We start from the raw sequence: 57671 nt of genomic DNA on the forward strand, positions 1-57671 counted from the left end.
CCCCCTCCAGTACGCGCACACGCAGGCCGACACGGCGCGCACCGACAAGGCAGGTAAACGCAGAGACCAGCCAGTAGACATCGGCGACGAACCCTTCGTAACCATGCAGATCAGCCGCCTCGGGCAATAGAGGGCTCAGTTGGAGCGGGCGATCTTCATTCACCTCCAGCACACGCGCATCCGCCAGCAATTGGCCTTGACCGAGCAGCAAGCTGGCAAAGTCCTGCACCTGGACCGGCAGTCGACGTTGCCACACGGCCAGGTTGACGCCATCGAGCAGAATGTCGGACAGGCTGCGCGGTGATTCACCTGCGACCTGACGGATATCCACAGCCCTGAGCGCGGGCGTCATGCCGCCGCCTCCTCATGCCAGGGACCAAAAGGATCAGGCAACCGCAGCCAAGCCATTGCGCCAAGCGCCATCTCCTGGTCGGTCAACAGGCATGCATCGAGCTCTGTGGATAACCTCTCGAAGTCGATGTTCTGCCCGATGAATACAAGCTCCTGCCGGCAATCTCCGCATTCTTCGGTCCACAGCTTAAGAATGGCGGCGATGTTCTCCTCGTCCTGAGGCCATTGCTCCTTCGGCACGAACCGCCACCAACGCCCCGCCAACCCATGGCGCATCATGCCGCCAGCCTGCGACCAACTGCCGGCCTCCTGAAACTTGCTAGCAAGCCAGAAGAACCCCTTGGAGCGCAGTAAACGACCATTGCTCCAAGGGCTGTGGATAAAATCAAAGAAGCGTTGTGGATGCAGGGGTCGACGGGCCTGCCAGGTGCTCGCGGCGATGCCGTATTCCTCAGTCTCTGGCACGTGCTCGCCCCGCAGCTCACGTAACCAGCCCGGCGACTGTGCAGCTTGGTCGAAGTCGAACAGACCCGTGTCCAGGATGCGCGCCAGCGGCACCTGCCCCATGACCATCGGCACGATCTGCGCCCGAGCGTTCAGGCTGCGCAAGATGGCCGTTAGCTCTTCTCGCTCGTGCTGGCTGATGAGGTCGATCTTGCTCAGCAACAGCACATCGGCAAATTCCACCTGCTCGATCAGCAGGTCGCTGATCGAGCGTTCATCCTCCTCGCCCAGTGTCTCACCACGGCTGGCCAAGCTTTCGGCCGCCTGGTAGTCACGCATGAAGTTCAGGCCATCGACGACGGTAACCATGGTGTCCAGGCGCGCCATGTCAGACAGACTGCGCCCTTGCTCGTCGCGGAAAGTGAAAGTTTCCGCCACGGGCAAGGGTTCGGAAATCCCCGTGGACTCGATCAGCAGGTAATCGAAACGCTTCTCCTGCGCCAACCGGGCAACTTCCTCCAGCAGATCTTCCCGTAGCGTGCAGCAGATGCAGCCGTTGCTCATCTCCACCAGTTTTTCTTCAGCGCGGTTAAGGCTGACGTTGCGCTGCACTTCACTGGCGTCGATGTTGATTTCGCTCATGTCGTTGACGATCACCGCCACACGCAGGTTGTCGCGGTTACGCAGGACATGGTTGAGCAACGTGCTCTTGCCCGCTCCAAGGAAGCCGGACAACACGGTAACGGGTAAGCGATTGGACATGGTGAAACCTCATCAGGCAGACGCATTCGAAACGATGCATTGCATAATGTTATAAAGTAACAATACAATTTCGCCAAGCCGTTCTCGTCGGACGTGTTGCCCGGAGCTGTAAATGAACCTGTCGCGCGCGGTGGCACTGCTGCTGCTTTTCACGCCTTTGCCACTGTTCGCCATGCCCAAGGTCGGCAACCTGGCGCTGTGCACACGCAGCGCCACGCTGCTGGCCTGCCAAGATGGCAAAGGCAATTACTACAGCGTGCGCAGCGAACGGGGCACGCTTTACCTGCGGGGTTATGACAGCGCCAGCCGCCGCTTGTGGGCACAGACCAATAGCCGCTTCGGCGCGATGACCTTTTTCACTGGTCTGGCCAGCGACGGCGAAGCTTGGGTCGGCTACAGCCACCGCGTCGGCTGGACCACGCTCAATCGTGTATCGAGCTCCAGCGGAGCCCGGTTCAACCTGCATTGCAGCCTGATCGGCGGTTGCCGCTGACAATACTTCCCTTGGATATTCACATGACCAGCCTCACGCTTCCCGATATCGCCGCACAAACCCAACAGCACGCAACCCCGCTGGACTGGGTTGGCATGTGTGGGATCGCCGTGCCTATTCAGTTCGAGACACGCAGCGTGGCTGCACTGGCCGACGCAGGGGTGAACCTGAGCGACGGAGCATCGCGCGGTATTCACATGTCGCGGCTGTACCTTTCGTTGGAAGCATTGGAGCGGCAACCACTCACTCCACTCGCCATTCGGCGATGCCTGGCGGAGTTTCTGGCCAGCCACGCGGAGCTGTCATCCGGTGCATACCTGCGCCTACGTTTCGATCATCTGCTGAAACGGCCAGCCTTGGTCAGCCCGTTGGCGGGTTGGAAAAGTTACGCCATCACCGTGGACGCTAGGATGGAACACGAAATGTTCCACGTGGAACTATCGGTGCGTGTGCCCTATTCGTCGACCTGCCCCTGCTCGGCGGCCTTGGCCAGACAATTGATTCAACAGCAGTTTCAGGCAGATTTTGCCGGGCAACCGATCAATCATGAAGCCGTATTGCAGTGGCTGGGCAGCACCCAGGGAATCGTCGCGACACCCCATAGCCAACGCAGCCTGGCACTGGTGGGCGTACGATTGCAGGATAACTTGGACCGTTTACCCGTGACCGAACTGATCGATAGCATCGAATCGAGCCTGGGCACGCCGGTGCAGACGGCGGTCAAGCGCGCCGATGAACAAGCCTTCGCACTGGCCAACGGACAGAACCTGATGTTCTGTGAGGACGCCGCACGACGCGTTCATCAGACGCTGCGGCAATTGAGTTGGAGCACTGCTTTCACCTTGCGCGTGGAACATGCGGAAAGTCTGCATGCCCACGACGCGGTCGCCACGAGCCAGTGGCAATGGTGAACCATCAGCTTCGTGGTTTGACGGTACCGCAATCATTTCCCAGCCAGACCGCTTTGGTATTCATGCTGCCCTGCTGCTGAACCCCGGAGGCATTGAAGGTCCCGCTGACCTGCGTGTGAAACTCCCGATCGCTGAGGAAAGTCGCTTGCCCGCTGCCTTGGGCGCGAGGGCAACTGAACTGGAACTTCCAGACATTACCCGTGCGGTCGGTGATCTTCTGCGTGCATCCGGACTGAGGATCCTGCAGGGGGATGTCGTTGGTCTTGACCTGCTCCGGCGTGAGGCACGAACGCACGCCCTTGCCCCCTACCGTCACACCTTGTTTGGCCAACACCCCCTCCATCATCGCCCGCTGCTCCGGTGGAAGATTTTTCAGTTGGCCGAGCATGAATTCCATGTCGGGCAGCGGTTTACCATCGACCTGCATGTTGCTGGTGGTCAGTTCCCACAGGCCTGGTTGCAACATCTGCGCATGCACCACGGGGCTACTCAGGCCCACGGCCAAGACCAACAGTGGCAGACGAATCTTCATGGACGAACGCTCCTAGAGAAAACCGGTCAACGGGCCGGACTGAGCCTTAGACGCTAAAACCGCACGCAGGTTGCAAGCCACACCCTGAACGTGTTCTGTTAGCCGAAGTGTATTCGGCAAGCAGGATGCGTATGGATTACCACAGCCCCTACTTCTTCGGTTACGTGCTTGGTGTGATTCACCTGATCGGGATTTTCGCCGCCCTCCATGCGGTGTTCACCGTGCGCACTGCCCAAGGCGCAATCGCCTGGGCGATGTCACTCTTCTTCATTCCCTACTTCACGTTGATCCCCTACCTGGTGTTCGGCGCCCGCTCCTTCTACGCCTACATCCACGCCCGACGCCAGGCCAACCAGGAAATGCACGTGGCCATGGCTAACCTCAACTGGCGGCCCTGGGTCGAGGAAGCCCTCACGGCCAGAGAGTCGGAAAGCTACGCCGCCCTGCGTGCCATGCCCAAACTTGGGCGCATGCCTTGCCTGGCTAACAACCAGGTGAAGTTGCTGGTCAATGGCAGGGCGACCTTCGATGCCATTTTCGCTGCCATCGCCGACGCCAAAGAAGCAGTGTTGGTGCAGTTCTTCATCATCCACGATGACGTCATCGGCCAGGAGCTTCAGCAGCTGTTGTTACGCAAAGCTGCCGAGGGGGTGAGGGTCTTCGTGCTTTACGATCGGGTTGGTAGCCATGCGCTGCCAGCAAGCTACAGCCAAGTGCTGCGTGAGGGCGGCGTGCAGATCCATGCGTTCGCCACCCGCCGCGGCTGGTTCAATCGTTTCCAGGTCAACTTCCGCAATCACCGCAAGATAGTCGTAGTGGATGGCCTGCTGGGCTTCATCGGTGGCCACAATGTGGGTGATGAGTACCTGGGCGGGCATCCTCGATTGTCACCGTGGCGCGACACCCATGTGCAAGTCAGCGGGCCTGTCTTGGCCTGCCTTCAGGAGTCGTTCGCCGAAGACTGGTACTGGGCCACGCGCCAGCTACCGCCGCTGATCCTGCCAGATGCGTACCCAGAGAACGGCGTACTCTGCCAGGCCTTGGCCAGTGGCCCGGCAGACTCTCAGGAAACCTGCTCGCTGTTCTTCATCGAAGCGATCCATTCCGCGACCCGGCGAGTCTGGATAACCAGCCCCTACTTCATCCCCGACGAAGCCGTGTTCGCGGCCTTGCGTCTGGCAGTGCTACGGGGCGTGGATGTGAGGATTTTGATTCCGTCGCGCCCAGACCACAGGATCGTCTACGCCGCCTCCAGTCTGTTCGCCTTCGAAGCGGTACGCGCAGGCGTGCGCATGTTCCGGTACCTGCCGGGCTTTCTGCACCAGAAGGTGGTACTGGTGGATGATGAGGTCAGCGCTATCGGTAGCGCGAACCTGGATAACCGTTCGTTTCGCCTGAACTTCGAGATCACCCTGCTGACCATCGACCGCACGTTCGCCGACCAGGTCGAAGCGATGTTGTCCCATGACTTCGAGCATGCCAGGGAGATCACCGCAGAAGACAGCCGCGACACGCATCGCCTGCAACAACTTGGGATGCGTATCGCCCGGCTGATCTCACCGATTCTCTGAATGGCTCAGCGGTACAGGTCCTCCCGAGTCCAGGGCAGGTCATGGTGTCCATCGGCATACGGCTTCACCGCCAGTATCTGGTGCAGGTTGATCCAGCCCTTCTGGAAGGCATAGGCACAACCGGCCAGGTACAGGCGCCAGATGCGCAGGGTCTTTTCGGGCACCAGGCCTGCGGCCCTGTGCAACTGGTTCTCCAGGTTTTCGCTCCAGTGGTTGAGGGTCTTGGCGTAATGCAGACGCAGGCTCTCGACATCCACCACCTCAAGGCCGGTCTCGCAGATGCTGGCACTGATCATCGACAGGTGCGGCAGCTCACCATGGGGGAACACGTAGCGGTCGATGAACTCCCCGGCGCCACGCCCGACCGGTCGACCATCCACGTGCTTGGCAGTGATCCCATGGTTCATGACCAAGCCGCCTTCACGCACAGCCCCGTACAGCTTCTGGCAGTACAAGGCGAGGTTGGCGTGACCTACGTGTTCGAACATGCCGACGCTGACCACCTTGTTGAAACGACCGTCCTGGGGCAAGTCGCGGTAGTCGAGGATCTGCAAGTCGACCTTGCCGGCCAGCCCCTCCTCCTTGACGCGCTGACGGCCAAGTTTGAGCTGCTCTTTACTCAGCGTGATACCGAACACTTTCGCACCGTACTCACGCGCGGCGAAACGTGACAGCCCACCCCAACCACAACCGACATCCAGCAGATAGTCACCGGCCTGCAACCGCAGCTTGCGGCACAGGTGGTCGAACTTGTCTTGCTGGGCTTGGGCAAGTGTATTGTCGGGCTCTCTGAAATAGGCACAGGAGTACGCCATGTCCGGATCGAGCCACAGCTGATAGAACTCGTTGGAGAGGTCGTAATGGTAGGAAATGGCTTCGGCGTCGGTTGCCTTGTCATGGGCAATGCGCTGCGGCGAGGTTTCATCCTCATCCGTGAGCAGGGCTTCACTGAGCTCATCGCAAACCCGAATGACCTCCCCGATATTGCCCTCGAGCTCCAGCTTGCCTTCAACGAACGCCTCACCCAGTTCACCCAGGCTAGGATGATTCAATTGGGCAATGAGCTGAGGTTCCTTGATCAGGATGGTGACTTGCGGGCTGGGCCCCAGATCGAACTGGTTACCGTCCCACAACTTCAGACGCAAAGGTAAGTGCAGGCTTTGCAAGGCTGGTGGAAGTTGCGCAAGCATCGATGACCCTCCCCTTCATGTAACGGACGTGCCCCCTGAAAATTGGGACGCCACCGCAACAGGGTAGTTCATTGAAACAAAGTTTCCGCTTATCACGACCATCGTCTAGAACCAACAGCAATGAAAACGACGCAGATTGTATACAATTCAAGGCACTACGACTAACCTTGTGCCCCTCTCGCGCTTCTTCATCCTGGAGTAGAACCCATGAAATCCTATGACGTGGTGATCATCGGCGGCGGCCCCGGTGGCTATAACGCAGCAATTCGCGCAGGTCAGCTGGGCATGAGCGTTGCTTGTGTGGAAGGCCGCCCGACCTTGGGCGGTACGTGCCTGAACGTCGGCTGCATGCCGTCCAAGGCGCTACTACATGCCTCCGAACTGTACGAAGCCGCCAGCGGGGCCGAATTTGCGCACCTTGGCATCGAGGTGAAGCCCACCCTCAATCTCGCCCAGATGATGAAGCAGAAGGACGAGAGCGTGACCGGCCTGACCAAGGGCATCGAGTACCTGTTCCGCAAGAACAAGGTCGACTGGGTCAAAGGCTGGGGTCGCCTGGATGGCGTCGGCAAGGTAGTGGTCAAGGCAGAGGATGGCAGCGAAACCACGCTGCAAGCCAAGGACATCGTCATCGCCACTGGTTCCGAGCCCACCCCGCTACCAGGTGTGACAATCGATAACCAGCGCATCATCGACTCCACCGGTGCCCTCGCCCTGCCCCAGGTGCCCAAGCACCTGGTGGTGATCGGCGCCGGTGTGATTGGCCTGGAACTCGGTTCGGTGTGGCGTCGCCTGGGCGCCCAGGTCACTGTCATCGAATACCTTGACCGCATTTGCCCTGGCACCGACGAAGAAACCGCCAAGACCCTGCAAAAAGCCCTGGCCAAGCAAGGCATGGCCTTCAAGTTGGGCAGCAAGGTCACTCAGGCAAACGCCTCGGCCGATGGCGTCAGCCTTACCCTCGAACCCGCCGCAGGGGGCGCCGCCGAAACCCTGCAAGCCGATTACGTACTGGTGGCCATCGGTCGCCGTCCTTATACCAAGGGCCTTAACCTGGAAAGCGTGGGCCTGGAAACTGACAAGCGCGGCATGCTCGACAATCAGCATCACCGCACTTCGGTGCCAGGCATCTGGGTCATCGGCGACGTCACCTCCGGCCCGATGCTGGCGCACAAAGCCGAAGACGAAGCGGTGGCCTGCATCGAGCGCATTGCAGGCAAGCCCCATGAGGTCAACTACAACCTGATCCCCGGCGTGATCTACACCCGGCCGGAACTGGCCAGCGTGGGCAAGACCGAGGAGCAGCTAAAGGCCGAAGGCCGTGCCTACAAGGTAGGCAAGTTCCCCTTCACCGCCAACAGCCGCGCCAAGATCAACCACGAGACCGAAGGCTTCGCCAAGGTCATCGCCGACGCCAATACCGATGAAGTGCTGGGCGTGCATCTGGTCGGCCCGAGCGTCAGCGAGATGATCGGTGAGTTCTGCGTGGCCATGGAGTTCTCCGCCTCGGCCGAGGACATCGCCCTCACCTGCCACCCACACCCGACCCGGTCCGAGGCGTTGCGCCAGGCCGCGATGAACGTCGATGGGATGGCGATGCAGATTTGACCCCAGGGTACGGTGCCAGACGGTGGTAGGCCACCGTTTGGCGCCTGCCCAAGCAGACGCTCAGCTCGTGGAATCAGCTCGGCCGTCGGGTCTAAACGGATTTCACTCGGCGCTTGATCGGTTTGCGCAACGGCTTATCGTTGCTCGGCATGTGCAGGTAGGACATCACGCTTTCGGTCAGCTCTGAAGCCAACTGCACCGCTTCTGTGTTGCGGGCCATCACACCCGCCACCAATGCCTCTATCAGCGCCAGTACGCTGCCGTTGGAACTGATCAGCACAGGGTGGTCCGCTGGGGCAAAGAGCGCATGGTCGGCGATATTGGTCAGCGGTGAAGCGGGCGAGTCGGTTATCGCCAGGACCGTTGCCCCGCGTTCGCGTGCAAAGCGCGACAGCTGCAGCGTATCGAGCGAGTAGCGCGGCAGGGAAATCGACAGCAATACATCCTGTTCGGTGATAGCCGCCAGGCGATAAGCGGCGTTTTCATTGCCCCCCTCCATACTCACCGCCGTGGCATCGGCACAGAACGGTACCAGGTTCGCTGCCGCCAAGCCTGCCATGTACGCACTGTTGCCAAAGCCCAGGATGAAAATCTTGCGTGCCTGGGTCAGGCAACGGATGAAAATTTCGAAGGTATCGGCGGAATTGTTGGCGCCAGCGGTGTCGAGATTGCTGGCGGCGATCTGTATTTGCTCATGCAGGCCGAAGGCCCCGTCCGGGCGATGCGCAAGCTCATTACGCAGCTTGTCCACTGGCGACACCATCTGCTGCAGTGTGGCTACCAGTTCGGCCTTCAGACCGGTATACCCGCCCATGTCTATCGCTTTGGCCAGGCGGTTGACCGCGGCTGGCGAAGTGGCGGTTTCAACTGCCATCTCCTCGATGGTCAGGGTCGCAGCCTTCAGCGGATGACGCAGGATGAAGTCGGCCACCTTACGCAGCGAGGGTTGCAGATGGGGTGCAGCCTCCGCCAGCTTGCGCATCACCGGGGCAGCGTAGACGGTTACATGCTTGGTAGATGTCGGCATGGATGGGCTTTCAGCACGTTTGAATGAATGGACCTACGCGCTCTATCGGGGCGAGGCTTGGGAAGTTCCGGCTGAAGTGTATCCGAAGCAGAGCGCCGGTGTAGCGCTCTGCTGGGTGTCCTGCGCGTCGCCTACTTCAGGCTGCCGGCCAGAAACTGCTGTAGGCGCTCGGACTTTGGCTGGGCCAGAACTTCGCGTGGGCAGCCCCTTTCCTCGACGCGACCTTGATGAAGGAAGAGCAGCTGGTTGGAGACTTCCCGGGCGAAACCCATTTCGTGGGTGACGACCACCATGGTCCGCCCCTCTTGCGCCAGGTCCCGCATGACCTTGAGCACCTCGCCAACCAGCTCCGGATCCAACGCCGAGGTCGGTTCGTCGAACAACATCACTTCAGGCTCGACAGCCAGGGCTCGGGCAATGGCCACGCGCTGCTGCTCTCCCCCACTCATGTGCCCCGGGTATGCGGTTCGGCGATGGCCAACACCAACCTTCGCCAGATAGTGCTCGGCTTTCTCACGGGCTTCTTTCTTGCCAACGCCCAGCACATGCACCGGTGCTTCCATGACGTTCTCCAGGGCAGTCATATGGGACCACAGATTGAAGTGCTGAAAGACCATGGACAGGCGTGATCGCATCCGTTGCAATTGCCTGCTGTCGCTGGCAGTGAGGGTTCCGCGGGTCTTGTGCGACCGCAGCTTGAGCTCTTCGTTGTTGAGCAGAATGCGCCCGCTATGCGGCTCTTCCAGCAGGTTGATGCAACGCAGGAAGGTACTCTTGCCCGACCCGCTGGATCCGATGATGCTGGTGACATCACCGGCTTTGGCCGTCAGGGACACGCCCTTGAGCACTTCATGGGTGCCGTAGCGCTTGTGTAGGTTGTCGATTTCCAAGGTGTACATGGCAGTCGGTGCTCTTGTTGTCAGTCGGTGAGCAGGCGGCCCTGACGAATCGGGTGCCGACCGGCAACTTTGGCCAGCCACAGGCCGGGCTGGGCATAGCGCAGACGCTCGCGGGCATAGAGAACGCCGCAGGTCGTGGCGTACACCACAGAGTGCCGATCGCTGAGCGGGTCGATGACCTCGAACAATGGGTCGCCGACGTTGACCTGCTTGCCTAGCGGCTGGAGAAAACTCACTACGCCTGGGTGCGGTGCATAGGCATACTGCGCGCCAGAAAAAGGGGTGGCTTCACAACATGTAAAAGGCACGGCTGGCCACTCGCCGCTGATCAACCCTTGGTCGGCAAGGAAGCCGAGTATGTCCTCGGCACTCTGCTGTACCTGTGGTCGATCGGTATCGGCCATGCCACGCAATTCGATGGTGGTAGCCGTGCACGCCAGCGGAATGTTGTGTTGCGCGAAGCGCTGCGCCAAATGCAGCCAAGGGAGCGCGCAGGCTTCATCGAAGGAATTGCCGCCGCTGTCTTCGGCCAACAACACCGCGCCCGCGTTCAAACGAGCGGCCAACGGCTTCAGGGCTGGCCAAAGCTGTGGCAGCGCGTAGAGCAGCATGATCGATTCGAAATCGCAATGCAGGTCGAGCACCACATCCGCATCGCAGGCCTGTTGCAGCAGCAAGCGGCGCAGCCCATCGAGCTCCGATCTGGCCGGCGGCAACGCGGCGATGGCCTCTTGCATCAGGTGGCGAATCAGCGTGACGTTCACCTGCGGATCGTCGCTCAACCTGCCTTCGAGCTGCGGAACGATCAGCTCCGCCAACGCAGGAAAATCGCGGTTGAAGTTCTGTCCGCTGGCCAGGTCGAAACGTCCCTGATGGGTGGCTTGAAACATTTGCCCCAGGCCAATCGGATTCGCCACGGGTACAAGCTCGATGACGCCGTTGAGTTGGCCCTGCCGCTCCAGCTCGATCAGACGTTGTTTGAGCTCCACCGCCACGCGCATGCCTGGCAGTTCGTCGGCGTGCAGGGCGGCCTGGATATAGGCCTTGCGCGGGCCGCTGCCAAAGCGAAACACCGAGAGTCGACGCTCCGTTCCAGCGGTGCTCCAGGGCAGTGGGTGTTGAATATGTTCCATGGATATCTCTCAACTCTTGCGCGGGGCCAGGTGCGCAAGCCAGCGACCTTCGGCCAGCTTGAACAGGCGCAGCAGGATAAAGGTCAGGCACAGGTAAAACAGGCCAGCGGTGACAAAAGCCTCGAACGGCATGTAGTAGCGCGAGCTGACCGTACGCGCCACGCCGGTGATATCGACCAAGGTGACGATCGAGGCAAGCGAAGTGGTGTGCAGCATCATGATCACTTCATTGCTGTATTGCGGCAGCGCCCGGCGTAGGGACGAGGGCAACAGGATCCGGCGATACAGCGTGAAGCGCGACATGCCCACAGCTCGCGCCGCTTCGATTTCACCACTGGGCGTAGCTTTCAAGGCGCCAGCAAGAATCTCCGCACTGTAGGCACTGGTGTTGATGGCAAACGCCAGACAAGCGCAAAAAGTGGCGCTGGAGAGGTACGGCCAGAACACACTCCCCCGCACGGCCTCGAATTGCGCCAGCCCGTAGTAGATGAGAAAAAGCTGCACCAGCATTGGCGTGCCCCGGATCACGTAGGTATACAACCAGGCCAAGCGGTTGAGCCAAGGCGTGCGGGATATGCGCAGCAGTGCCAAGGGAATGGCCAATGCCAGGCCCGCGGCCAGGGCGATCAGAAGCAGTTTGAAGGTCACCAGGACGCCTCCAGCGTAGAGCGGAAGGCTGTCGGCGATCAGCTTGAAATCCAGCACGGGCGTTTCCTCAGAATTCGGCCAGGCGGGTACCGACGGCGTAGCGCTGTTCCACCCAGCGCAGAATCACCAGGGACACCGTAGTGAGCAGCAGGTACAACCCGGCAACGGCCAGGAAAAAGGTGAAGGGTTCGCGGGTAGCGTCAGCGGCGTTCTTGGCTTTGAACATCATGTCCTGCAAGCCCACTAGCGATATCAGTGCCGTCGCCTTGGTCAGGACCAGCCAGTTGTTCGTGAAACCTGGGATGGCAAAGCGAATCATCTGCGGCAACAGCACCCGCCGAAATACCTGCATCCCGCTCATGCCGTAGGCCGCACCGGCTTCCGCTTGTCCTCTGGGGATAGCCATGAAAGCCCCGCGAAACGTTTCCGAGAGGTAGGCTCCGAAGATGAAGCCCATGGTGCAGACGCCAGCGATGAAAGGGTTGATGTCGATGTATCGAGGGTGACCCAGCAAGGGAGCCAAGCGGTTGACCAGGTCCTGGCCTCCGTAAAAGATCAGCAGGATCAGCACCAGGTCGGGAATGCCACGGATGACCGTGGCATAGCCTTCGCCGAGTGCTGCCAACCATTTCACATGCGACAAGCGAACCGCCGCCCCCAACAAGCCAAGGGCAATCGCCACCGTCATGGAAATCAGCGCCAGGCTCAGCGTGAGCCAGGCACCCTGGAGAATGGTCGGGCCATAGCCGTGCAGCATGGTGGGGGTCCTCAACCGGCGCCGTCCGAGGCGGCGCTCAAGCACTAAAAGGTGGAAGCGGTTGCGCTCCCAGCAGTCACTTGCCGTAGATATCGAACGCGAAGTACTTTGCCTGCACTTGCTGGTACTTGCCGTTGGCACGTACCGCGTCGATCGCAGCATTTATGCGCGCAGCGTTCTCGCTGTCGCCCTTGCGAACCGCAATACCAGCCCCTTTGCCGAAGTACCTTGGGTCGTTGAAGTCCGGCCCGACCAAGGCGAAGCCCTTGCTTATGGGGGTTTTGATAAACCCTTCACTGGTATTGATGATGTCGGCCAAGGTAGCGTCCAGCCGACCGGCCACCAGGTCGAGGAAGGCTTCGTTTTGTGAGGCATAACGCACCACTTCGATGCCAGCGGGTTCAAACTGGTCGGAGGCAAAGCGATCGTAGGTAGACGCGCGCTGTACACCGACCTTCTTGCCCTTGAGGTCAACCAATGGATCATTCACCACGCTGCCAGCTTTCATCGCCAGCTTGCCTGGGGTCTGGTAATACTTCTTGGTGAAATCCACTGACTTCAGACGGTCTTCAGTGATGGACATCGACGACAGCACCGCGTCGATCTTGCGTACTTTCAGCGATGGAATCAGCCCATCGAATTCCTGCTCGACCCACTCGCATTTGACCTTCATTTCGGCACACAAGGCGTTGCCGATGTCGTAGTCGAACCCGCTGATCTGGCCTTCAGGGGTTTTGAAGGCGAAGGGCGGATAAGCCGCTTCGATACCAATACGCAGGGTGTCTTCGCTGGCGGAAGCGATGCTGGTGGAGGCGTAGAGCGCCAGTGCTCCGAGAAGTACGATCTTGTTCATCTTATTGACTCCTGACTGGGGCGAGGTGGTTGTCGACGCAGGGCTTCACCCCTGCTCCTGACAGTTCTTTTCCCGCACCGAGTGGCAAGCTTTTCAGCGCCAAGTCCTAGAGCCTGCGTGCAGCCCTGACGTGAAAGCCTACCCGCTCACGGGACCGGTTTCGGCAGCATTTATGACACGTTTATTTTCATAAATCTACAATGCAGAAATATTTGTGTCAGATTCAGAATGACACTAAACCCATAGAAAAGGCTCTATTTAGCTGGTTTTGGGGATTTGACCGGACGTTTCGAGAAGGGGGAAATTTGAAGTACCGCGCGCTAAAGTGCTTGAAGAAGGATTTCCTCCGCGATACACAGTTTCACAGGATCGGTTCGTGAAAAAAAAACATTCACTGTTGGGCGGCTGGGTGCGCAAGTTCCATGACAAGGGTGGCTTGGTTGATGGCGCCAGCGTGTCTGGCGCTCAGATACCCCTCTCTCCCCTCCAGGGATGATGACCGAGATTCAGGCTACCTTGGCCTGAACGGTGAACAGGCTCGCCCCCAGCGCCACGAACGAGGCGCCGAACAGCCGATTCATCAGCCTCGCACGGTTCGGCGCAGCAAGCTTGCTGCGCAGCACCTGGGCCAAGGTCACATAGAAGGCATGGGAGATCATCGAGCAGGCCGCGAAGGTCAGCACGAGAATGCCCAACTGCACGTTCGAATCATTACCCGGGCGGATGAACTGCGGCAGGAACGCTGCGAAGAACAAAATCGCCTTGGGATTGGTCAGCGCCACGGTCACACCGTTGAGCATCAGTCTGTTGAGGGGGGTAGCGCGCCTGGCCGGCTGATCGAGTTTATCGAAGGCACTGGTGCGGCTCTTCCACTGCTTCACGCCCAGGTAGATCAGATAGCTTGCACCGAGCACCTTCAGCAGCAGGAAGGCCGTGGCCGACGCCTGCAGTAGCACGCCCAGTCCCGCACTGGTGGCGGCCGAGATCACCAGCAAGCCCAAGGCGTTTCCGACCGAACCCAGCATGGCCCGTCGCGGCCCAAAGGCCACCGAATTGGACAGCGCCATGATCACGCCGGGACCTGGGGTCAGGGTGACCAGCATGGCGACGACGACAAAGCCGAACCAATCGTGAAGTGACATCCTTGTACATCTCCTGGGGATTGACTGGCGGACTGTAACAGATAGTCGCCCTGCTCTCGCATGAATGCCTGCGGCAGGGCGGGCGTCTCCCACTGGCTGATGAGCTCAGTTTGTCCCACTCAGCGAGACACTTATTCCTGCCGAAGCGGGTTTTTCAACCCAGGCATTGACAGTAGATTCCTCTCATCGCAAACCTCGAAGCCTGCGTACTGGGCTGCGCATGCTTTCTCGCACTGCCAGGCTTCGTTACCAAGCACCGGGAATCACCTGGACCCGATAACACCTAAAGGGCAGCAACGGAATGAACACATCGACTGCAAGCGCTTGGAGCCCCCTGCGCAACACCACCTTCCGCATGTTGTGGATCGCAACGATTGCTTCCAACATCGGTACCTGGATGCATGAGGTCGGCGCCGGATGGTTGATGACGACCCTTTCCGCCAACCCGCTCCACGTGGCATTGATCCAAGTGGCCGGCTCGCTACCAATGTTCTTCCTGGCGCTACCCGCCGGTGCCGCCGCTGACATCGTCGATAAACGTCGCTACCTGCTGCTCGTGCAGCTGTGGATGTCTGCAGTAGCGGTAACACTCGCTGGCCTTACCTTGCTGGGGCTGATGAACATTCCTTTGCTGCTGATGCTCACCCTCGCCTTGGGCATCGGTACGGCCTTGATGATGCCGGCGTGGAGTGCACTGACGCCTGAGCTCGTCAGCAAGGACGACCTGCCCAATGCGGTGGCGATCTCCAGTGTCGGGATCAACGTATCGCGCGCGATAGGCCCAGCGTTAGCAGGCGTTGTCGTGAGCCTGGTCGGCCCGTGGCTGACATTCGCCCTCAACGCCATTTCATTCGCGGGTGTCATCCTGGTGCTGTTCACATGGAAACGTGAGATCAAGGAGCCACTGCTTCCAGCAGAACGTTTCATGGGTGCCATGCGTACTGGTTTGCGCTTCGCTCGCAGTTCCAAACCCCTTCAAGCAGTGCTGATTCGTGCACTGGCATTCTTCTTGTTCGCGAGTGCCGGTACCTCGCTGCTGCCGCTGATCGTCCGCGGTGAAATGCAAGGTACCGCCGCTGACTTCGGCATGCTTCTCGCCGCCATCGGTATTGGCGCAGTGGGTGGGGCTACCCTGCTGCCTCGCCTGCGCGAACGCATCAGCAGAGATCGACTGGTGATGATCGCCAGCCTTCTCTATGCGCTTTTCCTGCTGGTTTTGGCTTTGGTGCGAAATTTCTATGTGCTGATGCCCGCCATGCTGTTGAGCGGTGCGGCCTGGATCGCGGTGCTCTCGAACATGCAGGTCGCTGCGCAAACATCGGTCCCAGCGTGGGTCAGAGCCCGTGCGCTGTCGGTTTATATCCTGGTCTTCTTCGGGGCCATGGCCAGCGGAGGCTTTTTGTGGGGCTCCGTGGCGAGCCATGCCTCGATCACCCTGAGCTTGCTGGTGGCTTCTGGCGGGTTGGCGCTAGGCACGATTCTCACATGCAACGTTACGCTTCCCGAGACCGAAGCCGACGAACTCGCGCCCTCACTGCACTGGCCAACCCCTCTGATCAACGCTGAGATGGATCAAGAACGCGGACCGGTAATGGTGACGGTCGAATACCACATCGACCCTGCGAAGGCCGAGGCGTTCTCCGAGGCTGCCCGCGACCTGGAGGCAATGCGCAAGCGTAACGGCGCGTTGTCTTGGGGATTGATGCAAGACAGTGCCGAACCCGCACTGTGGCAGGAGTTCTTCTTCGAGGAATCGTGGCTTGAACACTTGCGCCATCACCACCGCGTCACACGGGGTGAGCTGAAAATCGAGGCCCGCGTGCGGAAGTTTCAAACCGAAGATGTTCCCGTGCGTATCCGCCACCTTCTGGCTGAATCACATACACATCACCGCTAAAGCGCGGACGTCGCAAGAGGACCTTTGAAAATGACTCCAACTGAAATCCGCCAGGGGCCCGCGGGCCTGGCAAAAATCTCATTGCCGCTTGGCCTGCTGTTTCTACGCGTATCTGCCGCTCTGTTGCTTCTTCAGATCCACGGTCTGCCGAAGCTTCTTCACTGGAGCAGCGAGCTGCAACAGATCGAGGATCCGTTCGGTCTGGGGGCAACCCTGACACTCTCGATGGCGGTGTTTGCGGAAGTGGTTTGCCCGATCTTGTTGATCCTGGGCGTTTTCGCGCGCCTCGCTTGCCTGCCAGTGCTGGCCGTGCTCGGAGTTGCGCTGGTGGTAGTCCACCCCGACTGGACGTTGGAACAAGCGCAATTCGCGTGGCTGTTCACCATCCTGTTTGCAGGCTTGGCCATCACTGGTCCGGGCGCCTGGGCCATCAGGCCTGACGTACGAAGGAGAGGGACTCATCAGGCTGAGTTTGCAGAGAAATAAGCCTGAGCCGACGAAGGGAGCCGGGACGGCTCCCTTCCTCTGCGACAGTCCTTATTGTCTAGCGACAGTTTTTATTCTCAAGAATCAATCAATCCACTGGACGGTGAGACTTATTCCACAGTAACCGATTTAGCCAGGTTACGAGGTTGGTCCACATCAGTCCCCTTCAGCACTGCCACATAGTACGAAAGCAGTTGCAGCGGAATGGTGTACAGAATCGGTGCCAGGGCATCGGCGATGTGCGGCACCTTGATCACGTGGGTACCTTCACCGTTGCTCATGCCGGCTTGCTCGTCGGCAAATACCACCAGCTCGCCGCCACGGGCACGCACTTCCTGCAGATTGGACTTGAGCTTCTCCAGCAGCTCGTTGTTCGGCGCCACAGTCACCACAGGCATATCGCTGTCTACCAACGCCAGCGGGCCATGCTTGAGTTCACCTGCAGGGTAGGCTTCAGCATGGATGTAGGAAATCTCCTTGAGCTTGAGCGCACCTTCCATTGCCACCGGATACTGGGCACCGCGGCCCAGGAACAGAGTGTGGTGCTTGTCAGCGAACAACTCGGCAATCTTCTCGACGGTACCGTCCATAGCCAGTGCCTCACCAAGGCGTGCCGGCAAGCGGCGCAGCTCTTCGACCAACTCTGCTTCTATGCCGGCCTCGAGGGTTCCGCGGACCTGGCCAAGCGCCAGGGTCAGCAGCATCAGCGATACCAACTGGGTGGTGAAGGCCTTGGTCGACGCCACACCAATCTCTGGACCTGCGAGGGTCAGCAGGGTCAGGTCGGATTCACGCACCAGGGAGCTGATGCCGACGTTGCAGATCGCCAGGCTACCGAGGAAGCCAAGCTCCTTGGCATTGCGCAGCGCGGCCAAGGTGTCTGCGGTTTCGCCAGACTGGGAGATAGAAACGAACAGCGTATCCGGCTGAACCACCACTTTGCGGTAGCGGAACTCGCTGGCCACTTCCACCTGGCACGGAATACCGGCCAGGCTCTCGAGCCAGTAACGGGCAACCATACCGGCATGGTAGCTGGTGCCGCAGGCAACGATCTGCACATTGCGCACCTTGGCGAACAGCTCGGCAGCCTGCGGGCCGAAGGCCTGGACCATGACATGATCCTTGCCCAGGCGACCTTCGAGGGTGCGCTGAACGACGGTCGGCTGCTCGTGGATTTCCTTGAGCATGAAGTGACGGTACGTGCCCTTGTCCGCAGCTTCCGCACCTTCGTGGTACTGCACGGTCTCACGCTGAACCCGGTGACCGGCCTGGTCCCAGATCTGTACCTGGTCGCGGCGGATTTCAGCGATGTCCCCCTCCTCCAGGTACATGAAGCGGTCGGTGACCTGGCGCAAGGCCAGTTGGTCGGAGGCGAGGAAGTTCTCGCCATGTCCCAGGCCAATCACCAGCGGGCTACCGCTGCGCGCCGCGACCAGGCGATCAGGCTGATGCGCGCTGACAAGCGCCAGACCATAGGCACCCTGCAGGCGCTTGACCGCCGTCTTCAGCGCGTCGGCCAGGTCCGGAGTAGACTTCAGGGTGTGGTGGATCAGATGGACGATGACTTCGGTATCGGTCTGGGACGCAAACAGGTAGCCCAGCCCCTTGAGCTCCTCGCGCAGCTCCTCGTGGTTCTCGATGATGCCGTTGTGCACCACGGCAACCTCATTGCCGGAGAAGTGCGGGTGGGCATTGCCTTCGGTTGGCGCGCCGTGGGTCGCCCAGCGGGTGTGAGCGATGCCCAACTGGCCTACCAGCGGCTCGGCTGCAACGGCAGCCTGCAACTCGCTCACCTTACCGATACGGCGACGGCGTTCGAGCTGCCCCTGTTGGGTGTAGACAGCAAGGCCGGCACTGTCGTACCCGCGGTACTCAAGGCGCTTCAGGCCCTCGATGAGGATGGCAGTGATGTTGCGTTCGGCTACGGCACCGACGATTCCACACATGATTATTGCTCCTGGCTGATCGCGGCGCAGATCAGGTTGATGCCGCGGGCTTGAATCTGTTCGCGTGCCGATGCGGGCAGGCGCTCATCTGTAATAAGGGTGGTCACGCTGCTCCACGGCAGCTCAAGGTTGGGGATCTTGCGCCCGACCTTGTCCGACTCGACCATGACGATCACTTCCCGGGCCACTTCGGCCATCACTCGGCTAAGGCCCAGCAACTCGTTGAACGTTGTGGTCCCACGATTGAGGTCGATGCCATCAGCGCCGATGAACAGCTGGTCGAAATCGTAAGAGCGTAGTACCTGCTCGGCGACCTGGCCCTGGAACGACTCGGAATGTGGGTCCCAGGTACCACCGGTCATCAACAGCACCGGCTCGTGTTCCAGTTCGCTGATGGCGCGGGCCACATTGAGCGAGTTGGTCATCACCACCAGACCGGGTTGTCGACCAAGCTCGGGGATCATGGCTGCGGTGGTGCTGCCGCTGTCGATGATGATGCGCGCGTGCTCACGGATACGACCTACGGCGGCGCGGGCAATGGCTTTCTTGTAGGCAGAAACCGGCTGCACGGACTCGCCCAGCATTTCCTGCGGCACTGGCACCGCCCCCCCATAACGGCGCAGCAACAGCCCATTGGCCTCCAGCGCGGCAAGGTCTTTGCGAATGGTCACTTCCGACGTTTCGAAGCGCTTTGCCAAGGCATCAACGCTGACCTCACCCTGCTCGCTGAGCAAGGCCAGGATGTTGTGACGGCGTTGAGGGGTATTTCGTTTCGACATGGGCGCTTAAGTTTCGATTCGAAAGATAATGGTTGCAATCAAAACCTAAGAACATTCGTTCGTCAAGGCCCGTTATCGGAAAAGCGCTCTGTGGATAACGAGTAAGCGCTGACTTGCCGGCGTTGACGGAGCCCCAAAAAAAAGCCGACTTATTCACATAAGTCGGCTTTCGATCCAACGGCTGTGGATAATCAGTCTTTCTTGATCTTCTCCGGCCGTTTCCAGCCATCGATATTGCGTTGGCGCGCGCGTGCCACAGCCAATTGCCCAGCCTCTACGGTTTGCGTGATCGTGGAACCTGCAGCGGTGGTGGCGCCAGCCTTGATCTCAACAGGGGCTACCAGCGAGTTGTTCGACCCGATGAACACATCTTCGCCCATCACGGTCTTGAACTTGTTGGCACCGTCGTAGTTGCAGGTAATGGTGCCTGCGCCAATGTTCGTACGAGCGCCGATTTCAGCATCGCCGAGGTAGGTGAGGTGACCGGCCTTGGCACCTTCGCCCAGGTGCGCATTCTTCAGTTCAACGAAGTTACCCACATGGGCCTTGGCCTCGAGCACGCTGCCCGGACGCAAGCGAGCGAACGGGCCGGCATCGCTGCCCTCACCCATTACCGCGCCTTCCAGATGGCTGTTGGCCTTGACCACCACTCCCTTGCGCAGCGTACTGTTCTTGATGACGCAGTTGGGGCCAATCTCTACGTTGTCCTCGATGATGACCTTGCCTTCGAGAATCACGTTGACGTCGATCATAACGTCGCGCCCCACGGTCACTTCGCCACGCACGTCGAAACGCGCAGGGTCACGCAGGGTCACGCCCTGGGCCATCAGGCGACGCCCCTCACGCAGCTGGTAATGGCGCTCCAGTTCAGACAGCTGGCGCCGATCGTTGGCGCCCTGCACTTCCATCGGGTCGTGCGGCTGCTCGGTCGCTACCACCAGGCCATCGGCGACCGCCATGGCGATAACATCAGTCAGGTAATACTCACCCTGAGCGTTGTTGTTCGACAGACGGCCCAACCAATCCGCCAGACGTGCAGCCGGTACGGCCAGAATTCCGGTGTTGCCTTCCTTGATCGCCTTCTGAGCTTCGTTGGCATCCTTGTGCTCGACGATCGCCGCTACCTGGCCCCGTTCGTCACGCACGATACGGCCATAGCCGGTCGGATCGTCCAGCGTCACGGTAAGCAGTCCCAGCTGTTGCTCGCTCACTTTGGCCAGAAGGCGTTGCAGCGTTTCCACTTCGATCAGTGGAACATCGCCGTACAGCACGAGCACAGTATCCGCACTCAGGGCAGGCAGCGCTTGGGCAACCGCATGGCCGGTGCCCAGTTGCTTGTCCTGCATGACGAAATTCAGATCGTCGGCAGCCAGGCGCTCACGCACCAGCTCAGCACCATGCCCTATCACCACATGAATACCTTGCGGCTTGAGCTGGCGCGCGCTGTGGATAACATGACCAAGCATGGAATTGCCGGCCACGGGGTGCAGGACCTTGGGCAGCGCCGAGCGCATGCGGGTGCCTTGGCCGGCGGCGAGAATAACGATATCGAGTGACATTGACTGGCTACCAATCCTGGGCGGTCAGTGGCATGACCGGTATTGAGGGGTGAAAAAAGAAAAAGGGTAGCCGATGGCTACCCTTTTTCTCAATCTGCATGAACCCAGCGGTATTAGCCGCCGAACTTCTTGCGGATCTGCTGGACGGTGCGCAGCTGAGCTGCGGCCTCGGCCAGACGTGCGGATGCGGCACTGTAGTCGAAATCCGCGCCTTTCTCATGCAGGGCCTTCTCAGCTGCCTTGACGGCATCCTGAGCGGAGGCTTCGTCCAGGTCGGCGGCACGTTGCACGGTGTCGGCGAGTACCTTGACCATGTTCGGCTGCACTTCGAGGAAGCCACCGGAGATGTAGAACACCTCGCGCTCGCCACCCTGCTTGGTCAGCGTGATCGGACCTGGCTTGAGATTGGTGATCAGCGGCGCGTGGCCTGGAGCGATACCCAGATCGCCCAGGTTGCCGTGCGCTACTACCATCTCGACCAGACCGGAGAAGATTTCTCCTTCCGCGCTGACGATATCGCAATGGACTGTCATAGCCATCTGCTTGCCTCAACCTGATTAGCGCCCCTTGCGGGGCGCCGGGATTACAGTTTCTTGGCTTTCTCGATCGCTTCGTCGATGCTGCCGACCATGTAGAACGCTTGTTCTGGCAGGTGGTCGTAGTCGCCTTTGAGGATACCGCTGAAACCAGCGATGGTGTCCTTCAGGGAAACGTACTTGCCTGGCGAGCCGGTGAAGACCTCGGCCACGAAGAACGGCTGCGACAGGAAGCGCTGGATCTTACGAGCGCGGGCTACCAGTTGCTTGTCGGCTTCGGACAGTTCGTCCATACCCAGGATCGCGATGATGTCCTTCAGCTCTTTGTAGCGCTGCAGAACATACTGAACCTGACGAGCGGTTTCGTAGTGCTCGTTGCCGATCACGTTCGGGTCCAGCTGACGGGAAGTCGAGTCCAGCGGATCGACCGCTGGGTAGATACCCAGGGAGGCGATGTCACGGGACAGAACGACGGTGGCGTCCAAGTGGGCGAAGGTGGTGGCTGGCGACGGGTCGGTCAAGTCGTCCGCAGGTACGTATACGGCCTGGATCGAGGTGATCGAACCTTCTTTGGTCGAAGTAATACGCTCTTGCAGAACGCCCATCTCTTCGGCCAGGGTCGGCTGGTAACCTACTGCAGAAGGCATACGGCCCAGCAGTGCGGATACTTCGGTACCGGCCAGGGTGTAACGATAGATGTTGTCGACGAACAGCAGAACGTCGTTACCTTCGTCACGGAACTTCTCAGCCATGGTCAGGCCGGTCAGTGCAACGCGCAGACGGTTTCCTGGTGGCTCGTTCATCTGACCGTAGACCAGCGCTACTTTGTCGAGAACGTTGGAGTCCTTCATCTCGTGGTAGAAGTCGTTACCCTCACGAGTACGCTCACCCACACCGGCGAACACGGAGTAACCGCTGTGCTCGATGGCGATGTTACGGATCAGTTCCATCATGTTAACGGTCTTGCCGACGCCGGCACCACCGAACAGGCCAACCTTACCACCCTTGGCGAACGGGCAAACCAGGTCGATAACCTTGATGCCGGTTTCCAGCAGGTCGTTGCCGCCTGCCTGGTCAGCGAACGAAGGGGCTTTCTGGTGAATGCCACGACGCTCTTCTTCGCCGATCGGGCCAGCTTCGTCGATCGGGTTGCCCAGAACGTCCATGATACGGCCCAGAGTGGCCTTACCAACTGGAACGGAAATGGCAGCGCCGGTGTCGACGACATCCAGACCACGCTTCAGGCCTTCGGTCGAGCCCATCGCAATGGTACGAACCACGCCGTCGCCCAGCTGCTGCTGAACTTCCAGGGTGGTTTCCGCGCCTTGTACTTTCAGCGCGTTGTAAACACTCGGCACGACGTCACGTGGGAATTCCACGTCGATGACGGCGCCGATGATTTGAACGATACGTCCGCTACTCATAGCTGGATCCTCTGAATATTTGAACCGTTAAACCGCGGCAGCGCCGCCGACGATTTCCGAGATCTCCTGGGTGATCGCAGCCTGACGCGCCTTGTTGTAGATCAGCTGGAGTTCGCTGATCAGGTCACCGGCGTTGTCTGTGGCGTTCTTCATGGCGATCATCCGGGCCGCTTGTTCAGCAGCGTTGTTCTCGACCACCGCCTGGTACACCTGCGACTCCACGTAACGCACCATCAAGCCGTCCAGCAGCTCTTTTGCGTCGGGTTCGTACAGGTAGTCCCAGTGATGCTTGAGATCCTGATCCGGGGTTGCCACCAACGGTACCAATTGCTCGACCGTCGGTTTTTGGGTCATGGTGTTGATGAACTTGTTCGAAACCACCGAGAGGCGATCGATACGGCCGTCCAGGTAGGCGTCCAGCATCACTTTGACGGAGCCGATCAGGTCGTTGATCGATGGCTCTTCGCCCAAGTGGCTGATCGCAGCTACGACATTGCCACCAAAGATGCGGAAGAAAGTCGCACCCTTGCTACCAATCACGCACAGGTCGATTTCAACGCCCTGTTCGCGGTTTTCGTTCATGTCCTTGACCAGGGCCTTGAACAGGTTGGTGTTCAAGCCACCGCACAGACCACGGTCACTGCTCACCACGATATAACCGGCGCGCTTTACAGGGCGCTCGATCATGAACGGGTGGCGATATTCCGGGTTGGCGTTGGCCAGATGACCGATCACCTGGCGGATACGCTCCGCGTAAGGACGGCTAGCAGCCATGCGCAGTTGTGCCTTGCGCATTTTGCTGACCGCCACTTTCTCCATGGCGCTGGTAATTTTTTGCGTGCTTTTGATGCTCGCAATCTTACTGCGAATCTCTTTTGCGCCTGCCATGTATCACCTATCAGGTTAGCAAGCGGGGGCTACAGCCCCCGCTGCGGCTTACCAGGTCTGGGTGGCCTTGAACTTCTCGATACCAGCTTTCATGCCAGCGTCGATTTCGTCGTTGAAGTCACCCTTCACGTTGATCTTCGCCATCAGATCGGCGTGATCACGGTTGAAGTAGGCAATCAGCGCTTGCTCGAAGCTGCCGACCTTGGAGACTTCTACGTCAGTCAGGAAACCACGCTCAGCGGCGTACAGCGACAGAGCCATGTCCGCGATGGACATCGGCGCGTACTGCTTCTGCTTCATCAGCTCGGTGACGCGCTGACCATGCTCCAGCTGCTTGCGGGTCGCTTCGTCCAGATCGGAAGCGAACTGGGCGAATGCAGCCAGTTCACGGTACTGAGCCAGAGCGGTACGGATACCACCGGACAGCTTCTTGATGATCTTGGTCTGAGCGGCACCACCTACACGGGATACCGAAACACCGGCGTTAACTGCAGGACGGATGCCCGAGTTGAACATGGCCGATTCCAGGAAGATCTGACCGTCGGTGATGGAAATCACGTTGGTCGGAACGAACGCGGAAACGTCGCCAGCCTGGGTTTCAATGATCGGCAGAGCGGTCAGGGAACCGGTTTTGCCAGTCACAGCACCGTTGGTGAACTTCTCGACGTACTCTTCCGAAACGCGCGATGCACGCTCCAGCAGACGGGAGTGGAGATAGAACACGTCGCCTGGGTACGCTTCACGTCCTGGCGGACGGCGCAGCAGCAGGGAGATCTGACGGTAGGCAACGGCCTGCTTGGACAGGTCATCGTAAACGATCAGCGCGTCTTCACCGCGGTCACGGAAGTATTCGCCCATGGTGCAGCCGGCGTAAGGTGCCAGGAACTGCAGTGCGGCGGATTCCGAGGCGCTGGCGGCAACGACGATGGTGTTGGCCAGGGCGCCGGCTTCTTCCAGCTTGCGAACGACGTTGGCGATGGTCGACTGCTTCTGACCAACGGCGACGTAGACGCAGAAGATACCGCTGTTCTTCTGGTTGATGATCGCGTCGACCGCCATGGCGGTTTTACCGATCTGACGGTCACCGATGATCAGCTCGCGCTGGCCACGGCCAACCGGGATCATGGCGTCGACCGACTTGTAGCCAGTCTGTACAGGCTGGTCTACCGATTTACGCCAGATAACGCCCGGCGCAACCTTTTCGACTGCGTCGGTTTCGGTAGTGGTCAGAGGACCTTTGCCATCGATCGGGTTACCCAGCGCGTCGACGACGCGGCCCAGCAGGCCTTTGCCGACTGGAACTTCCAGGATGCGACCGGTGCACTTGGCGCTCATGCCCTCGGCGAGGGAGGTGTACGCACCCAGTACCACTGCACCTACGGAGTCTTGCTCCAGGTTCAGTGCCATACCGTATACGCCGCCCGGGAACTCGATCATTTCGCCGTACATAGCGTCGGCCAGACCGTGGATCCGTACGATACCGTCAGAAACGGATACGACGGTACCTTCGTTGCGGGCTTGGGAGCCGACATCGAGTTTCTCGATGCGACCCTTGATGATTTCACTAATTTCGGAAGGATTGAGTTGCTGCATTGCTCTGCTGCCCCTTCAAACTCAAGATTTCAATGCTTCGGCCAGTTTCGCGATCTTGCCGCGAACCGAGCCATCGATTACCAGGTCGCCGGCGCGGATGACGACGCCGCCGATCAGGCTGGCATCCTCCGACGCGTGCAGGCGCACTTCCCGGCTGAGCCGTGCACTGAGAACCTTGGCGAGTTTGTCTTGCTGTTCTTGGTTCAACGCAAAAGCACTGGTGACTTCCACGTCCACGGATTTCTCTTGCTCGGCCTTGTACAGGTCGAACAGAGCGGAAATCTCCGGCAGAAGCAGGAGACGGTCGTTTTCCGCGGCAACATGAATGAAATTCTGTGCCTGTGCATCGAACTTGTCACCGCACACTTCAATGAATGCGGCGGCCTTTTCTGCGCTTGTCAGTCGCGGGGCCTTGAGCAGGCGCTGCATGGTGTCGTCTTCCGACACCGCAGCAGCCAGGCCGAGCATGGCTGACCAATTGGCCAGTTGCTGATGGGCCTGGGCATGCTCAAAGGCAGCCTTAGCGTAAGGTCGGGCCAACGTGGTCAGTTCTGCCATGATCGCCCTCGCTTAAATTTCAGCGGCCAGTTTGTTAACCAGCTCTGCATGCGCGTTTTGATCGATTGTGGCGCCAAGGATCTTTTCAGCACCGCCGACAGCCAGGGCACCCACTTGGGCACGCAGGGCGTCTTTGACGCTGTTCAGTTCCTGTTCGATCTCGGCTTGAGCCTGAGCCTTCACACGGTCAGCTTCGACGCGAGCCTGTTCACGGGCTTCCTCGACAAGCTGAGCAGCGCGTTTCTTGCTTTGCTCAATGATTTCAGCTGCCTGTGCCTTCGCTTCACGCAGTTGCTGACCCGCTTTCTCTTGGGCCAGCTCCAGGTCGCGAGCTGCGCGGTTGGCAGCGTCCAAGCCGTCGGCAATCTTCTTTTGGCGCTCTTGCAGGGCAGTGATGACCGGAGGCCATACGTACTTCATGCAGAAGAGTACAAAAATCAGAAAAGCAACGGATTGGCCAATCAGGGTTGCATTAATGTTCACGCCAACACCTCGCTCGGTCTTTGTCCATCACACCAATCAACTCGTGGGAACGAGTGATTAGCCGGCGATCTGACCAACGAAGGGGTTCGCGAAGGTGAAGAACAGAGCGATACCAACACCGATCATGGTTACGGCGTCGAGCAGACCGGCAACGATGAACATTTTCACCTGCAGCATCGGAACCATCTCAGGCTGACGAGCAGCGCCTTCCAGGAACTTGCCGCCCAGCAGGCCGAAACCAATGGCGGTACCCAGAGCACCCAGGCCGATCAGCAGAGCAACAGCGATAGCGGTCAGACCAACTACAGTTTCCATCTTTCCTCCCGACTTTTACGTCGTATTGGTTAGGTTTTTAGTTTGAAGCGGTAAAACAAATCGTTTGGTACAGCTGCCCTTGCGGACTTTTAGAGCCCTCCCCCCAAACGAGCGGGGAAGGCTATCAGACACGCCAGGCGGTCTTAATGGTTATCTTCGTGAGCCATCGACAGGTAGACGATGGTAAGCATCATGAAGATGAAGGCTTGCAGGGTGATGATCAGGATGTGGAACACAGCCCACGCCCACTGCAGCACCACACCCAGGCCGCTGAGCCACAGGATGCCGGCGCCGAACATCACGGCGATCAGGATGAACACCAGCTCGCCGGCGTACATGTTGCCGAACAGACGCAGTGCCAGCGAGATCGGCTTGGCAATCAGGGTGACGAATTCCAGCAGGAAGTTCACAGGGATCAGCAGGATCTGAACGAAGATGTTCTTGCTGCCGAACGGGTGCAGGGTCAGCTCACCGATGAAGCCGCCCAGGCCCTTGACCTTGATGCTGTAGAAGATGATCAGGGCGAACACGCAGAAGGCCATGGCCAGGGTCGCGTTCGGGTCGGTGGTCGAAACCGCGCGGAACGGGATGTGCGGATCACCGGAGATCAGGATGGCCAGCTGAGGAATCCAGTCGACCGGAACCAGGTCGATGGCGTTCATCAGGAATACCCAGACGAAGATGGTCAGCGCCAGCGGGGCGATCACTGGGCTACGGCCGTGGAAGGAGTCCTTCACGCTGCCGTTGACGAAGTCGACCAGCACTTCGACGAAGTTCTGCAGGCCGCCGGGTTGGCCGGAGGTCGCCTTCTTCGCCGCCATGCGGAAGATGAACAGGAAGATCAGACCCAGTGCAACGGACCAGCCCAGGGTGTCCAGGTGGAACGCCCAGAAGCCCATCGCTTTGGCTTCTGCAGCCGAATGGGCGAAGCCCCAGCTGCCGTCTGGTAGTTGACCGTAGGTCAGGTTCTGCAAGTGGTGCTGGATATAGCCCGAAGCGGTTTCTGCTGCCATGGTTGCCTCAAACGCCCTAAGGTCTCGAAAGTCTTTTATTCATCAGCAGGGGCGCGAACCAGCTGACCAAAAGGGTCAGCACGAAGACGCCGAATACTGCTAACGGCGCCAATGGCTTCACTCCTGCGAAGGTCAGTGCAAACAACACTGCCGTCAAAATCATCTTGCCTGCCTCGCCTGCGTAGAACGACTTGACGATGGCCTGCGCCGCCCGGGCTCCGCTGTAGCGAAAAGCCTTCCAGGCGAAATACATATTGGGTAGCCAGGCAATCAAACCTCCGCAGAGGCCTGAATATCCACTGACCGTCCCTTTCCACTGCCACAACCCCAATGTTGCCAGTAGCAGTACGACAAATTGAGCCAGCAGTACCGGAAAAACTGCCCAGCGATGGAAAGGCAAGCGGTTTGGCGTGCGGATTTCCATCAGAACTGCTCCTCGGAAGTCGACCAACAAGTCAGCAATGACTTGGCATAATTTGTGCCGACAAAATGCGCGCAGAGTATAGGGGTGGATTAACCCCTATTCAACTCTTCGGTAGTGATTTCCGACTGCGCGCTACAACGGGAATTGTTTCAGCGGATGTGAGCAAGCACGCCTTGCAACTCGTCAAGCGAGTTATAACGAATAACCAACTGGCCTTTGCCCTTGTTGCCGTGGCGGATCTGCACCGGGGAGCCCAGGCGCTCTGCCAGCCGCTGTTCAAGGCGCTCGATGTCCGGATCAGGTTTGCTCGGTTCGACCGGCTCAGGTTTGCCATTGAGCCACTGGCGTACCAGTGCCTCAGTTTGGCGCACGGTCAGCCCACGTGCGACAACATGACGCGCCCCCTCTTCCTGGCGATCTTCCTCCAGGCCGAGCAAAGCTCGGGCGTGGCCCATCTCCAGGTCGCCGTGGGCGAGCATGGTCTTGATGACTTCCGGCAGCGAGATCAGGCGCAGCAGGTTGGCCACGGTCACCCGCGACTTGCCCACGGCGTCGGCCACCTGCTGCTGGGTCAGTTCGAACTCCTGCTGCAAGCGCTGCAGGGCAAGGGCCTCTTCCAGTGGGTTGAGGTCTTCACGCTGGATGTTCTCGATCAGCGCCATGGCGATGGCGGCTTCGTCGGGCACTTCGCGGACCATCGCCGGGATGGTGTCCAGGCCGGCCTGTTGGGTGGCGCGCCAGCGGCGCTCACCGGCGATGATTTCATAGCGGCTGCCGTCGATCGGGCGAACCACGATCGGCTGCATGACGCCATGAGTGCGAATCGAGTGCGCCAGTTCTTCGAGCGCCTCCGGATCCATGTCGCGGCGCGGCTGGTACTTGCCACGCTGGATCAGCTCGACTGGCAGGTGTTGCAGTTCTTTCTGGTCGATCTTGACAGCCTGCGCTTCGAGCGCGCTGACGGAAGGACCACTTAGCAGTGCATCCAACCCACGTCCGAGACCCCGTTTCTTAACGGCCATGCGGATTCCTTAAGTTGTTTGTGCAGTGCGTGATTGACGGCGTTGACGGCGCACCAGTTCCCCGGCCAGGGCCAGGTAGGCAAGTGCGCCGCGCGATTGCTTGTCGTAAGCCAACGCGGGCATGCCGAAGCTCGGTGCTTCAGCCAGGCGGATGTTGCGTGGAATGACCGTGTCGTAGAGCTGCTCGCCGAAATGCTCCTTGAGCTGCGCCGAAACATCGTTGTTCAGGCTCAGTCGCGGGTCGTACATGGTTCGCAGCAGGCCTTCGATCTTCAGCGCCGGGTTCAGACGAGCGGCAATGCGCTTGATGTTATCCACAAGGTCACTGAGGCCTTCCAGTGCGTAGTACTCGCACTGCATCGGGATAATCACGCCATCGGAGGCGACCAGGGCATTGAGCGTCAGCATCGACAGCGACGGTGGGCAGTCGATGAGAATGTAATCGTAGTTGTCGCGGATCGGCGCCAAGGCGTTGCGCAGGCGGCTCTCCTTGACCTGCATCTCCAGCAGCACCACTTCCGCGGCGGTCAGGTCGCGGTTGGCCGGCAGCAGCTGGAAGCCGCCGTGCTCGGAGTAGTGCATGGCCTGGGCAAGGTCGCATTCCCCGATCAGCAGGTCATAGACCGAGTGCTCGAGTTCATGTTTGTCCACACCGCTGCCCATGGTGGCGTTGCCCTGCGGATCGAGGTCGATCAGCAGCACACGACGCTTGGTCGCAGCCAGCGATGCTGCAAGATTGATACAGGTGGTGGTTTTACCCACACCCCCTTTCTGGTTCGCGATTGCGAATACCTTAGCCATTGTTGCGTGTGTTCCCAGTCATGCCTTGCGGCGCAGTATCAGCAGATGGCGCTGGCCCTGGCAACCCGGAACGGTCAGGGCCTGCTCGCTTTCCACTGTGAAGTCTGCGGGCAATGCTACCAGTTCATCGGCAGGATGCAGCCCCTTCATTGCAAGCCATTGCGTCCCGGTGTCGCCCAAATGGCGGGTCCAGTTGGTGAAGTTCTCCATGCTGCTGAAGGCGCGGGAGATGATTCCGCTGAACGGGTGCGGCGGTTGGAAGGCTTCGACCCGGCTGTGGATAACCGTGAGGTTGTCCAATTTCAGTTCCATTTTTACCTGGGTCAGGAAGCGCGTCTTCTTGCCGTTGGCGTCCAGCACCGTCACGTTCTTGCTCGGGTGCAGAATAGCCAAGGGAATGCCAGGCATGCCACCACCGCTCCCGACATCCAGCCAATGTTCGCGGTCGCTGTGGATAAACGGCATGACGCTAAGGCTGTCGAGCAGATGGCGCGAAACCATCTCGTCCGGGTCACGCACGGCGGTCAGGTTGTAGGCTTTGTTCCACTTGATCAACAGGGCCAGGTAGCCCAGCAGCTTTTCCTGCTGCTCGGCGCTCAGCTCGACGCCGAGCTGGCGCGCACCTGTGGACAACTCTTCTGCGTGTTGTGGGGTGACCAGGGAACTCAAGCGCTTTGCTCCAATTCGCGGCCGGCGCCGCGTTTTTTCAGATGAATCAGTAACAGGGAAATCGCCGCCGGCGTAACACCGGGAATACGCGAAGCCTGGCCCAAGGTTTCAGGACGGGTCTGGCCTAGCTTGCTTTGGATTTCCTTCGACAGGCCGGAAATCGTGGTGTAGTCGATATCCACAGGCAGGCGGGTGTCTTCGCTTGCCCGCAGACGGGCGATTTCTTCCTGTTGGCGGTCGATGTAGCCCGCGTATTTGGTCTTGATCTCCACCTGCTCGGCGATTTGTGGATCGATGATTTGCCCACCGGTGGCTTCAATCAGGCCGGCATAGTCGATTTCCGGACGTGCCAGCAGGTTCAGCAAGCTGTACTCGTGGCTCAGCGGAGTGCCGAACTTATCCACAATGGCCTGACCTTGCGGCGTGTTGGGTCGTACCCAAGTCGACTTCAGTCGCTGTTCCTCGCGCTCGATGCCATCGCGCTTGGCGCAGAAGGCGGCCCAACGCGCGTCGTCGATCAAGCCGAGTTCACGGCCCTTCTCGGTCAGGCGTAGGTCGGCGTTGTCTTCACGCAGGATCAGTCGGTACTCGGCGCGAGAGGTGAACATGCGGTACGGCTCTTGGGTACCGAGGGTAATCAGGTCGTCGACCAGTACACCGATGTATGCCTCATCACGGCGTGGGCACCAGCTTTCACGGCCTTGCGCACGCAGTGCCGCGTTGGTCCCGGCCAGCAGGCCCTGGGCGCCAGCTTCTTCGTAGCCGGTGGTGCCGTTGATCTGGCCAGCGAAGAACAGGCCGCCGATGACTTTGGTTTCGAGACTGTACTTCAGATCACGCGGGTCGAAGTAGTCGTACTCGATGGCGTAACCCGGGCGCACGATGTGTGCGTTTTCCATGCCGCGGATCGAACGCACCAGCTCCAGCTGCACATCGAACGGCAGCGAGGTGGAAATACCGTTCGGATAAAGCTCATGGGTGGTCAAGCCTTCAGGCTCGATGAACACCTGGTGGCTTTCCTTGTCGGCGAAGCGGTGGATCTTGTCTTCGATCGACGGGCAATAACGCGGGCCGATCCCTTCGATGACACCCGAGTACATCGGTGAACGGTCGAGGTTCGAGGCAATGATCTCATGGGTACGCGCGTTGGTGTGGGTAATCCAGCAACTGACCTGGCGCGGGTGCATCTGAGCGTTGCCCATGAACGACATCACCGGAATCGGCGTGTCGCCTGGCTGTTCGGTCATCACCGAGAAGTCCACCGAACGCCCATCGATACGCGGTGGGGTACCGGTTTTCAAGCGGCCAACGCGCAGCGGCAGTTCACGCATGCGGTGAGCCAGGGCGATCGAGGGCGGATCGCCGGCGCGGCCACCGGAATGGTTCTGCAATCCAATGTGGATAAGCCCGCCGAGGAAGGTGCCGGTCGTCAGCACCACCGATTCTGCGAAGAAACGCAGACCCATCTGCGTAACCACGCCTTTGACCTGGTCCTGTTCGACGATCAGGTCGTCGCAGGACTGCTGGAATATCCACAGGTTCGGCTGGTTTTCCAGGATCTCGCGCACCACCGCCTTGTAGATGGCGCGGTCAGCTTGCGCACGGGTCGCACGCACGGCGGGCCCTTTGCGGTTGTTCAACACACGGAACTGAATGCCGCTCTTGTCGGTGGCCAGCGCCATGGCGCCGCCGAGCGCATCGATCTCTTTGACCAGATGGCTTTTACCGATACCGCCAATGGCGGGGTTGCAGCTCATGTGACCGAGGGTTTCCACGTTATGGGTCAGCAGCAGGGTTTTCACACCCATGCGTGCAGACGCAAGCGCAGCCTCGGTACCGGCATGGCCGCCGCCGATGACGATCACTTCAAAACGGGAAGGGAAATCCACCACGCACCTCGTGCCTGTTTTGCGATTAGAAAAGGTAAGCGGACAAGTATAGGGACTTCACCCCTCTTAAAGAAACCGTCTGAGCAATTTTTGATCAGTCTGTGGATGAATGGCAGACAACAGAAATCAAAGAGGAAAAATTTAAAAAAGCTTTGTTTTTATGTTTATTCTTATGCACAGGGTCTTCTGTGGATAACGTTCTATACCCCATATGTGACGCTGGATACAGGAAAATTAAACCCTGTGGCTGGAGTGCCATGAGGGCTCTGGATAACAGGATTTAGCCTGTGGATTAAATGCCCCTTTACCCACAAGCGGGTTTGTCCTCAGAGAAAAATGCCGGTTATCAACGGAGCTGAAGGCGAGTTTTCCACAGAGCTCCTGGGAGCCTGGTGGCGCCTGTTGATGAAAAAAATGTACTGCATAGAGCAGGCAAAACGAGGACAGGGACGCGAGTCGACCACTCATCCACGAGCATTTCGCTGGATGGACGGTCACGTCGCGGGGCAAAGCCCGCTCATACAGGGCTCTGTGGGGGAATTTCAGGCAAAAAAAAGCCGCTCCAGAAGGAGCGGCCTTGGTCATGTGGGCTGTGGATTACTTACCGATGCAGAAACTGGAGAAGATCCGCCCAAGCAGGTCATCCGAGCTGAATGCTCCTGTAATTTCACCCAATGCCTGTTGAGCCTGGCGCAAATCTTCAGCCAGCAGCTCCCCAGCCCCCGCCAATGTCAGTTGGTCGCGCCCGTGTTCCAGGTGTGCACTCGCTTGACGCAGCGCATCCAGATGCCGGCGACGGGCGCTGAAGCCGCTTTCAGCGGTCTGCTCATAGCCCATGCACGCTTTCAGGTGATCGCGCAGCATCTGCAGGCCTTGATCGTCGCCCTTGGCACTCAGGGTGATCGTCACGTGGCCGTCGTCGCACTGCTCCAGCCCTACCCGCTCGCCGCTGAGGTCAGCCTTGTTACGGATCAGCGTCACCTTGGCGGGGTCTGGCCGCTGATCGAGGAACTCTGGCCACAATGCAAACGGATCGTTCGCCTCGGGTGCGGTGGAGTCCACCACCAACAGGACACGGTCCGCTTCACCGATGGCCTTCAGAGCACGTTCCACGCCGATTTTTTCCACATGGTCGTCGGTATCCCTCAACCCGGCAGTGTCGACCACATGCAGCGGCATACCATCGATGTGGATATGTTCCCGCAGGATATCCCGAGTGGTGCCTGCAATATCGGTCACGATCGCGGCTTCCCTGCCAGCCAGGCGGTTGAGTAGGCTCGACTTGCCAGCGTTCGGTCGACCGGCGATGACTACCGTCATGCCGTCACGCAACAGTGCGCCCTGCCCGGCCTCGCGTTGCACTGTGGACAACTCGCTGCGCACCGCATCGAGCATCGACAGCACATGGCCATCGGCGAGGAAATCGATCTCCTCCTCGGGAAAGTCGATAGCCGCCTCGACATAGATCCGCAGGGCGATCAGCGCTTCGGTCAGGCTGTGCACACGTTTGGAGAATTCACCCTGCAGAGAGCGCAAGGCATTGCGTGCGGCCTGGCTGGAGCTGGCTTCGATCAGGTCGGCAATCGCTTCGGCCTGAGCCAGGTCGAGCTTGTCATTGAGAAATGCCCGTTCGCTGAACTCCCCTGGGCGCGCTAAACGGCAACCCACCTGCACGCAGCGCTGGAGCAGCATGTCCAGCACCACCGGGCCACCATGCCCCTGCAACTCGAGCACATCCTCACCGGTGAAGGAATTCGGCCCAGGGAAGAACAGCGCAATGCCCTCGTCCAGCACCAACCCATCCTCGTCGCGGAATGGACCGTAATGGGCGTGGCGCGGTGTCAGTGTACGCCCGGTGATCATTTGGCCAGCCTTGGCGGCCAACGGCCCGGACAGCCTGACGATACCTACCCCGCCACGGCCCTGGGCAGTGGCGATGGCAGCGATGGTTTCACGCACAGTGTTCATGCTCGAAAGCCTCTAGGACGAATACGACAGATAGCAAAAACGCCCCCGAGGGGGCGTTTTTATTCACAGGCTAGCTCAGTAGCCCGTCAAGCAGCAGCTTTCTTGGTTGCTGCTTCGATGCTGCGAGTGATGTACCACTGCTGTGCGATCGACAGGCAGTTGTTCACAACCCAGTACAGCACCAGACCAGCCGGGAACCACAGGAAGAAGAAGGTGAAGATGATTGGCATCATTTTCATAACCTTGGCCTGCATCGGATCCGGCGGCGTCGGGTTCAGACGCTGTTGGATGAACATGGTGGCGCCCATGATGATCGGCAGGATGAAGAACGGATCCTTGATCGACAGGTCGGTAATCCACAGCATCCATGGGGCCTGGCGCATTTCGACGCTTTCCAGCAGTACCCAGTACAGGGCCAGGAACACGGGCATCTGCACCAGGATCGGCAAGCAGCCGCCCAGTGGGTTGATCTTCTCTTTCTTGTACAGCTCCATCATCGCCTGGGACATCTTCTGGCGATCGTCACCGAAGCGTTCCTTCAGCGCCGCAAGCTTCGGTGCAACGGCACGCATACGCGCCATCGAACGGTAGCTGGCAGCCGACAGCGGGAAGAACAGGCCTTTGATGAGCATGGTCAGAACGATGATCGACCAGCCCCAGTTACCCAGCAGGCTGTGGATATGTTGCAGCAGCCAGAAGATCGGCTGGGCAATGAACCACAGGAAGCCGTAGTCGACGGTCAGTTCCAGGCCTGGGGACAACTCCTTGAGCTTGGACTGGATCTTCGGACCGGCATACAGCATGGCGCTGGTTTCGACCTTGCCACCAGCTGGAACGCTGATTGCCGGGCCGGTGTAGCCGATGATGTAGTTGCCTTGGCTGTCCTTGCGGGTCTGGACGACATTGTTGTCCGACTTGGCCGGGATCCAGGCGGTGACGAAGTAGTGCTGCAGCCAGGCGACCCAGCCGCCGGACACATTTTCTTTCAAACTACCTTTGTCGATGTCCTTCATGGACACCTTTTTGTACGGCTCGGAAGCTGTCCACAGGGCGGCACCCAGGTAGGTGGCGGTACCGGTGGCGGTGCTCGACGATGGATCCGAGCTGGCGTCGCGCTTGAGCTGGGCAAACATGTTGCCGCTCCAGGCCTGGCCGCTCTGGTTGTCGATCAGGTAGGTGACGTTCAGGTCATATTCACCGCGCTTGAAGCTGAAGCGCTTGATGTAGTTGACACCGTTGTCACTGAACTTCAGGTCGACCACCAGTTGTTCCTGACCATCGGCCAGTTGGTAGCTCTTCTGCTCGGTGGCGTACAGAGGACGACCGGCTGGGCGTGCATCCGGACCGTTGACGCCGGTCAGACCGCTTTGGGCCAGGTAGACGCGCTCGCCACCATTGTCGAACAGCTGGAATGGAATGTCCGGATGGTCCTGACGACGTGGGTACTTCGGCAGGGTCAGTTGGACGATGTCGCCACCCACTGGGTCGATAGCCAGTTCCAGAACGTCGGTCTTGACCCGGATCAGGTCCTTGCTGACCGCGACCGGCGCCAGTTCGGCAGGGGTCGATTCGGCATTGGCGCTTGGCACATCGGCGCTGGCGCCGGCGTTTCCGGCCGGTACGCCATCCGGCAAGGCCGGAGCGGTAGTGCTGGCAGCAGTATTCTGAGTCGGCAGGGCTGCCTGGCCATAGTCCTGGTTCCATTTGAGGACCATGACGTAGGACACGATTGCCAGGGCGACGATCAGGATCGTGCGTTTAATATCCATGATTACTCGGCTATCGAAGAAGTTCGGGAGGAAGGAGCGGGGGGAACGGGATCGAAACCACCGTCGTTCCACGGATGACAACGCCCCAGGCGACGAACGGCTAGCCACCCACCACGTACGAGGCCATGATTTTCGATGGCTTCATAAGCGTAATGGGAGCAACTGGGGTAGAAACGACAGTGACTGGCCATCAGAGGACTAATGGCGTAACGGTAAAACTGGATCGGAACGAGTGCCAGTTTACGCATCTTGACTGTCTACCCCTACGGAATCGGCGTTTCGCGCTGGAGATGGCCGGCTGCGTGCCAGGCGCTTCCAGAGCTTGCCAAAGTGTTGGTGCAATTCCGGGTTATCTATCTCACCCAATCCCTTGCGCGCGACGATCACGATGTCCAAGCCAGCGAGCATCTGCTGGTTCAGACGGAAGGAATCGCGCATCAAGCGCTTGAGGCGATTGCGTTGAACGGCGAGCTTGACGCTCTTCTTGCCAATCACCAGGCCTAGGCGCGGGTGATCGAGTCCGTTCTCGCGAGCAAGGATCAGCAGGTTTTTCCCTGGAACCTTGCCGGTTGGGGAGTCGAAGACCGCTTTGAAATGCCGGGGTGTAAGCAGTCGCTTATCCCGACTGAAGTCCTGACTCACCACCTGTGCCGAAAGATCAAATTGCCAGACGCTTACGGCCTTTGGCACGACGACGCGACAGAACAGCGCGGCCGTTCTTGGTAGCCATACGGGCACGGAAGCCGTGGGTGCGCGCGCGCTTGATGGTGCTTGGTTGGAAAGTACGTTTCATGGCGTGTTACCTGGGTTTGTCGACAACGGGCCGGAATGGCCCCCTTTTTAAGAGATCGGCGATTCTAGAGAAAGCAAGCCAATAGGTCAATTTCCAACCAGCCTTTCCTTATAGGTGGAGCGTCGGCTGATGCCCACGAGTGGAGCACCCGTGGGTGGCTGGACAGATCACTGAACGGAAGCTCAACATGAAAAAAAGAAGAGACATATAAAAAGCTTTTCTGAAGAACTTATAGATCTTTAGGGAGCAGTCTTCTGTGGATAACCTGCTGTAGGCCAGGAATGACGTGCTGTACAGAAAACTTTAACCCTGTCGGTAACGGGTGCTGATGATGTGCCGGACGTGCGCAGAACCTGTGGATTGAATCGGCGTTTATCCACAGCGGTGTTATCCACAGGCTAAGCTCTAGGGTTGTGCATAGCCCTCAATCATAGTTATCCACAGAGCTTATGCGTACACGGCAAATGTCTTTTTGGACGCTAAATGGCTGTTTTGGCATGGATCAGAACGTTTCCACATGTGGATAACTGGTCGCCCGACCGGTACAATGGCGGTTTGTTTTTGCCTCATCCGGCTTTCAACTCAGGGGATATCCGTGTCAGTGGAACTTTGGCAGCAGTGCGTAGAGCTTTTGCGCGATGAACTGCCTGCCCAGCAATTCAACACCTGGATCCGTCCGCTACAGGTCGAAGCCGAAGGCGACGAGTTGCGCGTCTATGCGCCTAACCGTTTCGTTCTCGATTGGGTCAATGAAAAGTACCTGGGCCGCCTGCTCGAACTCCTGGGTGAGCAAGGCAACGGTATTGCGCCTGCCCTTTCCTTATTAATAGGCAGCCGTCGCAGCTCCGCCCCCCGGGCTGCGCCTAACGCACCTGTCAGTGCCGCCGTTGCCGCGTCCATCGCGCAGAACCATGCGCAACAGTCAGCACCGGTTGCTCCCATTGCCGAACCGATCAGCGCAACCGTGGTTGAATCGGTCGCGGTCAATGAACTGGCTGAGTCGTCCTCACGTGACACTTACGACGGAATGGGTGACGCGTCGCCAGCACCGGCAGCGGCAGGTCGAACCGAGCAACGTACCGTCCAGGTCGAAGGTGCGCTCAAGCACACCAGCTATCTGAACCGCACCTTTACCTTCGAAACCTTTGTCGAAGGTAAGTCCAACCAATTGGCCCGCGCAGCTGCCTGGCAGGTCGCGGACAATCCCAAGCATGGCTACAACCCTCTCTTCCTTTATGGCGGCGTGGGTTTGGGTAAGACCCACCTCATGCATGCTGTGGGTAACCACCTGTTGAAGAAGAATCCGAATGCCAAGGTCGTCTACCTGCATTCCGAGCGGTTCGTCGCCGACATGGTCAAGGCGTTGCAGCTGAACGCCATCAACGAGTTCAAGCGCTTCTACCGGTCGGTGGACGCACTGCTCATCGATGACATCCAGTTCTTTGCCCGCAAGGAGCGATCTCAAGAGGAGTTTTTCCACACCTTCAACGCTCTGCTTGAAGGCGGCCAGCAGGTGATTCTGACCAGCGACCGTTACCCCAAGGAGATCGAGGGCCTGGAAGAACGCTTGAAGTCGCGCTTCGGTTGGGGGCTGACCGTGGCGGTCGAGCCGCCGGAGCTTGAAACACGCGTGGCCATCTTGATGAAGAAGGCCGACCAGGCGAAGGTCGAGCTGCCACACGATGCAGCTTTCTTCATTGCCCAGCGTATCCGCTCCAACGTGCGTGAACTCGAAGGTGCCCTCAAGCGTGTGATCGCTCACTCGCACTTCATGGGTCGCGACATCACCATCGAACTGATTCGCGAGTCGCTGAAAGACCTGCTGGCGCTGCAGGACAAGCTGGTCAGTGTGGATAACATTCAGCGTACCGTTGCCGAGTACTACAAGATCAAGATCGCCGATTTGTTGTCCAAACGCCGATCGCGCTCTGTTGCACGTCCGCGTCAGGTGGCCATGGCCTTGTCCAAGGAGCTGACCAATCACAGTCTGCCGGAAATCGGCGATATGTTTGGTGGCCGGGACCATACCACCGTGTTGCACGCCTGCCGCAAGATCAACGAATTGAAGGAATCCGACGCGGACATCCGCGAGGACTACAAGAACCTGCTGCGGACGCTGACGACCTGATGGCCGTCAGCGCAGCTATTTGAAGGCAAGGGACTAGACCATGCATTTCACCATTCAACGCGAAGCCCTGTTGAAACCCCTGCAACTGGTCGCCGGTGTCGTCGAGCGCCGTCAGACCTTGCCGGTCCTGTCCAACGTTCTGCTGGTCGTGCAAGGCCAGCAGCTTTCGTTGACGGGTACCGACCTGGAAGTCGAACTGGTAGGCCGCGTGCAACTGGAAGACTCGGCTGAGCCTGGCGAAATCACTGTTCCAGCGCGCAAGCTGATGGACATTTGCAAAAGCCTGCCGAACGATGCCCTGATCGATATCAAAGTCGACGAACAGAAACTGTTGGTAAAGGCCGGCCGCAGCCGCTTCACCCTGTCGACCCTGCCGGCCAACGACTTCCCGACCGTGGAAGAAGGCCCAGGCTCGCTGACCTGCAACCTGGAGCAAAGCAAGCTGCGCCGCCTGATCGAGCGCACCAGTTTCGCCATGGCTCAGCAGGATGTGCGCTACTACCTCAACGGTATGCTGCTGGAGGTATCCAGCGGTACGCTGCGTGCTGTCGCGACCGATGGCCACCGTCTGGCGATGTGCGCGATGAGTGCACCGATCGAACAGGCCGACCGCCACCAGGTGATCGTGCCACGCAAGGGTATCCTTGAGCTGGCGCGTTTGCTGACCGAGCCGGAAGGCATGGTCAGCATCGTCCTCGGTCAGCACCACATCCGTGCGACGACCGGCGAGTTCACCTTCACCTCCAAGCTGGTCGACGGCAAGTTCCCTGACTACGAACGCGTCCTGCCCAAGGGGGGGACAAGTTGGTTATCGGCGATCGCCAGGCGCTGCGTGAAGCGTTCAGCCGTACTGCGATCTTGTCCAACGAGAAGTACCGCGGTATTCGCCTGCAACTGGCCGCTGGCCAACTGAAGATTCAGGCCAACAACCCTGAGCAGGAAGAAGCTGAAGAAGAAATCAGCGTCGACTACGACGGCAGCTCGCTGGAAATCGGTTTCAACGTCAGCTACCTGCTGGACGTGCTGGGTGTGATGACGACTGAACAGGTCCGCCTGATTCTGTCCGACTCCAACAGCAGTGCCCTGCTGCAGGAAGCCGGCAATGACGACTCGTCCTACGTTGTCATGCCGATGCGTCTGTAAACGTAGCAGGCCCAATGTCCCTTCGACGTATCATGGTCACCGCGGTGCGCAACCTGCACCCGGTGACCCTCTCACCTTCCCCACGCATCAATATCCTTTACGGCACCAACGGCAGCGGCAAAACCAGCGTGCTTGAAGCCGTGCATTTGCTTGGACTGGCGCGCTCGTTTCGTAGTACCCGGCTCAACCCGGTCATCCAGTACGAACAGCCCACTTGCACGGTGTTTGGCGAAGTCGAGCTGACGGAAGGTGGCACCAGTAACCTGGGGATATCCCGTGATCGGCACGGGGAGTTCACCATTCGCATCGATGGGCAGAATGCCAAGAGTACGGCTCAGCTTGCCGAGCTCTTGCCACTGCAATTGATCAACCCCGACAGTTTTAGGCTGCTCGAAGGTGCTCCGAAGATCCGCCGGCAGTTTCTGGACTGGGGCGTGTTTCACGTGGAACCACGCTTCATGGCAGCTTGGCAGCGTCTGCAGAAGGCGCTGCGGCAGCGGAACTCATGGTTGCGTCATGGTACACTTGACGCAGCTTCGCAAGCCGCCTGGGACCGGGAAATGTGCCTGGCCAGCGCGGAAATAGATGAATACCGTCGCAACTACATCAAGGCCTTGAAGCCTGTCTTCGAGCGAACCCTGAGCGAACTGGTCGAGCTGGACGGGTTAACCCTGAGCTACTACCGAGGCTGGGACAAAGACCGCGAACTCAATGAAGTTCTCGCTTCTTCTCTTCTTCGAGATCAGCAAATGGGCCATACCCAGGCCGGCCCACAACGTGCTGATCTGCGTCTGCGATTGGCTGCCAACAACGCGGCCGACATTTTGTCGCGGGGGCAACAGAAGCTTGTGGTGTGCGCATTGCGCATAGCACAAGGCCATCTCGTGAGTCAGGCTCGCCGCGGTCACTGTATTTATCTCGTGGATGACTTGCCATCCGAGCTGGATGAGCAGCATCGCCGCGCGCTATGCCGCTTGCTTGAAGAATTACGCTGCCAGGTGTTCATCACCTGTGTAGATCACGAATTACTGAGGGAAGGCTGGCAGACGGAAACGCCAGTTGCTTTGTTCCACGTGGAACAAGGCCGTATCACCCAGACCCACGACCATCGGGAGTGAAGGCATGAGCGAAAATCAAACGTACGACTCCTCCAGCATCAAGGTGCTGAAAGGTTTGGATGCCGTGCGCAAGCGTCCCGGCATGTACATTGGCGACACCGATGATGGTAGCGGCCTGCACCACATGGTCTTCGAGGTGGTCGACAACTCGATCGACGAAGCCCTCGCCGGTCACTGCGATGACATCACCGTCATCATTCACCCGGATGAATCCATCAGTGTGCGCGACAACGGTCGCGGCATTCCGGTTGACGTGCATAAAGAAGAAGGCGTTTCGGCAGCCGAGGTCATCATGACCGTGCTGCACGCTGGCGGTAAGTTCGACGACAACTCGTACAAGGTGTCTGGTGGTCTGCACGGTGTAGGCGTTTCCGTGGTGAACGCCCTTTCCGAGAAACTGGTCCTGACCGTACGCCGTAGTGGCAAGATCTGGGAACAGACGTACGTCCACGGTGTTCCACAAGCGCCGATGGCGGTTGTCGGTGAGAGTGAGTCCACGGGTACCCACATTCACTTCAAGCCATCTGCCGAGACCTTCAAGAATATCCATTTCAGCTGGGACATCCTGGCCAAGCGGATTCGTGAACTGTCCTTCCTGAACTCCGGGGTTGGCATCCTGCTCAAGGATGAACGCAGCGGCAAGGAAGAGTTCTTCAAGTACGAAGGTGGCCTGCGGGCTTTCGTCGAGTACCTGAACACCAACAAGACACCGATCAACTCCCAGGTGTTCCACTTCAACGTCCAGCGCGACGATGGCGTGGGTGTCGAAGTGGCGTTGCAGTGGAACGACAGCTTCAACGAAAACCTGCTGTGCTTCACCAACAACATTCCTCAACGCGATGGTGGTACCCACCTGGTGGGCTTCCGCTCTTCGTTGACTCGTAGCCTCAATAGCTACATCGAGCAGGAAGGTCTGGCCAAGAAAAACAAGGTCGCCACCACCGGTGACGATGCCCGCGAAGGTTTGACCGCCATCATTTCGGTCAAGGTACCTGATCCGAAGTTCAGCTCCCAGACCAAGGACAAGCTGGTTTCCTCGGAGGTGAAAACCGCCGTGGAACAGGAGATGAATAAGTACTTCGCCGACTTCTTGCTGGAAAACCCGAACGAGGCCAAGGCCGTTGTCGGCAAGATGATCGACGCCGCCCGTGCTCGTGAAGCCGCGCGTAAAGCCCGTGAGATGACCCGCCGCAAGGGGGCACTGGATATCGCCGGTCTGCCGGGCAAGCTTGCCGACTGCCAGGAAAAGGACCCTGCTCTTTCCGAACTTTACCTGGTGGAGGGTGACTCTGCGGGTGGCTCGGCCAAGCAAGGTCGTAACCGCCGCACCCAGGCGATCTTGCCGCTCAAGGGTAAGATCCTCAACGTCGAGAAAGCGCGCTTCGACAAGATGATCTCGTCCCAGGAAGTGGGCACGCTGATCACCGCGCTGGGCTGCGGTATCGGTCGTGAAGAGTACAACATCGACAAATTGCGTTATCACAACATCATCATCATGACCGATGCTGACGTTGACGGTTCGCACATCCGTACCCTGCTGCTGACGTTCTTCTTCCGTCAGTTGCCGGAGCTGGTCGAGCGCGGTTACATCTATATTGCCCAGCCACCGCTGTACAAGGTTAAGAAAGGCAAGCAGGAGCAGTACATCAAGGACGACGAGGCCATGGAAGAGTACATGACCCAGTCGGCCCTCGAAGATGCCAGTCTGCACCTGGATGAGTCGGCGCCAGCTGTATCCGGTGTACAACTGGAAAACCTGGTGAACGAGTTCCGTGGTGTGATGAAGACGCTCAAGCGCCTGTCGCGGCTGTACCCGGAAGAGCTCACCGAGCACTTCATCTACCTGCCTGAAGTCACGCTTGACCAGTTGGCTGATCATGCAGTCATGCAGGGATGGCTGGCGAAGTTCCAGGAGCGCCTGAACAACAGTCAGAAGTCTGGTCTGGTGTACAAGGCCAGCCTGCGCGAGGACAAAGAGCGCAACCTCTGGCTGCCGGAAGTTGAAATCACTTCCCACGGCTTGGCCAGCTATGTCACGTTCAACCGCGACTTCTTTGGCAGCAACGACTACCGTTCGATCGTCGTCTTGGGTGGCAATCTGTCTACCCTGCTCGGCGAAGGTGCCTATGTACAGCGTGGTGAACGCCGCAAGGCAGTCAGCGAGTTCAAGGAAGCGCTGGACTGGCTGATGAACGAAAGCACCAAGCGTCATACCATCCAGCGATACAAAGGTCTGGGTGAGATGAACCCTGAGCAGCTGTGGGAGACCACCATGGACCCCACCGTGCGCCGTATGCTCAAGGTCACCATCGAAGACGCGATTGCTGCTGACCAGCTGTTCAATACCTTGATGGGCGACGCGGTTGAGCCACGTCGTGACTTCATTGAAAGCAATGCGCTGTCGGTGTCGAACCTCGACTTCTGATCCGTTGCCGCTCCAACAGAAAAGCCCGCGAAAGCGGGCTTTTTGCTGTTTCACGGAAATCGCGGCTATTGGGCCACAAGGGCCTCTTCATTCAAGCCGCAGATGGCCTGTAGTGCCACTTCGCGCGCCTGGCGCAACACATCCTCTTTCCACTGTGGTTCGTCGACATAGAAGGCGTCGCGCAGTTGCCGTTTGATCTGCTGGCGCCGCTGCTCGCTAGTGCCTGGGTTGTTATGCAGCCACTGTTCAGCCCGCAAGGCATCGAGTACTTGTTGCCCCGGCAAGGTACCGAACTCAAGCGTCAAGGCCGTGAACGCCGCCGGAGCGCACTCCTCCATCGTGCCGTACACCATCAGTCCGTTCAGCGGCACCGACACTGACTGGCCTTCCTGCGAGGAGCGAACGCCCTCCCCCCACCAGCGCCTAGCCCGTTTCAGCATGGGGGAATTGGCTGGTCCAGAGTAAATACGTTCACCATGCCCCTTGGGGCCAAGCCCAGTGTGGATATCGATCCAGACCAGGTGCTCGCATCGGCTGGCCTGTTGGTGGAGGATCCTACGCACGGCATCGTTGCTCCATGTGGGTGAGATCCCCGTATAGAACAGTCCGTCGGGGTGGCTGTGCTGTCCCCCAGATATTGCTTCCTGTAGACGCTTGCGCCCCAGCCTCACCAGATGCGAAAGCAGTCGCAGGCGATTGATCAAGGTGACTGGCCAGCGCTCGGGAATCATCAGCGAGTGGAGCCTTGGATAGTCGCGGTTAGGCGAACGGGGTTGGCTGAAGTCGCGAAAGTTGCGGTTCAGGTCGACATTCTCGTGGGTCCAGCGACGTAGCCAGGAAAACCCGTAAGGGTTGGCCGCATGCAGGTAGACCACCGCGCAGCGGGCGTCGCTGGCCTGACGTTGAAAGTTCTCATCCTGCAACAGCGCAATCTGCACAGCTGAGCCACAGAAGCCCTCGACACCATGGCATCCACTGCTGATCAGCAATACATGCTCGGCATCGATCGGGCCGCTGCGAGCCACGTCGATGGCCAACTCCTCGCCTTCGGCACCGCGTAGCGGGTGCCGGTGGGATTCGACCGACAGACCCCGATCAGCACAGGCCTTTAGGAATTTTTGTCGCGCTTGTGCGTACGTCTGTGAGAAGCAGGCAGCAGGATTCATTTCAGCTCCGGTTTTTTCCTGGGTTGGACCGGACAGCGGGCAGCCGCCTACCGGCCGGCCCGAGGCCAGTAAAAGTGAAAGGGAAAAGTTCGTGAGTCTGCGGTCTGGCGTTCAGCCGGCGTGCAGTGCTGGCTGCAGAGACGATTCGTGGGCTTGCAGGTGCATGCGGGTTTGCTCTGGCCGGACCAGCCAGAAGGCAATCAGCGTGAAGACAATGATGGCTGTGCCGATTACCGCCAGCGCAGACTCGAAGCCATGCGCGATATCCCCGCCACGCACGGCGACCCATTGCCCGACCAGCCACGGCGCGAGCATGCCGGCACTGGTCACCCCGCCGATGTGGATCGACAACATGGAGCCCCGGCGCTCGCCCGGCGCAATGAACGCGACGATGGTGTTGGCGAATGTCGGCAGTACATTGATCAACACTGCCCCGGTCGCATACAGCGCAAGGGTCGTCAGAGTGTGGCCATGGGCCTGGGTGATCAGCAGGAAAGCGAAGCCCGCGATCAGGCTGCAGGCCAGTGGCAATGCCACCATGGCCCGTTGCGGGCTGGCGCCTTCCTTGAGTGCCCGTTGCGAGAGTGCCGAGACACCGAGGTTGCACGGAATGACGGCCAGGGTCACGCCCATGACCACGTAGCCCGACTGCATCGCAGTCATCTCCAGGCCCTTCTGCAGGTAGACCGGTACCCAGCTGTAGACCAGTGCATTGGGCAGAAAGCCCATGAAGCCTATCAGGGTGATGCCGAGGAAGGTCCGGTTGAGCAGCAACCGGCGATAGCCTGGCAAGGGGTGGCCGGTACGGTTGATTACCGGATCCACTTGTGTTCCCTCGCGGCCGAAGGCCAACCATAGCAGCATCCACAGCAGCCCAATCAGTGCCAGCGCAAGATAGGCCATGCGCCAGCCGACTTGGGCAATCAGCAGCGGCAGGCTGACTGCGGCCAATACGGCGCCGAGCATGATCGACACCTGGATCAGCGAAGCAGGCATCACCCGTTCGGTAGGACCGAACCATTTGAAGCAGGCATGCTGAGTCACGGCAGTGCCGGGGCCGGTACCGGCACCGAGCATCAAGCGGCTGAGCACCAGTGCGGCGAAGCTGCTGCTGACGCTTACCAGCAGTTGCGAGACCATCCACACCAATGACATGCCTACCAGTATCCAGCGGCTAGGAAAACGGTTGGCCAGGAAGCCAACCGCCACCCCGGAGATCGAGTAGAGGAAAAAGAACGCACTGCCGATGAAGCCGAATTCGGCGGGTGTGAGCTTAAGCTCATCAATGATCTGGGCGCCGGCGAAGGCAAAGATGCTCTTGTCCAGCACACTGATGATCATCACAGCCATCAGCATGACCAGCACGAGATTACGATGGGAGAACGGCATACAGGGCTACTCCAGAGGTCATGCAGGCAGGATGCCGTAGCCGCTGCTCGCTGAATAATGATCTATCGGCATGCTTATCAAAGTTGGTTATGGAGCGGTGAGCGCAAGGTTTGCGGGTTCTTGAAGGCGTAGATGATGTCGTCGACAAGCATCTGCGTTTCCCGCGTCATCAGTTCTGCGGGCCGGCAAACCAGGGAGATGTCGGTGCCTGGTACCCGCTCGGCGATCGGCAGCATGTCGAGGTTGCCAGACACGACGGGCAAGTCGAAGACACGACGCGACCAGATACTGACGGCATCCGTGGTCGCGGCCAGCTCGGCGTATAGCACCACCGATGCGCAGATGATCGTACGCTCTGGTGGTTGGATGCCGTATTCCTCGAACATGCGTCCGGCCAGTGAAATGTCCAGCGCGTCGGGCAGCAGCCATTCCAGGTCAAGCAACTCGTTCAACGAACGGGCCTTCGACAAGGGATGCCCTTTGCGCACGGCCAGGGTAGTGGGTTGGGCGTACAGTTCATGCCACTCGAAGCCTTCGACACTGCGGGCGGGTGGGTGTGACGTCAGCGCCAGGTCCAGCTGCCCTTCACGCAGACCCTCCAGCAATTTGGCCGGACGCAGTTCAAGAATCTGCAGCTGCACCTTCGGGTAGCGCTTGCGATAGCTGAGGATGCAACTGGCGAACTGCTGACTGGGCGTGACAGGGGACACGCCGATGATCACCCGACCGTCCATGGTGCCCTTGAGCGTCTCGATCTCGTCCCGAGCCCGACGTACCTCCTCCACCACCAACCGCGCTCGGCGCACTAGATGTTCACCGTAGGGGGTGACGGTGATCCCACGGTTGGATCGCACCAGCAGAGGTACGCCCAGCTCCGACTCCAGCTCCTTGATGCTCTTCGACAAGGCCGGCTGAGAAATATGCAGTAACCGAGAGGCCTCCTGAATACTGCCACTTTCGCAGATCGCGACGATGGCGCGCAGTTGATGCAACTTCATGGCATACACCTGAACCTGAGGGGATGCGAACTAGAGCATAAAATGCCGCGACCGACGAGTCAGCGCCCAGGGTTGGAAGCATCCCATGGGCGCAACTGTCGGTCAGCGAATCCCGGTAGCACGCAAGGCGTTCGGGGTGAACTCCTTGCTCGATGCATTCAGCGAGAAGTCGTAGCTGTTCTTTTTCTCTTCGTTGCGCAGGCCTGAGACCGTGTAGCGGCCAGTGGTCACGTCGTAATGCGTCTCGGCGGTCAACCAGGGGAATTGCTGATCGTAGAAGAATCGTGCATGCCCTTCGGAAACCCGCCAAAGGTTGCCACGGCTGTCGTAGGCATCGGCTTCAGCCACCTGCCAGCTGTCTTCGTCAATGTACAGGTCGCGCTTGCTGTAGATATGGCGCTGGCCGGGCTTGAGGGTGGCGACCACATGCCAGACCCGGTGCAGTTCGTAACGGGTATGGTCGGGGTTGAGGTGGCCTGGGCGAATGATGTCGTCGTACTTGAGCTTCGGTGAGTCCAGGGCATAGCTGTTGTAGGGGATATAGACCTCTTTTTTGCCCACCAGCTTCCAGTCATAGCGATCGGGTGCGCCGTTGAACATGTCGAAGTCGTCGTAGGTGCGCATTCCTTCAGCGCCAGGGCTGTCGTAGCCGACCTGCGGCGCACGGCGTACTCGGCGCTGGCCGGCGTTGTACATCCAGGCCATGCGCGGCTCGGCGACCTGGTCGAGGGTTTCCAGTACCAGCATCACGCTGCCGGCTCGCCGCGGGGGCGAAAGGATTTCCTGGCGGAAGTAGAACAGGATGTTGGCCATTTTCTGCGGGTCGTAATCCTTCAGGCCGAACGGGAAGGCGAATTGCTCTTTCATCATGCTGATGGAGTAGGTACCGTTTTCCTGCGGATTTATCTGTGCGGTGTTGCGCAGGATCGAGTCACCCCGGTAGCGGGTGATGTGGTTCCAGATCACTTCCAGGCCGGACTGGGGGATCGGGAAAGGGATCGACATCTTGAAGTTCTGCAGGCCGTTTCCGCCTTCCGCGAGGGTCGTGCGAGTAGCGTTCTCCTTGACCGCAGCGAACACTTTTGGGGGCAAAGTGACGCTGCGATGTGTGGTGTACACCGGGATGCGATAGGTGTCCGGAAACCGTGCGAACATCGCCAGCTGTCCGGGTGTCAGGCGTGCCTTGTACTGTTCGGCATTTTGCGCCGTGATCACAAACAAGGGCTTCTCGTTGGCGTAGGGGTTGGGGATAAAACCACCGGCGTCCACTGAGCCGGTGCTGGCCGGCAAGCCGCCGGTCCAGGCTGGGATGCTGCCGTCGGCATTACCGGCTTTCTCGGCACCGATAGGGGTCAGCTCGCCTCCCAGGCGGGCTGCTTCCTGTTCGGACACGGCCGCCATCACCTGGCTGGCCAACAGGCTAAGGACCAGGCAGCTGCTGCGGATCAAGGCTTTGCGAAACATGGTCTACCTCCAGGAACAAAGGAGCGTCAGAAGCTCACGCCCAGGCTGACGGCGAGGAAGTCGCGGTCTGTGTTGGTGTTGAAGTCACCGCCGAAGTAGTCGGTGTAACTGATGGCGAGGTTGTAGCGGTTGAGGTATTCGGCATCCACGCCGATGCTCACCGACTTGTCTCCCTCGTTGAACGTCGGGCCAAAACCTTCGACGTCATGGGCAAAGGACACACTTGGGCGCAGCACCACACCGCCGATAAGGTCGGCGTACTCCAGCATTGCGCGCACTCGGTAACCCCAGGAGTCGGCGGTATAGAAGCCCTTGCTGTTGCACTGGTCCGGGTTGGCCGAGTTGGCGACCTGACGGCACAGGTTGTTTCCGGAAATACCACCAAGCAACGGGGCGCTACCGGCGGTGGACAATTCGCCGTTGCCATAGACACTGCTGCGGCCAAAGCGCAGGTCCGAACCATCGGTCGCGCCCAAGTCGGCGATGTGGCTGTAACCGACTTCGCCCACCAGTGTCAGGCGATCCGCACCGATGAAGGTCAACTGGTCGATGGTGCGGGTCAGGGTGACTTGTGCCTGGGTGAACGGCTTGCGCACGTAGCCGTTGATCAGCGAGCCGTAGGCGGAGCTTGCGAAACCGGTCTGGAAGACCGGCAGGCCGGCGTTGACCAGCGGATTGGTGGCAGCCGCGCCGAGGGTGGCGGCTGCCGACACATCACTGGCATTCAGTGACAGCGGCATGTTCGGGCGGTAACTGATTTCGCCGGCCACGGCGGTGGCGCCGACCGTCGTGCTGAAGCTCAGGCCGTACAGGCGAATGTCTTCCGGGTACTCCAGGTAGTAGCGTGCCGTGCTGACACCACCCTGCCCTGCCAAGCCGCCCACCGGGTCGAGCAAGGCGCCACGGCCGACCCTCCACGTACTGGTCGGGGTACGGCTGTGATAGTTCATGGCGTAGACACCGAACTCAGTGTCGTTGAGTTCAGGCACCATCCAGCGCAGGGCCACGCCGAACTGGCCACTGTTGCGTGGGTCCTTGTCGGAAAGGCGTGGCACATAACCATAACCACCGGGTGTCCCGGTACCGTCGACGTCGCGGTCAAAGTCGCTGCCGTTGATTGCCATGTTGTTGTCGCAGCCCTTGGCGACCACATCGCTGCTGAAGAAAGTACCGCAGTTGTCGGCGACGGTTTTTTCCCATTGCAGCTGGTAGAAGGCTTCGAACGAAAGGCTGTCGGTCAGGCCCTGGTTGAAATAGAGCATGTTGACTGGAATCAGTGCTTCCTTGACCTCGGAGCCTGGACGGCGCAAGGCTGAGACATCGACCGGGTTGATACTGTTAATGCCGTTCTGGATGAAGGTGCTTTCACCCCAGCTGACCACCTGTCGGCCAGCGCGAACGGTGCCTGGCAAGTCGTTGATGGTGTAGTTGTGGTAGACGAAGGCATCCAGCAACTCGACGCCCGAAGACTTGGCGGCCATGTCGCGGTGGTTGTCATCGATGTCCTCGAGCAAGCGACCTTCATCCTTGAGCTCGAAGTCGTACCAGTACTTGCCTCGCACGAACACACCGGTGTCGCCGTACTTGAGCTCGAGGTCGTGCACGCCCTTGAAGATCTTCGAGAACGTTTCGCCCTTCTTGAAATTCAGGCGGCCGTCGTCGGAAGTCTGGGTAGAGGCCGTGCCTCCGTTGCGCGTGCCAATGAAGGCGCGGTCCGGGCTGTCCATGGCCCAGCTGGCCCCAATGGACAGGCTGGTATCGAAACGCCCTTCGATTTCCCCGATGTTGAAGGTAACGGCCTGTGCGCTGGTTGCCGCGAGTGCCAGGCTGACTCCCAGCGGAAGTACGCGAAGCCGAGGGCCCGCGACGCCGGTCATTGTTTTTTTCATAAGTGCTCTGCGCCTTGAACTTGCTGTTCATGAGAAAGCCTCCCCTTCGGCGGGGGCGTCTGCATGGTAAGCAGCGAGTCACAGCGGCGGCTTCTGAAAAAAAGTGATGCCCATAGCCAAATGAGAGGGTGGCGACTGTCGATAACCGGCAGCTATCGGGATGAACCATATTCAATCTGATGCCACGCGGTCTTGGCCTATAGTCCGGACGGAATTCAACCTTCCGAGGCAGACCATGAAGATTGCCCTGACTGGCGACAGTATCCTGCAGCGCCGTCTGCACAGCCGGGATGACCAGGCGCTGAGCCCTTTGTTCGACCTGATCCGCGCAGCAGACGTGAGCTTCACCAACCTTGAGGTATTGCCCAACGACTTCGCCGGTGATCCCGCGCTAGAAAGCGGTGGCTCGCATTTCGGTGCCCCGTCCTGGGTGCTCGATGAACTGGTCGAAGGTGGCTTCGATCTGTTCTCCACGGCCAACAATCACAGCCTGGACTACGGCATCAGCGGGCTTCATGCGGCCCATGAGCAATTACGCAAACGTGAGCTGCTGTTCGCTGGCACCGGGCGCAACCTGGAAGAGGCCCGCCGACCGGTGTACTGCAGCAAACCGGCGGGTACTGTCGCGTTGCTGGCGTGCAGTTCGACCTACGGCAAGGGTCAGGAGGCCAGCGACCAGAGTCGAGACATGCCTGGCCGTCCGGGCCTCAACCCATTGGGTTACGACACTCTGCATGAGGTCAGTACCGAGCAGATGGCACAGGTACGCCAGCTGATTGCCGACCTGGGACTGGATCGTCTTTACCAGGGGGCGGTGGACCTCGGTTTCGCCCATCCCCTGCCTGACCCGTCGCTCGCGATATTCGGGCCATTCACCCCACTGTTGTTCCGTGAAGGTGCCAATACCCGGCTGCGTACGCTCGCCCGAAAAAGAGACCTGGATGGCATTTTGCGTTGGGTCGAAGAAGCACGGTTGACCTCGGACATTGTGCTGGTCAGCCTTCATGCTCATGAATTGGGCTACAACCCAGCGGGGGAATGGGACCTGGAAGTACCTGCCGAATTCATCCAGCCGGTGGCACGCAAGCTGATCGACGCTGGCGTCGATATCGTCGTAGGCCATGGTCCGCACCTGTTGCGAGGCATGGAGATTTACCAAGGCAAACCTATCTTCTACAGCCTGGGTAACTTCATCGGCCAGAACGAACTGGTCGAACGTCTGCCGGTGGACAGCTATGAGCAGTTCCGCGTAGACCGCCAGCAGACCCCGTCCAAGGTGTTCTTGCAGCGTACCCATAATGGCACGCGCAGTTTCCCGTCCGATGCGCGATTCTGGGAGAGCATTGTGCCGATCTGCACCTTCGATGGCCGCACCCTTACACGCATCGAATTGCATCCAGTGCAGTTGGGTTTTGGCGAAGCCATCCACCGTCGTGGGCGGCCGCGATTGGCCTCAGGACAGCAGGCCAGGGCCATTTTGCAGCGCTTTGCTGCCTTGTGCGCAGGCTTCGATACGCGTCTCGAGGTGAATGGCGACACGGCGCAGGTCGTGCTTTGAGCACGCGATGTTCCACGTGGAACTTATGACATTGCCAACTACAAAAGCCCGCTGATGCGGGCTTTTGTATGCCCGCAAAATCAGTAGCCTGAAAGAACGCTGACGACCACGCCCGTGGCGATCGCTACCAGAACGTAGTCACCGTTCACATACAACCAGCGGTGATCGCGGGGAGGCGCGTACAGGTGACGTGCACGCCAGTCGGTTACCCAATAGCGGTCGTCGCGGTAGCGTGGCTCTACGACATAGCCACGATGCCATTGGCGATGCGGCATCGGCATGCCTGCATCGGGTCGGAAGTTCGGGTTGTGGTAGGCCGGGTATCGACCATTGTCATGTTGGTCATGTCGTTCGGGTTGGCCGTGGTGCGGATCGAACTGATGGGATGGGCCAGGGCCACCGTCGTGACGGTCAGGGCCAGGTGGGCCCGGCTGAGCGAAACTGGCCAAGGATGCGCTGAACGCAAGCGCGGCGCAGACTGCGGTCAGGGTTTTCTTCATGTGCGGATTCTCTGCTGGTTAACGCCCGGCGATGTCCTGCTGTGCGCCTGGTGCGGTTAACTGATCAGACCATGGTTTGTTCCAATTAATGTCAGGACAGTGGTAAAGATCCGGTAAAGTTCGCCTCGCCCTAACTGAGGCCGAGCGCTTTCAACCGTCGATACAAGGTTCGCTCACTCAGGCCAAGATGACGGGCCAGTTCGCTACGTGGCCCTTTGAATTGTTCCAGCGCTTGGGCCACTTCACTCAGGTCGTTGCGCCCTCGCCCACTGTTGACATTGACCTGCTGCGGCACCACATCCTCTGGCAGGTGCTCAGGTCGGATCAGACCATCATCGGCAAATAACCGGGCCCTCTCCAGAATGTTGCGCAGTTCGCGGATGTTGCCCGGGAACGCATGCAGGCCAAGCTGCTTGAGCGCCTGCTCGGTCAAACTTGTCGGCTTGCCACTCATGCGCTGCAGCAGGCTCTCAGCCAGCAGAGGCAAATCCTCCACACGTTCGCGCAACGCCGGCAGCCGGATCGGGAAACCACTGATGCGGTAATAAAGATCTTCCCTGAACGTACCCTCCGCCACCATCTTCTTCAGCGGTTTATGGGTCGCCGACACGAGGCGGAAATCTGAATGCACGGTGCGCAGGCTGCCGACCGGTCGAAAGCTCCCCGACTCGATCAAGCGCAGCAGTTTGACCTGCATCGCCAACGGCACCTCGCCGATTTCATCGAGGAACAGCGTGCCACCGTGGGCCGCCTCGGCCAAGCCGATCTTGCGTTGATTGGCACCCGTGAAGGCGCCCTTCTCGTAACCGAACAGCTCACTTTCGAACAGTGATTCGGTCAGACCGGTGCAGTCAACGACGACCAGCGGGCCATTGGCGCGCGGGCTTCCCATGTGTATGGCCCGTGCGAACAATTCCTTGCCAGTACCCGACTCGCCCTGCAGCAGTACCGGAATTTGCGCAGGGGCCGCACGCTGCAGGCTGGCCAAGGCGGCCTTGAAGGCTGGCGCTCGGCCGACCAACCCCTGTTGTTGAGGTTGTGCAGATGCCAGCGTGATGGTGGTGAGCCGTTCGACGAAGGCCACGACATTGCCCTGTTCGTCGAGGATCGGGCGCAGCTCCACATCCACGTGTTCAGGGCCACGCGGCGTGTGATGGATGTGCAGCACACGCTCTGGCACTTTGCTGTCCAATGCCTTGCGCATCGGACAGTGTTCACCGGCTTGGTCACAGGGCACGGCATAGTGATGCGAGACGCGGTGGCACTTCTGGCCGACCGGCGCCTGCCCGTCACCGCCGAACTGACGGCGATAGGCTGCGTTGGCGGCGAGAATGTTGTAGTCGGTGCCCAGCACGATGGTTGGCAGTACATCGTGTTCGAGGTAGGACACCAGCGCGAGAATAGCCGGATGGGAGGCTGTGGCGTGAAGCTCAGACATGGGGGCACCGATGGATTGACCTGCCGCAGAGTAGCGAGGTCTGCCAAATACTGCCATTAGCTGACAGTCGACTGCCACAACCACTGTCACCCGTTCGTCTGCCAGTCCCGCAAACCCAATGAATACGCGGGATCGACCACAAAACCAGGGCCAAATCTTCTGGCATGCATCTTGATAAACCTCCAATCACTGCCTACGCCTCATATAAGGCGCGGTGGATTATTTGGAGAACGTGATGATCATCGGCAACAACCTTCACGTGGAAGCCTTCTTCGATGAGGCGACCTCGACCATCAGCTATCTGGTCCTGGACAACGAGACGCTTCAGTGCGCGTTGATCGACAGCGTTCTGGACTACGACCCGAAGTCTGGACGTACCTGCACGGCGTCGGCCGACCGTTTGATCGACCGGGTAAAAGCACTGAATGCCAAGGTGCAGTGGATTCTGGAAACCCATGTGCACGCCGATCATCTTTCCGCGGCGGCTTACCTCAAAGAGAAACTCGGTGGCCATACCGCCATTGGTGCGCACATTACCCAGGTGCAGAAAGTCTTCGGTGCGCTGTTCAATGCCGAATCGGATTTCGCCCGGGACGGTAGCCAGTTCGATGTGCTGTTCAAGGACGAACAAGGTTTTCGCATCGGCAACTTGCAAGCGCACGCTCTGCACACCCCTGGGCATACCCCGGCCTGCATGAGCTACTTGGTCGAGGACGCGGGTGAGAAAGCATTGTTCGTCGGCGACACATTGTTCATGCCGGACTACGGGACAGCGCGTTGCGATTTTCCAGGTGCCAACGCACGTACATTGTACCGCTCCATTCGCCGCCTGCTTGCCTTCCCAGATGAGACCCGCCTGTTCATGTGCCATGACTACCTGCCGGGGGGGCGGGAAATGCGCTACGTCACTACCGTGGCTGAACAGCGCGCCCACAACATCCACATTCACCAGGGGGTCGATGAGGACCACTTCGTCGCCATGCGCGAAGCCCGCGACAAAACCCTGGAAATGCCTGTGCTGATCCTGCCTTCGGTGCAGGTGAACATGCGCAGCGGCCATTTTCCCAAGCCCGAAGACAACGGGGTGAGCTACCTGAAGATTCCGCTGAACAAGCTCTGATCGTCTTTGCCCATAACCAGATTTCCAGGACGTACCGCCATGCCTGCCTTGCTGTCCCCCGCCAAAACATCCAATGCGGATCACCACAAAGTGGTGATCGTCGGTGCCGGAGCTGCCGGTATCGCCACTGCCTCCAGTCTCATCAGCCGCGACCCATCGCTGGATATCGCCCTGATCGACCCCGCCGATGTTCACTACTACCAGCCTGGTTGGACGATGGTGGGCGCTGGTGTATTCAAGTCGACCAGTACCGCGCGCACCATGGCTTCGACCATCCCCCGAGGTGTGCGGTGGATCAAGGGGCGAGTCGAAGGCTTCGACCCTCAGGCGCAGCTGGTCATTCTCGAAGACGGCCGTGCCGTCAGCTACGAACAACTCGTTGTCTGCCCAGGCCTGAAACTCGATTGGAGTGCCATCGAAGGGCTGAGCGAAACCTTGGGTCGAAACGGGGTGACCTCCAACTACCGATACGATCTGGCTCCCTACACCTGGTCGCTGGTGCAGAACCTCAAGCAAGGTCGTGCCTTGTTCACCCAGCCACCGATGCCGATCAAATGTGCCGGCGCGCCGCAGAAAGCGTTGTACCTGTCCTGTGACCATTGGCTTCGCAATGGGCAGCTGGGTGATGTGAAAGCCAGCTTCTTCAATGCTGGCGCGGTGCTGTTCGGGGTCGCCGACTATGTCCCTGCGCTGATGGCCTACATCGACAAGTACGGCGTTGATCTCAATTACTCGCATCGACTGGTGGCGGTGGACGGGCCGAACAAGCGCGCCACTTTCATTCGCACATTGCCTGACGGTAGCAGCGAAAGGCGCACCGAAGCCTTTGACATGCTGCACGTGGTGCCCCCACAGGTCGCTCCGGACTTCATTCGCAACAGTCCGTTGGTGGATGCGGCGGGTTGGGTCGATGTCGATCCCCATACCCTTCGTCACCGCTCGTTTGGCAATATCCACGCCCTTGGCGATGTCGCCAACACCACCAACGCCAAGACTGCCGCCGCCGCCCGCAAGCAGGCGCCGGTCGTGGCCAACAATGTTCTGGTAGCGTTGGGCAGGCTCGGCACCCTTGCCCAATACGACGGCTACGGCTCCTGTCCATTGACCGTCGAACGCGGCAAGATCGTGCTTGCCGAATTCACCTACGGGGGCAAGGTTGCTCCAAGCTTCCCCCGTTGGCTGCTCGATGGTCGTCAGGCAACCCGTCTGGCCTGGCTGCTCAAGGCAAGGGTACTGCCGCCTCTTTACTGGCAAGGCATGCTCAAGGGGCGTGAATGGCTGGCACGGCCTCAGCCGCTGGTGGTCGAGGGTACGCGGTGATCGAGCATCAACTGTTGGGCGCTGGGTTGGGCGCAATCATCGGTGGAGTGTTGGCACTGACCGGCGCGGGCGGCGGTATCCTCGCGGTGCCGCTGCTGGTGTTCGGCCTTGGCCTGTCGATGGTCGAGGCCGCGCCTATCGGCTTGCTTGCCGTAGGGCTCGCCGCATCCGTGGGGGCCGTGCTCGGCCTGCGCGAGGGGCTGGTGCGTTATCGCGCCGCACTGTTCATTGCCCTGATCGGTATCGCTGCTGCACCCCTTGGGCTGATGCTCGCGCATCGCTTGCCCAACACGCCGTTGGCACTGACCTTCGCCGGGGTACTGGTGTACGCCTGCCTGCGCATCTGGCGCAAGGCCAGCAACGAACTGCGTGGCGAGCACAATGATGCTCATCGATACATCGAACCGTGCGTGCTCAACCCATTGCAGGGCCGCTTGCGCTGGACGCTGCCGTGCGCCCGTGCCTTGGCCATGACGGGGGCATTGTCCGGGCTGCTGTCGGGCCTGCTTGGTGTGGGCGGGGGCTTCGTGATCATTCCCGCCTTGAACCGTTACACCAATCTGCGCATGAAGAGCATTGTCTCGACATCGCTGGCGGTAATCGCCTTGGTGTCCGCGGCAAGCGTTGTCAGCGCCAGCCTGGCAGGGGTGATGCAGTGGCGGTTCGGTGCTCCGTTCGCCATCGGTGCGGTACTTGGCTTGTTGCTGGCGCGGCCACTGGCGGCCAGGCTTGCCGGGCCGCGCCTGCAGCAGATGTTTGCCGTGGCCGGCTGGTTCGCGGCCCTGCTGTTGGCCGGTAAGGCGCTACTCGGCTAACAGCTCGGCTTGTTCCGCAGCGCACAGCGCCAGCAGGTAGTCCCAGACCACCCGCAGGCGCACCGAC

Annotated in this window: 53 protein-coding genes and 1 pseudogene (2 of these 54 running past the window's edge); 14 read left to right on the forward strand and 40 right to left on the reverse strand. The window is 59.5% G+C overall.

Annotated features, from left to right (window positions below; genetic code table 11):
• Both VXM67_RS02125 and zigA read right to left on the reverse strand, forming a co-directional pair.
• Positions 1-352, reverse strand: partial view of a DUF1826 domain-containing protein gene (locus tag VXM67_RS02125; RefSeq protein WP_023383092.1) — the 5' portion only. It extends 275 nt beyond the left edge of the window; only the first 352 of its 627 coding nucleotides appear in the window; its start codon is at positions 350-352; its stop codon lies beyond the left edge, outside the window.
• Positions 349-1557 carry a zinc metallochaperone GTPase ZigA gene (gene zigA, locus VXM67_RS02130; RefSeq protein WP_023383093.1) on the reverse strand — a complete coding sequence of 403 codons (1209 nt, stop codon included), beginning with the start codon at positions 1555-1557 and terminating at the stop codon, positions 349-351. The genes VXM67_RS02125 and zigA overlap by 4 nt, the downstream gene beginning before the upstream one ends.
• A 112-nt stretch (positions 1558-1669) precedes the next feature.
• Here zigA and VXM67_RS02135 point away from each other — a divergent pair, with 112 nt between their 5' ends.
• Entirely contained in the window at positions 1670-2050 is a 381-nt protein-coding gene (locus tag VXM67_RS02135) for a glutamine synthetase (protein ID WP_104881054.1), read from the forward strand.
• A 23-nt stretch (positions 2051-2073) separates the two neighbouring features.
• Entirely contained in the window at positions 2074-2961 is an 888-nt protein-coding gene (gene folE2, locus VXM67_RS02140) for a GTP cyclohydrolase FolE2 (RefSeq protein ID WP_023383095.1), read from the forward strand.
• A gap of 4 nt (positions 2962-2965) precedes the next feature.
• Here folE2 and VXM67_RS02145 read toward each other — a convergent pair whose 3' ends face one another.
• Entirely contained in the window at positions 2966-3493 is a 528-nt protein-coding gene (locus tag VXM67_RS02145) for a DUF3617 domain-containing protein (RefSeq protein ID WP_023383096.1), read from the reverse strand.
• Between the two features lie 131 nt (positions 3494-3624).
• Here VXM67_RS02145 and cls point away from each other — a divergent pair, with 131 nt between their 5' ends.
• On the forward strand, positions 3625-5064 hold the full coding sequence (gene cls / locus VXM67_RS02150; protein ID WP_023383097.1) for a cardiolipin synthase: 1440 nt from the start codon (positions 3625-3627) through the stop codon (positions 5062-5064).
• Positions 5065-5069: 5 nt separating this feature from the next.
• On the opposite strand, the gene cfaB is transcribed toward cls, so the two are convergent.
• Positions 5070-6254, reverse strand: a complete 1185-nt coding sequence (cfaB, locus tag VXM67_RS02155; RefSeq protein ID WP_023383098.1) for a C17 cyclopropane fatty acid synthase CfaB — start codon at positions 6252-6254, stop codon at positions 5070-5072.
• A gap of 207 nt (positions 6255-6461) precedes the next feature.
• On the opposite strand from cfaB, the gene lpdA reads away from it, so the two are divergent.
• A complete protein-coding gene (lpdA, locus tag VXM67_RS02160) occupies positions 6462-7862 on the forward strand; it encodes a dihydrolipoyl dehydrogenase (protein ID WP_023383099.1) in 1401 nt (466 codons plus the stop codon).
• A 91-nt stretch (positions 7863-7953) separates the two neighbouring features.
• Here lpdA and VXM67_RS02165 read toward each other — a convergent pair whose 3' ends face one another.
• The 7 genes from VXM67_RS02165 to VXM67_RS02195 all read right to left on the reverse strand — a co-directional run bounded on the left by VXM67_RS02165 (position 7954) and on the right by VXM67_RS02195 (position 14321).
• Entirely contained in the window at positions 7954-8889 is a 936-nt protein-coding gene (locus VXM67_RS02165; RefSeq protein WP_023383100.1) for a MurR/RpiR family transcriptional regulator, read from the reverse strand.
• Positions 8890-9020: 131 nt separating this feature from the next.
• Positions 9021-9788: an ABC transporter ATP-binding protein gene (locus VXM67_RS02170; RefSeq protein ID WP_023383101.1), complete on the reverse strand. Its 768-nt coding sequence runs from the start codon at positions 9786-9788 to the stop codon at positions 9021-9023.
• Positions 9789-9808: 20 nt separating this feature from the next.
• On the reverse strand, positions 9809-10921 hold the full coding sequence (locus VXM67_RS02175; protein ID WP_367237472.1) for a succinylglutamate desuccinylase/aspartoacylase family protein: 1113 nt from the start codon (positions 10919-10921) through the stop codon (positions 9809-9811).
• 9 nt (positions 10922-10930) lie between these two features.
• Positions 10931-11626 carry an ABC transporter permease gene (locus tag VXM67_RS02180; RefSeq protein WP_023383103.1) on the reverse strand — a complete coding sequence of 232 codons (696 nt, stop codon included), beginning with the start codon at positions 11624-11626 and terminating at the stop codon, positions 10931-10933.
• Positions 11627-11636: 10 nt separating this feature from the next.
• Positions 11637-12326: an ABC transporter permease gene (locus VXM67_RS02185; protein WP_023383104.1), complete on the reverse strand. Its 690-nt coding sequence runs from the start codon at positions 12324-12326 to the stop codon at positions 11637-11639.
• Positions 12327-12402: 76 nt separating this feature from the next.
• The gene (locus VXM67_RS02190) at positions 12403-13179 is read right to left on the reverse strand and encodes an ABC transporter substrate-binding protein (RefSeq protein WP_023383105.1); all 777 of its coding nucleotides are present in this window, start codon (positions 13177-13179) and stop codon (positions 12403-12405) included.
• A 506-nt stretch (positions 13180-13685) separates the two neighbouring features.
• Positions 13686-14321: a LysE family translocator gene (locus tag VXM67_RS02195; RefSeq protein ID WP_023383106.1), complete on the reverse strand. Its 636-nt coding sequence runs from the start codon at positions 14319-14321 to the stop codon at positions 13686-13688.
• A gap of 301 nt (positions 14322-14622) precedes the next feature.
• Between VXM67_RS02195 and VXM67_RS02200 the strand changes: the two genes are divergently transcribed.
• Positions 14623-16218 (forward strand): MFS transporter, encoded by a 1596-nt coding sequence (locus VXM67_RS02200; protein WP_023383107.1) that lies wholly within the window; start codon positions 14623-14625, stop codon positions 16216-16218.
• Between the two features lie 30 nt (positions 16219-16248).
• Positions 16249-16704, forward strand: a complete 456-nt coding sequence (locus tag VXM67_RS02205; RefSeq protein WP_049818687.1) for a DoxX family protein — start codon at positions 16249-16251, stop codon at positions 16702-16704.
• A gap of 110 nt (positions 16705-16814) precedes the next feature.
• On the opposite strand, the gene glmS is transcribed toward VXM67_RS02205, so the two are convergent.
• The 21 genes from glmS to rpmH form a co-directional block, all read right to left on the reverse strand.
• Positions 16815-18650 (reverse strand): glutamine--fructose-6-phosphate transaminase (isomerizing), encoded by a 1836-nt coding sequence (glmS, locus tag VXM67_RS02210; protein ID WP_023383128.1) that lies wholly within the window; start codon positions 18648-18650, stop codon positions 16815-16817.
• 2 nt (positions 18651-18652) lie between these two features.
• On the reverse strand, positions 18653-19429 hold the full coding sequence (locus tag VXM67_RS02215) for a DeoR/GlpR family DNA-binding transcription regulator (RefSeq protein WP_027906652.1): 777 nt from the start codon (positions 19427-19429) through the stop codon (positions 18653-18655).
• Between the two features lie 191 nt (positions 19430-19620).
• Positions 19621-20988 (reverse strand): bifunctional UDP-N-acetylglucosamine diphosphorylase/glucosamine-1-phosphate N-acetyltransferase GlmU, encoded by a 1368-nt coding sequence (glmU, locus tag VXM67_RS02220; RefSeq protein WP_023383130.1) that lies wholly within the window; start codon positions 20986-20988, stop codon positions 19621-19623.
• A gap of 113 nt (positions 20989-21101) precedes the next feature.
• The gene (locus VXM67_RS02225; protein ID WP_023383131.1) at positions 21102-21527 is read right to left on the reverse strand and encodes a F0F1 ATP synthase subunit epsilon; all 426 of its coding nucleotides are present in this window, start codon (positions 21525-21527) and stop codon (positions 21102-21104) included.
• Positions 21528-21571: 44 nt separating this feature from the next.
• Positions 21572-22948: a F0F1 ATP synthase subunit beta gene (gene atpD / locus VXM67_RS02230; protein WP_023383132.1), complete on the reverse strand. Its 1377-nt coding sequence runs from the start codon at positions 22946-22948 to the stop codon at positions 21572-21574.
• Between the two features lie 27 nt (positions 22949-22975).
• Positions 22976-23836 (reverse strand): F0F1 ATP synthase subunit gamma, encoded by an 861-nt coding sequence (gene atpG / locus VXM67_RS02235; protein WP_023383133.1) that lies wholly within the window; start codon positions 23834-23836, stop codon positions 22976-22978.
• 48 nt (positions 23837-23884) lie between these two features.
• Complete coding sequence (gene atpA / locus VXM67_RS02240) at positions 23885-25429, reverse strand: F0F1 ATP synthase subunit alpha (RefSeq protein WP_023383134.1); 1545 nt, start codon at positions 25427-25429, stop codon at positions 23885-23887.
• Positions 25430-25450: 21 nt separating this feature from the next.
• Entirely contained in the window at positions 25451-25987 is a 537-nt protein-coding gene (locus VXM67_RS02245) for a F0F1 ATP synthase subunit delta (protein WP_023383135.1), read from the reverse strand.
• A gap of 12 nt (positions 25988-25999) precedes the next feature.
• Positions 26000-26470, reverse strand: a complete 471-nt coding sequence (locus VXM67_RS02250; protein WP_023383136.1) for a F0F1 ATP synthase subunit B — start codon at positions 26468-26470, stop codon at positions 26000-26002.
• Between the two features lie 57 nt (positions 26471-26527).
• Positions 26528-26785, reverse strand: a complete 258-nt coding sequence (gene atpE / locus VXM67_RS02255; RefSeq protein WP_003097235.1) for a F0F1 ATP synthase subunit C — start codon at positions 26783-26785, stop codon at positions 26528-26530.
• A 143-nt stretch (positions 26786-26928) separates the two neighbouring features.
• A complete protein-coding gene (gene atpB / locus VXM67_RS02260; RefSeq protein ID WP_023383137.1) occupies positions 26929-27798 on the reverse strand; it encodes a F0F1 ATP synthase subunit A in 870 nt (289 codons plus the stop codon).
• A 16-nt stretch (positions 27799-27814) separates the two neighbouring features.
• Positions 27815-28222, reverse strand: coding sequence for a F0F1 ATP synthase subunit I (locus tag VXM67_RS02265; RefSeq protein ID WP_023383138.1), 408 nt, complete (start codon positions 28220-28222; stop codon positions 27815-27817).
• 149 nt (positions 28223-28371) lie between these two features.
• Positions 28372-29244 carry a ParB/RepB/Spo0J family partition protein gene (locus VXM67_RS02270; RefSeq protein ID WP_023383139.1) on the reverse strand — a complete coding sequence of 291 codons (873 nt, stop codon included), beginning with the start codon at positions 29242-29244 and terminating at the stop codon, positions 28372-28374.
• A gap of 9 nt (positions 29245-29253) precedes the next feature.
• Positions 29254-30045, reverse strand: coding sequence for a ParA family protein (locus tag VXM67_RS02275; protein ID WP_023383140.1), 792 nt, complete (start codon positions 30043-30045; stop codon positions 29254-29256).
• 18 nt (positions 30046-30063) lie between these two features.
• Positions 30064-30714, reverse strand: a complete 651-nt coding sequence (gene rsmG / locus VXM67_RS02280; protein WP_023383141.1) for a 16S rRNA (guanine(527)-N(7))-methyltransferase RsmG — start codon at positions 30712-30714, stop codon at positions 30064-30066.
• Positions 30711-32603 (reverse strand): tRNA uridine-5-carboxymethylaminomethyl(34) synthesis enzyme MnmG, encoded by a 1893-nt coding sequence (gene mnmG, locus VXM67_RS02285; RefSeq protein WP_023383142.1) that lies wholly within the window; start codon positions 32601-32603, stop codon positions 30711-30713. Before mnmG ends, rsmG begins: the two co-directional genes overlap by 4 nt.
• 597 nt (positions 32604-33200) lie before the next feature.
• Complete coding sequence (gene mnmE / locus VXM67_RS02290) at positions 33201-34571, reverse strand: tRNA uridine-5-carboxymethylaminomethyl(34) synthesis GTPase MnmE (RefSeq protein ID WP_023383143.1); 1371 nt, start codon at positions 34569-34571, stop codon at positions 33201-33203.
• Positions 34572-34657: 86 nt separating this feature from the next.
• Positions 34658-36340, reverse strand: coding sequence for a membrane protein insertase YidC (gene yidC, locus VXM67_RS02295; RefSeq protein WP_023383144.1), 1683 nt, complete (start codon positions 36338-36340; stop codon positions 34658-34660).
• 2 nt (positions 36341-36342) lie between these two features.
• Positions 36343-36588, reverse strand: a complete 246-nt coding sequence (yidD, locus tag VXM67_RS02300; RefSeq protein ID WP_023383145.1) for a membrane protein insertion efficiency factor YidD — start codon at positions 36586-36588, stop codon at positions 36343-36345.
• On the reverse strand, positions 36581-36985 hold the full coding sequence (rnpA, locus tag VXM67_RS02305; RefSeq protein WP_027906650.1) for a ribonuclease P protein component: 405 nt from the start codon (positions 36983-36985) through the stop codon (positions 36581-36583). Before rnpA ends, yidD begins: the two co-directional genes overlap by 8 nt.
• A gap of 13 nt (positions 36986-36998) precedes the next feature.
• Complete coding sequence (rpmH, locus tag VXM67_RS02310; RefSeq protein ID WP_003253163.1) at positions 36999-37133, reverse strand: 50S ribosomal protein L34; 135 nt, start codon at positions 37131-37133, stop codon at positions 36999-37001.
• Between the two features lie 595 nt (positions 37134-37728).
• Here rpmH and dnaA point away from each other — a divergent pair.
• From dnaA to gyrB, 4 genes and pseudogenes are all read left to right on the forward strand, one after another.
• Positions 37729-39261 carry a chromosomal replication initiator protein DnaA gene (gene dnaA, locus VXM67_RS02315; protein ID WP_023377927.1) on the forward strand — a complete coding sequence of 511 codons (1533 nt, stop codon included), beginning with the start codon at positions 37729-37731 and terminating at the stop codon, positions 39259-39261.
• Positions 39262-39301: 40 nt separating this feature from the next.
• Positions 39302-40404, forward strand: a pseudogene (dnaN, locus tag VXM67_RS02320) (DNA polymerase III subunit beta).
• 14 nt (positions 40405-40418) lie between these two features.
• Complete coding sequence (recF, locus tag VXM67_RS02325) at positions 40419-41522, forward strand: DNA replication/repair protein RecF (protein ID WP_023377929.1); 1104 nt, start codon at positions 40419-40421, stop codon at positions 41520-41522.
• 4 nt (positions 41523-41526) lie between these two features.
• Complete coding sequence (gene gyrB, locus VXM67_RS02330) at positions 41527-43947, forward strand: DNA topoisomerase (ATP-hydrolyzing) subunit B (RefSeq protein ID WP_023377930.1); 2421 nt, start codon at positions 41527-41529, stop codon at positions 43945-43947.
• 65 nt (positions 43948-44012) lie between these two features.
• Here the strand turns inward: gyrB and VXM67_RS02335 are convergent, their stop codons facing one another.
• The 5 genes from VXM67_RS02335 to VXM67_RS02355 form a co-directional block, all read right to left on the reverse strand.
• The gene (locus VXM67_RS02335) at positions 44013-45113 is read right to left on the reverse strand and encodes a M14 family metallopeptidase (RefSeq protein ID WP_104883102.1); all 1101 of its coding nucleotides are present in this window, start codon (positions 45111-45113) and stop codon (positions 44013-44015) included.
• Positions 45114-45224: 111 nt separating this feature from the next.
• Complete coding sequence (locus VXM67_RS02340) at positions 45225-46502, reverse strand: MFS transporter (protein ID WP_367237477.1); 1278 nt, start codon at positions 46500-46502, stop codon at positions 45225-45227.
• A gap of 77 nt (positions 46503-46579) precedes the next feature.
• Positions 46580-47500 carry a LysR substrate-binding domain-containing protein gene (locus VXM67_RS02345; protein WP_104881045.1) on the reverse strand — a complete coding sequence of 307 codons (921 nt, stop codon included), beginning with the start codon at positions 47498-47500 and terminating at the stop codon, positions 46580-46582.
• A 102-nt stretch (positions 47501-47602) separates the two neighbouring features.
• On the reverse strand, positions 47603-48964 hold the full coding sequence (locus VXM67_RS02350; protein WP_023377941.1) for a DUF1329 domain-containing protein: 1362 nt from the start codon (positions 48962-48964) through the stop codon (positions 47603-47605).
• A gap of 26 nt (positions 48965-48990) precedes the next feature.
• The gene (locus VXM67_RS02355; RefSeq protein ID WP_367237479.1) at positions 48991-50841 is read right to left on the reverse strand and encodes a DUF1302 domain-containing protein; all 1851 of its coding nucleotides are present in this window, start codon (positions 50839-50841) and stop codon (positions 48991-48993) included.
• A gap of 247 nt (positions 50842-51088) precedes the next feature.
• Here VXM67_RS02355 and VXM67_RS02360 point away from each other — a divergent pair, with 247 nt between their 5' ends.
• Positions 51089-52411: a CapA family protein gene (locus VXM67_RS02360; protein ID WP_104881043.1), complete on the forward strand. Its 1323-nt coding sequence runs from the start codon at positions 51089-51091 to the stop codon at positions 52409-52411.
• A gap of 80 nt (positions 52412-52491) precedes the next feature.
• Here VXM67_RS02360 and VXM67_RS02365 read toward each other — a convergent pair whose 3' ends face one another.
• Together VXM67_RS02365 and VXM67_RS02370 are read right to left on the reverse strand one after the other, a co-directional pair.
• Positions 52492-52911, reverse strand: coding sequence for an RcnB family protein (locus tag VXM67_RS02365; RefSeq protein ID WP_023377944.1), 420 nt, complete (start codon positions 52909-52911; stop codon positions 52492-52494).
• Between the two features lie 130 nt (positions 52912-53041).
• Complete coding sequence (locus tag VXM67_RS02370; RefSeq protein WP_023377945.1) at positions 53042-54349, reverse strand: sigma-54-dependent Fis family transcriptional regulator; 1308 nt, start codon at positions 54347-54349, stop codon at positions 53042-53044.
• Between the two features lie 235 nt (positions 54350-54584).
• Between VXM67_RS02370 and VXM67_RS02375 the strand changes: the two genes are divergently transcribed.
• From VXM67_RS02375 to VXM67_RS02385, 3 genes are read left to right on the forward strand one after another with little or no spacing between them, the layout of a single operon-like run.
• Positions 54585-55469 carry an MBL fold metallo-hydrolase gene (locus tag VXM67_RS02375; protein ID WP_027906648.1) on the forward strand — a complete coding sequence of 295 codons (885 nt, stop codon included), beginning with the start codon at positions 54585-54587 and terminating at the stop codon, positions 55467-55469.
• 39 nt (positions 55470-55508) lie between these two features.
• Positions 55509-56789, forward strand: coding sequence for an FAD/NAD(P)-binding oxidoreductase (locus VXM67_RS02380; protein ID WP_186598633.1), 1281 nt, complete (start codon positions 55509-55511; stop codon positions 56787-56789).
• On the forward strand, positions 56786-57604 hold the full coding sequence (locus VXM67_RS02385) for a sulfite exporter TauE/SafE family protein (protein WP_367237480.1): 819 nt from the start codon (positions 56786-56788) through the stop codon (positions 57602-57604). Before VXM67_RS02380 ends, VXM67_RS02385 begins: the two co-directional genes overlap by 4 nt.
• On the opposite strand, the gene VXM67_RS02390 is transcribed toward VXM67_RS02385, so the two are convergent.
• Positions 57593-57671, reverse strand: the 3' portion of a protein-coding gene (locus VXM67_RS02390) for a LysR family transcriptional regulator (protein WP_023377949.1). The gene runs 809 nt beyond the window's last position; 79 of the gene's 888 nt are visible here — the last part of the coding sequence; the start codon falls outside the window, past its right edge; the stop codon is at positions 57593-57595. The two genes, VXM67_RS02385 and VXM67_RS02390, sit on opposite strands and share 12 nt — an antisense overlap.

The sequence above is a fragment of the Pseudomonas sp. Rh2 genome (genome assembly GCF_040762985.1).
Taxonomy (GTDB): domain Bacteria; phylum Pseudomonadota; class Gammaproteobacteria; order Pseudomonadales; family Pseudomonadaceae; genus Aquipseudomonas; species Aquipseudomonas taiwanensis.

Bases quoted from the DNA above. Each gene is read 5' to 3' on its own strand.
- zigA (WP_023383093.1), bottom strand. From the start codon at position 1,557: ATGTCCAATCGCTTACCCGTTACCGTGTTGTCCGGCTTCCTTGGAGCG.
- VXM67_RS02135 (WP_104881054.1), top strand. From the start codon at position 1,670: ATGAACCTGTCGCGCGCGGTGGCACTGCTGCTGCTTTTCACGCCTTTG.
- folE2 (WP_023383095.1), top strand. From the start codon at position 2,074: ATGACCAGCCTCACGCTTCCCGATATCGCCGCACAAACCCAACAGCAC.
- VXM67_RS02145 (WP_023383096.1), bottom strand. From the start codon at position 3,493: ATGAAGATTCGTCTGCCACTGTTGGTCTTGGCCGTGGGCCTGAGTAGC.
- cls (WP_023383097.1), top strand. From the start codon at position 3,625: ATGGATTACCACAGCCCCTACTTCTTCGGTTACGTGCTTGGTGTGATT.
- cfaB (WP_023383098.1), bottom strand. From the start codon at position 6,254: ATGCTTGCGCAACTTCCACCAGCCTTGCAAAGCCTGCACTTACCTTTG.
- lpdA (WP_023383099.1), top strand. From the start codon at position 6,462: ATGAAATCCTATGACGTGGTGATCATCGGCGGCGGCCCCGGTGGCTAT.
- VXM67_RS02165 (WP_023383100.1), bottom strand. From the start codon at position 8,889: ATGCCGACATCTACCAAGCATGTAACCGTCTACGCTGCCCCGGTGATG.
- VXM67_RS02170 (WP_023383101.1), bottom strand. From the start codon at position 9,788: ATGTACACCTTGGAAATCGACAACCTACACAAGCGCTACGGCACCCAT.
- VXM67_RS02175 (WP_367237472.1), bottom strand. From the start codon at position 10,921: ATGGAACATATTCAACACCCACTGCCCTGGAGCACCGCTGGAACGGAG.
- VXM67_RS02185 (WP_023383104.1), bottom strand. From the start codon at position 12,326: ATGCTGCACGGCTATGGCCCGACCATTCTCCAGGGTGCCTGGCTCACG.
- VXM67_RS02190 (WP_023383105.1), bottom strand. From the start codon at position 13,179: ATGAACAAGATCGTACTTCTCGGAGCACTGGCGCTCTACGCCTCCACC.
- VXM67_RS02195 (WP_023383106.1), bottom strand. From the start codon at position 14,321: ATGTCACTTCACGATTGGTTCGGCTTTGTCGTCGTCGCCATGCTGGTC.
- VXM67_RS02200 (WP_023383107.1), top strand. From the start codon at position 14,623: ATGAACACATCGACTGCAAGCGCTTGGAGCCCCCTGCGCAACACCACC.
- VXM67_RS02205 (WP_049818687.1), top strand. From the start codon at position 16,249: ATGACTCCAACTGAAATCCGCCAGGGGCCCGCGGGCCTGGCAAAAATC.
- glmS (WP_023383128.1), bottom strand. From the start codon at position 18,650: ATGTGTGGAATCGTCGGTGCCGTAGCCGAACGCAACATCACTGCCATC.
- VXM67_RS02215 (WP_027906652.1), bottom strand. From the start codon at position 19,429: ATGTCGAAACGAAATACCCCTCAACGCCGTCACAACATCCTGGCCTTG.
- glmU (WP_023383130.1), bottom strand. From the start codon at position 20,988: ATGTCACTCGATATCGTTATTCTCGCCGCCGGCCAAGGCACCCGCATG.
- VXM67_RS02225 (WP_023383131.1), bottom strand. From the start codon at position 21,527: ATGGCTATGACAGTCCATTGCGATATCGTCAGCGCGGAAGGAGAAATC.
- atpD (WP_023383132.1), bottom strand. From the start codon at position 22,948: ATGAGTAGCGGACGTATCGTTCAAATCATCGGCGCCGTCATCGACGTG.
- atpG (WP_023383133.1), bottom strand. From the start codon at position 23,836: ATGGCAGGCGCAAAAGAGATTCGCAGTAAGATTGCGAGCATCAAAAGC.
- atpA (WP_023383134.1), bottom strand. From the start codon at position 25,429: ATGCAGCAACTCAATCCTTCCGAAATTAGTGAAATCATCAAGGGTCGC.
- VXM67_RS02245 (WP_023383135.1), bottom strand. From the start codon at position 25,987: ATGGCAGAACTGACCACGTTGGCCCGACCTTACGCTAAGGCTGCCTTT.
- atpE (WP_003097235.1), bottom strand. From the start codon at position 26,785: ATGGAAACTGTAGTTGGTCTGACCGCTATCGCTGTTGCTCTGCTGATC.
- atpB (WP_023383137.1), bottom strand. From the start codon at position 27,798: ATGGCAGCAGAAACCGCTTCGGGCTATATCCAGCACCACTTGCAGAAC.
- VXM67_RS02265 (WP_023383138.1), bottom strand. From the start codon at position 28,222: ATGGAAATCCGCACGCCAAACCGCTTGCCTTTCCATCGCTGGGCAGTT.
- VXM67_RS02270 (WP_023383139.1), bottom strand. From the start codon at position 29,244: ATGGCCGTTAAGAAACGGGGTCTCGGACGTGGGTTGGATGCACTGCTA.
- VXM67_RS02275 (WP_023383140.1), bottom strand. From the start codon at position 30,045: ATGGCTAAGGTATTCGCAATCGCGAACCAGAAAGGGGGTGTGGGTAAA.
- mnmE (WP_023383143.1), bottom strand. From the start codon at position 34,571: ATGAACACTGTGCGTGAAACCATCGCTGCCATCGCCACTGCCCAGGGC.
- yidC (WP_023383144.1), bottom strand. From the start codon at position 36,340: ATGGATATTAAACGCACGATCCTGATCGTCGCCCTGGCAATCGTGTCC.
- yidD (WP_023383145.1), bottom strand. From the start codon at position 36,588: ATGCGTAAACTGGCACTCGTTCCGATCCAGTTTTACCGTTACGCCATT.
- rpmH (WP_003253163.1), bottom strand. From the start codon at position 37,133: ATGAAACGTACTTTCCAACCAAGCACCATCAAGCGCGCGCGCACCCAC.
- recF (WP_023377929.1), top strand. From the start codon at position 40,419: ATGTCCCTTCGACGTATCATGGTCACCGCGGTGCGCAACCTGCACCCG.
- gyrB (WP_023377930.1), top strand. From the start codon at position 41,527: ATGAGCGAAAATCAAACGTACGACTCCTCCAGCATCAAGGTGCTGAAA.
- VXM67_RS02335 (WP_104883102.1), bottom strand. From the start codon at position 45,113: ATGAATCCTGCTGCCTGCTTCTCACAGACGTACGCACAAGCGCGACAA.
- VXM67_RS02340 (WP_367237477.1), bottom strand. From the start codon at position 46,502: ATGCCGTTCTCCCATCGTAATCTCGTGCTGGTCATGCTGATGGCTGTG.
- VXM67_RS02345 (WP_104881045.1), bottom strand. From the start codon at position 47,500: ATGAAGTTGCATCAACTGCGCGCCATCGTCGCGATCTGCGAAAGTGGC.
- VXM67_RS02350 (WP_023377941.1), bottom strand. From the start codon at position 48,964: ATGTTTCGCAAAGCCTTGATCCGCAGCAGCTGCCTGGTCCTTAGCCTG.
- VXM67_RS02355 (WP_367237479.1), bottom strand. From the start codon at position 50,841: ATGACCGGCGTCGCGGGCCCTCGGCTTCGCGTACTTCCGCTGGGAGTC.
- VXM67_RS02360 (WP_104881043.1), top strand. From the start codon at position 51,089: ATGAAGATTGCCCTGACTGGCGACAGTATCCTGCAGCGCCGTCTGCAC.
- VXM67_RS02365 (WP_023377944.1), bottom strand. From the start codon at position 52,911: ATGAAGAAAACCCTGACCGCAGTCTGCGCCGCGCTTGCGTTCAGCGCA.
- VXM67_RS02370 (WP_023377945.1), bottom strand. From the start codon at position 54,349: ATGTCTGAGCTTCACGCCACAGCCTCCCATCCGGCTATTCTCGCGCTG.
- VXM67_RS02375 (WP_027906648.1), top strand. From the start codon at position 54,585: ATGATCATCGGCAACAACCTTCACGTGGAAGCCTTCTTCGATGAGGCG.
- VXM67_RS02380 (WP_186598633.1), top strand. From the start codon at position 55,509: ATGCCTGCCTTGCTGTCCCCCGCCAAAACATCCAATGCGGATCACCAC.